A 54021-nucleotide genomic window follows, 5' to 3' on the forward strand; every position below is an offset into this window, starting at 1 on the left:
CGCGCGTGCGCTTCCATCCGGACGCGCAGATCTTCGGCGAAGGCGCCCATTTCGTTCCCGCCCGCCTCTTCCGCATGGCCCGCTCCAAGGCCTATCTGTTCGGCGGCGTCGAGATCCGCTGGCGCTGCGCACCTTCGCGCTTGCAGCCGGAAGGCGATGTCGCAGCCGAGGCAGTGTTCAAGTTCCCCGGGGGCTTGCGCGACTATCTCGCCCGCGAGATCGAGGGCAAGGACCTCGTCGCCGAACCGATCTTCTCTGGGAAAGTCACCAAGGAGGGCGGCCACGGCTCGCTCGAATGGGCGGTGGCCTGGCTCGCGACCGGCGAAGACGGCTTCTCCTCCTCCTATTGCAATACGATCCCGACGCCGGAAGGCGGCACGCATGAGCAGGGCCTGCGCATCGCCCTGCTGCGCGGCCTGCGCGACCATGCCGAGCGCATCGGCCAGTCCAAGCGCATGGCACAGGTCACCGCCGACGACGTGATGGCGACCTGCGCCGCCATGCTCTCGGTCTTCATCCGCGAGCCGGAATTCCAGGGCCAGACCAAGGACAAGCTGGCGACGCTGGAAGCGGCCCGCATCGTCGAGAACGCGATCCGCGATGCCTTCGACCACTGGCTCGCAGCCTCGCCGCAGCAGGCGCTGAAGCTGCTCGACTGGTCGGTCGACCGGGCCGAGGAACGCCAGCGCAGGCGCCTCGAGAAGGAAGTCTCGCGCAAGACCGCAACGCGCAAGCTGAGACTGCCCGGCAAGCTCGCCGATTGCAGCAATGCCGGCGCCGCAGGCTCCGAGCTGTTCATCGTCGAGGGCGATTCCGCCGGTGGCTCGGCCAAGCAGGCGCGCAATCGTGCCAACCAGGCGATCCTGCCGCTGCGCGGCAAGATCCTCAACGTCGCCAATGCGACGCGCGAAAAGCTCAACGCCAACCAGCAGCTCGCCGACCTGATCCTGGCGCTGGGCTGTGGCATCGGCAGCCAGTTCCGCGAAGACGATCTGCGCTACGAGAAGGTCATCGTGATGACCGACGCCGACGTCGACGGCGCCCATATCGCCTCGCTCCTGGTCACGTTCTTCTGGCGCCAGATGCCGCGCCTGATCGAGAAGGGCCATCTCTACTTGTCCGTGCCGCCACTCTATCGGCTGCGGCATGGCACCAAGTCCGTCTATGCCCGCGACGATGCCCACAAGGACGAGCTGATCGAGACTGTCTTCAAGGGCAAGAAGCCCGAAATCGGCCGCTTCAAGGGCCTGGGCGAAATGATGCCGGCCGAGCTCAAGGAGACCACGATGGACCCGAGCAAGCGCTCCTTGCTCAAGGTCATGGTCGACCATGAGGCCAAGGAAGAGACCTCCGACACGGTCGAGCGGCTGATGGGCAACAAGCCCGAGGCGCGCTTCCTCTTCATCCAGGAGCGGGCTGCCTTCGCCGGCGAGCTGATCGACCTGTGAGGCGAAGACTGGCAGGCTTTCGCGCCGGGCTCCCCGGCAAGCCTGCCGGGCTGTCTTGCCACCGACATGCGCCCATCTTGCGCGCATGCCGACAGACCCGCACGATGCCGACCATGATCCCTCCCGGCGCCACGAGCCCGCGCCCTATCTCCGGCCCTTGAGCGCATGGGCGAGCCTCCTGCCTCTCCATCTCGACGCAATGCCCTGGCCTCGGCCCAGACCTCGCTCTGGGCCGATCTCGAAATCTTCCACGCCGTCGCCGCCGCGGGCGGGCTCGCTCTGGCAGCGTCTGCGCTCGGACTGAGCGAGACGACGGTTGCGCGACGCCTGAAAGCCTTCGAGGCGCGGCTCGGCCTGCCGCTATTCAAGCGCGGTGCCAACCGTCTGATCCCGACGCAGATCGGCCTCTCGCTCGCCGCGGATGCAGCGGCGGCGGCCGAGGCGGTCGCGCGCTTCGAGACGCGGGCAAACGCCGCCCGCGCCCGCGACGATGCCCCGGTGCGCATCACGGCAACGACATCGATCAGCCTGTTCCTGACCCAGCATGCCGCCCGGCTCTCGGCCGCTGCCGGCGGCATCGAGATCGTCATTATCAGCACGCGCGAGCGGCTCGACCTGGCGCGCGGCGAGGCCGAGATTGCGATCCGGATGCGCAAGCCGCCGGAAGACGCCGGCTATTTCGGCCAGAAGGTCGGCAAGTTGGCGCAGGCCTTCTATGTCCACCGCGATATCGACCCTGCGACCGCGCCGGTGATCTCGGTGAGCCGCGACGTCTCCTCGCGCATCGAGCAGCACATCCTCGCCTGGGCCGCCGGACGACCGATCGCGGCCCGTGTCGGCGATTCCGCTGCGCGCTATGAGAGCATCCGTTCGTCCGGCGCGGTCTCGATGGCGCCCTGCTTCCTGGCGGATGCCGATGCGGGGCTGATCCGGCTGGAGGAGCCTCCGGAGGCGACCGCCGACGAGATCTTCCTGGTCTCGCATGAGAGCAGCAGGCAGCGGCCGGCTGTGCTGGCCGCTCTCGACGCCTTGCGCGCACTGTTCCGCGAGCATCGTGGCAGGCTGGAAGGCAAGCGCTGACAGCGCAGCGCTTTTTCGTCACGACGTCTGGATGCCGAGATAGAGGCAGTAGAACGGCATCGTCCAATTGTGCATGTAGTCGTATTCGCCGTCGGTCTTCAGGCGAAAATTCGCCCATTCATTGCGCCAGCGGCCAACGGGCAGGAAATCCGAGCCGGGCAGCGGCGGGCCCTGCGAGGTCACTCCGCTGCGGAACAGCCGCTTCTTGCCTTTCGAGGTTGCAGGCCGGGTCTGCGGCACGGGGTCGATGGCATAGCTGGCCGCAATGTCGAACTGCTTCTCGGCATGCGAGACGAACAGGTTGTGATCGCTGATGCCGCTCGAAAAGGTCATCGTCTCGAGCGTGTCGAACGAGAAGGCGCCATTGGTGAGGTCGCTCATCTCGGTGAGCGCCTGCCGCAGGAAGGTCGCATCCCTGGCGAAGGGCCCGAGCTCGCCGCCGGCTGCACCGGAGCGGACGATCTGCATGTAGCCGAGATTGCGCTTCTGGGCCGCGAGCGTCTGGGCGCCCCAGCGATTGACGACATGATTCAGCAGCACATAGTCGATCAAGGGCTTAGACAGCGGGTTGGTCCAGTTCAGTGCCGCGAGCCGGGCCCGCGTCTTCGGCCCCTGCCCGCCGAAGCCGTGGCTGATGCAGATCAGCAGGCGATCCGGTTTGACCTGTGCCGGCAGCAGCAGGATCACCGCGCGCTCGATACCGTCCTTGTTGCGGGCGGCGAAGATCGCGAGCCGGCCGGTCGTCGCCGGCATGATCTGGAAATCCAGTGGAGGGCCACCTGCTCCCTGCTTGTAAGTCGCGGTCTGGATCACCGCGATCGGCGGGATGACCTGCGTGATGAGGCCGTTCGCAGATGGAAAGGAACCAAGGATCTCGTCGGTGACCAGCCGAACCACCGATGGCTTCTTGGGAACCGGCATGGGTGGCGGCACCGGCAGGATATTGTTGAGATTCTTGAGCAGATTCTCGAGCAATTGCACCGTCAGCGGGCCGACGACGCCATCCTTTTCGAGCTGGTTGTTGCCCTGGAATTCCAGCACCCGGCCGTGCGTGCGCGTGCCGAAGATGCCATCGACGACAAGCTTGACGAGCCGCGTCGGCAGCAGGTTGAGCTGGTTCTGCAACAGCCGGACTGGCTCGCCCAGGGCACCCAGTTTCAGCATGCGACGCCCCTTTGACGGTGACGACCATAGGCTATCCCAACGTAAGGCCTTTATTCGCGCCAAGCGACGACGAACTGAGCGAGAGACCCTTCGCTAACCAAGTTTTTACAGCCACGGCCGCATGCTCCGTCTATCGGCGATCCACGCCCTTTGCTTTCCGGAGTTCCGCGATGCGGCTCGTCATCGCCTTCCTGCGCAACAAGCGCGGCACCATGGTCGCCGATGTCGCAAAGGCAGGCGCAGCGATCGCCTTCCTTTCCGTCATCGCCGCCAATTTCGTCTCGAACCACACCGCGCAGCTCGACCGCGACGCGATGCGCCAGGTCGCCCAGGCCGCGGCGAAGGGCCAGGCGATCGACCCGCTGGTCACCGGCTCGATCGTCAAGCGGGCCAGCGAGACGAAGCTCGACCCCTGCGTGGTCCCGCGCTGAGGCTCAATCGAGCCAGTCGAACAAAGCCGCTGTGACGAGTTCCGGCGCTTCCAGCGTCGAGAGATGGCCGCAGCCCGGTATTTCCAGATAACGCGCCTTCGCCCCGATGCCACCGGCGATCTCGCGCGCCTCGTCGGGCGGCGTGATCGCGTCCTCCGCACCGACCACGACCAGCGTCGGGACAGATATCGTCCGCAACACCGGCCGGGCATCGGACCTGCCCATGATGGCGCGCTGCTGGCGGATGAAGCCTGACGATCCTACCGCCTCGGCCATCGCCCGCACCTCCAGCCGCAGCGCCTCGTCGGCCAGCCGGTCGGGCGCGACCAGCTTCTGCCAGAGCAAGGTCACGACATTGTCGAAGGCGCCCCTTTCCGCCAGCGCGATCATCTGCTCGCGCGGCGCGTTGGTCTCGGGCGTCGGCGGCTTGGCGCTGGTGTCGAGCAAGGCGAGCCGCGTCACCCGCTGCGGTGCCCGGCGCATCAGCTCCAACGCGACATAGCCACCCATCGACAACCCGCACAGCGCGAAGCGCTCTGGTGCCGTGGCCAGCAAACGCTCGACCATGGCGGTGATCGCGTCGTCGGTGGTGTTGTCAGCGACCAGAATCTGCCGGCCCGAAGCCAAGGCGAGCCATTGCGGGGTATAGAGTGCAGGCGTGCAATTCAGGCCCGGGATCAGGACGAGCGCCTCGGGTATCTTGGTCTGCATCGCGCTCACTCCTCACGAATCCTGCTCGGGCCAATCGGACCAGGTTGAAGCAAGCCGGCCGTAAATCCCTACCCGTTTTATGTTCAGAGACCGTTCGGATGACCGCCTTGCGATGCAAGTAGATCGGAACAGGCTCTAGAATGTTGACTTTGCCCCGTTTTTTCTGCATTGCACGGGCGTCCGAAGGCGCGCAACCCAGCAAAGTCGCGCCACCGTTGCGGTCGATCGGTCATCCCGCCACGTGTCCCCGACCCTTGAGAAGCGCAGCTATCGATGTCTTTTGCCGAACTCGGCCTGAGCGATAAGGTTCTAACCGCGGTCTCCACCGCCGGCTACACGACGCCCACCCCCATCCAGGCCCAGGCCATCCCCCACGTGCTCGCCCGCAAGGACGTGCTCGGCATCGCCCAGACCGGCACCGGCAAGACCGCTGCCTTCACCCTGCCGATGCTGACCATCCTGGAAACCGGCCGCGCCCGCGCCCGGATGCCGCGTACGCTGATCCTCGAGCCAACGCGCGAGCTCGCCGCGCAGGTCGAGGAGAACTTCGTCCGCTACGGCGTCAACCAGAAGCTTTCGGTGGCGCTGCTGATCGGCGGCGTCTCCTTCGGCGATCAGGACGCCAAGATCACCCGCGGCGTCGACGTGCTGATCGCAACGCCCGGCCGCCTGCTCGACCATGTCGAGCGTGGCAAGCTGCTGCTGACCGGCGTCGAGCTGCTCGTCATCGACGAAGCCGACCGCATGCTCGACATGGGTTTCATCCCGGACATCGAGCGGGTTTGCAAGCTTGTTCCCTTCACGCGGCAGACCCTGTTCTTCACGGCGACGATGCCGCCGGAGATCACGCGGATCAGCGAGCAGTTCCTGCACAATCCGGTCCGCGTCGAGGTTGCTCGGCCCGCGACCGCCGCGGCGACGATCACGCAGCGCCTGATCGCCTCGAACAGCCAGGACTACGAGAAGCGCGAGACGCTGCGCCGGCTGATCAAGGACGCCAAGGATCTGCAGAACGCGATCGTGTTCTGCAACCGCAAACGCGATGTAGCAACGCTGCACAAGTCCCTGCAGAAGCACGGCTTCCCGGCGGTGGCCCTGCATGGCGACATGGACCAGTACGCCCGCATGGCGGCACTCGATTCCTTCCGCACCGGCGAGAACCCGATCCTGGTCGCGAGCGATGTCGCGGCGCGCGGCCTCGACATTCCGGCCGTCAGCCACGTTTTCAACTTCGACGTACCGACCCATGCCGAGGACTATGTCCACCGCATCGGCCGGACCGGCCGCGCCGGACGCGAGGGCGCCTCCTTCACCATCGTCACCCGCCATGACGACAAACTCGTCGCCGCGATCGAGAAACTGACTGGCCAGAGCATCGAATGGGCCGGGCCGGGCCTTGAGAGCCTGCCGGCAGCCGAGCCGCGTGAAGAGCGCCGTGGCCGCCGTGGCGACGACCGAAAGGGCAGCCGCCCGCAACGCGGTGGCCGCGATGGCAAGCCGTCGCGCGGCGAGCCAAGGAACGAGCACGCTCGATCCGAAGGCCGCCCCGAGCGGGCCGAGGTGGAGGCTGCGCGCAGCAACGAGGCACCGCGCGCGCCGCGCCGCGAAGAAGCGTCTGGCAACGGCGCGCAGCACGGCAACCGTGGCCGGTCGTCCCGCCGCGACGACCTCGATGACGGCCCGAAGGTCAAGGGCCTCGGCGACCACGTGCCTGCCTTCCTGCTGCGCCCCGTCCGCGTCGGCTAAAACCAGGTTTCCTGGCAACCTTGCTTTAACTTCGTCTGCCCTAGGGTCAGGCGCGTAGCGGGCGCGGAAGAATTTCGCGCCCGGCAGGGGACAGGATGTCATGACCAACAGCAGCGCAGGCTCGCCGCAGGCTCACGACTTCGCCGAGCAGGTCGTCGCAGCGATGCGACAGCATTATTCCCCGGGTTATCCGCGCGCTTTCGAAGTTTGGTACGCCCATCTCAGCGGCGAGATGCCGGCGCTCAGCATGGCGATGCAAGCTGTGATCGCCGCCAGTAATGGCGAAGTCGGCGTCGCTGACATCGATACGCTCTACGAGAAATTCGTCAGCACCGACCGCTTGTCGCGCCAGGCGGAGCGCACCAGCCTGCAGGTGCTCTCAGAGATCGAGAGCATGATGGCGCTGGTCGACCGGGCGCTCAGCTCCAGCGAGCAATATCACGGCCGGCTTTGCGCCATGTCGGAGGAAGTGCCTCCGTCAGCCGATCGGCAGAAGCTGCGCGAATGGGTCGAGGCACTGGTCCTGTCGACCCGCGAGGAGGTCGCCCGCAAGACCCAGCTCGAAGGCCAGCTGCGCGAAAGCGCGCATGAGATCCGCAATCTGCGCGAGGCGCTGGAATCGACGCGGGCCGAGGCCCTGACCGACCCTCTCACCGGCCTCGCCAATCGCCGGCATTTCGAGGAGATGCTGCAGAAGGCGATCGATCAGGCGACATTGCGGCGCGAGCCCTTCGCGCTGGTCATGGCCGATATCGACTTCTTCAAGCACTTCAACGACATGCACGGCCACCTGACGGGCGATCAGGTGCTGCGCCTGGTCGCCCGGACCATGAAGGACAAGTTCAAGGACAAGGCGATCATCACCCGCTTCGGCGGCGAGGAGTTCGCCATCATCCTGCCGGAGGCCGATGTCGTCGCCGGCAAGTTCGGCGCCGAGACGGTGCGCCAGGCGCTGCTGACACGCGAACTGGTGAAGCGCTCGACCAATGAGAGCCTTGGGCGGATCACCATCTCGCTCGGCGTCTCGGTCTATCGGCGCGGCGACACCGCGAGCTCGATCGTCGAGCGGGCCGACAATGCGCTGCTGCAGGCCAAGCGCGACGGCCGCAACCGCACCGTCACCGAGGAGGCGATCCAGGACGCCGCGAAGGTCGCCTGAGCGGCCTCCGCTATCCGATCACTGAGCGAGCGCGCTCTCCGAGCGCGGCTTGATCTCGACCGATTCGCCGCAGCCGCAGGCCGAGACCTGGTTCGGATTGTTGAAGACGAAGGTCGAGGAGAAGCGGTCGGTCTTGAAGTCGAGCTCGGTGCCGAGCAGGAACAGCACCGCCTTGGCGTCGACGATCACGGTCGCGTCCTTCTCGGTCACGACCTCGTCGCCCTTGCCCATCGCACGTGCGACCTCGAAGGTGTACTCCATGCCGGCGCAGCCGCCCTTCTTGACGCCGACGCGCAGGCCTAGCGCGGGCGCATCGGGGTTATCGCGCGCCGATTGCACCATGATCTCGCGAATGCGCCGAGCGGCGGCATCGGTCAGCGAGACCACCTTCAGGCCGGGTATCGAAAACATTCCTCGTCCCTCCTCGACCGGATTCAAGGTCCGGTGAAAACAGGATTGCTGACAGCAACATAAGGATTGGTGAGCGCAACGTCGAGATGCGCCGGCCGGGATGGCGCCATTTGCCTGCGTCCATTGCATGGAGCGCAGGCCCGTGCACTCTGGCAGGACGATTTCAGCATCCGACAGACAGCCATGACATCCTATCGCCTGCACCGGCCCGAAGCGCTCCGCGCCCTCACCCGCGCCATGATCACCGCCGCCGGCTGGAGCGATGACGAGGCGAAGGAGACGGCCGAGCATCTGGTGCTCGCCAATCTCAGCGGCCATGACAGCCATGGCGTCGGCATGCTGCCGCTCTATTTCAACTCGCTCGCCGACGGCAATCTGAAGCCGCAGTCCAAGCTTGCCGTCCGAAGCGAGCTCGGCTCTTTCCTGATCGTCGACGGCAATGTCGCGCTCGGCCAGCCAACCGCGCGCAACGCCGTCGACCGCGCCATTGCGATCGCCCAGACCGGCGGCGTCGCCGTGCTCAACCTGCTCGATTCCCACCATATCGGCCGCATCGGCCACTATTCCGAGGTCGCGGCGGCTGCCGGGCTGATCTCGGTGTTCTGGGTCAACGTCGCCGGCCGGCCGCCGATCGTCGCGCCCTTTGCCGCCAAGGAGGCGCGCTTCGGCACCAATCCGATCTCAATCGGCCTGCCGGTGCCGGGCGGCGAGCCACTGATCCTCGACTTCGCCACCAGCCGCATGGCGCACGGCAAGGCCCGCGTCGCGCTCAACAAGGGCGTCACCGTGCCGGAAGGCTACATCATCGACGGCGAGGGCCGGCCGACCCTCGAGCCCCGCCATGTCTTCGCGCAGCCAGACCTGCCGCTTGGCGCGCTGCTGCCCTTCGGCGACCACAAGGGTGCCGGCCTCTCGCTGATCGCCGAACTGCTCTCGGCCGGACTGATGGGCGCCGCCCGCATCGACCAGAAGCCGCACAAGACCTGGATCATCAATTCGCTGTTCGGTGTGCTGATCGACCCGGCCCGGCTTGAGCCGGATGCGGGCCTGCGCCAGCAGCGGATCGAGAGCTATCTCAAATTCGTGCGTGCTGCCGCCCCGCAGGACCCGGCGCAGCCCGTGCTGGCGCCCGGCGACAAGGAACGCAAGACGCGGATCGAGCGCGAGCGCGACGGCATCCCACTCGACGACGAGACCTGGTCGCAGATTGTCGCTGCGGCCAAGGCCCATGGTGTCGATGCCGAGAATTTCTAACTTTCGTTAGGCTCCGGCTGCTCGCGATCGCGGGTGTGCTGCTCGGCGCCCTTCTGGTGCGCCAGCCATGGCTCGCGCCGAATGGTCCAGAGTTCATAGGCCGGCATCAGCGCACTGGGCGGGCTGTCCAAGCTGCCGAGCTTGATCTCGGTCTCGTCGGAGCCGTCCGCCCAGCAGAACAGCGGCGAGCCGCAAGCCGGGCAGAAGCGCTCGCGACCAGCGCGGCTCTGCCAGCAGCCCAGCTCACCGGATATGGTGATGCCGGCTCTGGGCCAGATCCCGAAATAGGAGAAGGCCGAGCCGGAGCCTTTCCGGCAGGTCTCGCAATGACAGATCCCGACGCGGATCGGCTCGCCGTCGATCTCGTACCGGACCTGTCCGCAATTGCAGCCGCCTGAGAGTTTCATCGTCGCCTCGCGTTCCTGAGCGGCAGATCAACCACGCCCGACCGGGCTGGTTCCGTCACTCCGGCAGGCCGGCCTTGCGGAAACCCTCGACGAAGCGCTCGCGCAGTGCATCGTCACGGAACGGTTCCATCGCCGCCCAGTGCCGGATGCTGAAATCCGGATTGCCGACAAGGAAGAGCTCTACCTCCGCGCGCGCCTCGTCGAGTTGGCCGAGTTGGGCGAGGCTCGCCGCCAGGAAGCGACGCGAGCTCGTTCGATGGGTTTCGTTGCGCCGTAGAGCCTCGACAACAGACTGATGCTCTCCGGCCGCATAGAGCGCCTGACCGAGTGGCAGAAAATACCAGCTCGCCGGGAACGGATTCAGCCGGAACGCCTTGCGGATGTGTTCCAGACCTTCATCGACCCGCCCGGCCAGCACCGTGATGTCGGACAAGGCCGCCCAGGCATCGGCCTCGTTCGGATCAAGCTCGATCGCCCGGGCGAATTCCGCGTCCGCCGCGGCGAAGCTGCGCTCATAGGCGAGCAGATAGGCCAGTGACCAGCGGCAGCCGGCATCGCCCGGATCGAGCGCCACGGCCTTGCGCGCCAGCTCCAGGGCGATCCCGCGGGAGGCTTCGCTGGGGCCGCCGGAATGCACCCAGCCCATCCAATGATTCAGGGCAAGCCAGCGATAAGCCTCGGCATAGTCCGGGTCGAGCGCGATCGCGCGGGTCAGCAGAAGATGCGCTTCCTGCGCCGCTTGTGGTGTATCGTCCATCAGCCGGCGCGCCCGCACGCAGAGATCATAGGCTTCGAGGCTCGTCGGCCGCTTACGCGGTGGCGGCGTGCGCAGCCGGCCGAGCAGGGCCTCGACGATTCGGGCCGTGACCTCGTCCTGGACAGCGAAGATGTCATCGAGCTTGCGATCGAAGCGCTCCGCCCAGAGATGATCGCCAGTCACCTCATCGACCAGCTGGGCGTTGATACGGACTCGTCCTGCAGCCTGCCTGACGCTCCCCTCGAGCAGATATCGCACGCCGAGTTCTCCCGCGATCTCGCGCACATCCCTCGCCTTTCCCTTGTAGGCGAAGGCCGAGTTGCGGGCGATGACGAACAGCTCCGCCGTCCGGGAGAGGTCGGTGATCAGGTCCTCGGTCAGTCCGTCGGCGAAGCTTTCCTGGTCGGGATCGTTGCTGACATTGGCGAAGGGCAGCACGGCGATCGACGGCTTCGCCGGCAGCGGCAAGGGCTTTCGCCTGGGGTCGCCGAGTTGTTCGACCATGCCGGTAAAGCGATAGCCGACGCGCGGGATCGTGGCGATCCATTCACCGCCCTCGGATGACGCCCCAAGAAGTTTGCGCAGTTGCGCGATCTGGACGGTGAGATTGCCCTCCTCCACGGCCAGCCCCGGCCAGCCGGCGTCGAGCAGTTCGGCCTTGCTCAGGATCTCGTCGGGTCGTGCCACGAGCGCCGCGAGGAGCTTCAGGCCGCGATAGCTGGCGCTGACGGGGACATCGTTCTCGCGGAGCGTTCCCGCGCCCGGATCGAGCACGAACGGGCCGAAGGCGAAGCGCGATCCCTGCATGGGCTAGATCCATAGCCCGTTTGGAAGTTTTTGGAACTCTTCGGGCGCGCTTAAGGACCGCGCTGCCTGCATCCAGCAGAACGAAACCTCCCTTCACTCCGGGCGCAGAGCGCCCGCGGACCATGGGAGGTTGCCATGAACGATGCCCCCACTCTGGCAAGGCCGCCTCAAACTGCATTGCAAGGCCTGCTCGCAACCTGGTGCGAGCGGATACGCGCTCGTTGGAAGCTGGCACAGATGGCGCAAGAGAATCCACATTTGCTCAAGGATATTGGCCTGACGAAACAGCAGGTCGAGACGGAGATCGCCAAGCCATTCTGGCGACGCTAGCGGATCGGATCCCCGGCTCCGGACATCCGCTGTCTGCTATTAGGATATCCGGTGATCCGAAGAAGCGACTCGCGACAGCAGGACGATATGACCCTCGCCGAATATAACGCCTTCTGCGCCGCCCTGCCCGCGACCAGCCATGTCGTGCAATGGGGTGGCGCCGATGTCTGGAAAGTCGGCGGCAAGGTGTTCGCGCTCGGCCGCGACGATGCCGAAGGGACGCTGTTCGTCTCGTTCAAGTGCTCGCCCATTTCCTATGAGATGCTGCGCGACGCACCAGGTTGTCGCCCGGCGCCCTATCTCGCCTCGCGCGGGATGAAATGGATCCAGCGCTTCTCCGACGAAGGCCTGCCGGACGGCGCCTTCCGCGACTATCTGCGCGAGAGCCACCGGCTGGTCGCGTCCGGGCTGACGCGCAAGCTGCGTGCGGAGCTGGGGCTCGGCACCTGACAAGCAGGTCATTCTCGGGCGGAGCGAAGCGCAGACCCGAGAATCTCATGACAGGAACGCGTTGGCCGGCGCCTCATCGGCCTGAGATGCTCGGGTCAAGCCCGAGCATGACGTGTCTCAAACCGTCGCCTCGCCGCGCAGTACCGGCACGCAGCCACCGCCGACGGTGGCGCGGATCTCGCCGTTGACGCGCCGCGCCGTGACATTCAGCAGACTCGGGCGGCCCATCTCGACGCCCTGCGCGATCTCGAAGGCGAGGCTGTCCTTGTCGGAGAGCGACAGGGTCAGGGCGGCGAGCGTCGCGCTCGCGCTGCCGGTTGCCGGATCCTCCCAGGTGCCCGACAGCGGCGCGAACATGCGGGCGCGCACCCTGTCGCCATCCCAGGCGTAGAAGAAGATCGAAAGCCGCCCTTCCAGGACGGGATTGGCGGCCGAGAGCCGGCGATAGGCTGCGATGTCCGGTGTCGCCCGTGTCAGCGCCTCCGGCGTGACCTCGGCAAAGAAGAACTTGACCCCGACCGAGGCCTGCTGCGGCAGATGGCGGCCAGTCAGGACATCCTGCGCCTGAAGTCCGGCGCAGGCGGCGATCGCGTCGGCCGGCAGCTGGATGCCGAGCGAGAGCGCCTGCGGTGCGGCGATGGTCGCGCCCGTTACCAGTCCGGCGGCATCGCGCGCAACCCTGACCTCGACGAGCCCCGCCATCTCCTCGAACAGCAGGATGCCGTCGCGGTCGCGGCCATGGCCGGCGAGAACGCAGGCGGTGCCGACATTGGGGTGGCCGGCGAAGGGCATCTCGGCGGTACGGTGGAAGATGCGGACGCGCGCCGTGTTGGCCGGATCGCTCGGCGGCAGCACGAAGGTCGTCTCGCTATAGTTCATTTCCGCCGCCAGTGCCTGCATCTCGGCATCCGAGAGGCCGCGCGCATCGGTGAAGACGGCGAGCTGGTTGCCGCCGAAGCGGGTGTTGGTGAAGACGTCGACGGTTTCGAACGGATAGGACGGCATGGCGGTCTCCGGCAGCCTGATCAGGCGCGGAGACTGCCACCCTGTGTCGCGTCCGGGAAATCAGGATTCGGAATGCGACCGATCACGCCAAGGTAGGCTCAGGCCCACCAGCGCTCCGTCACCGGGAAGTGGCCGGCCGCCTCTTCGATCACCCGCCCGAGCGAGAACAGCGTCTCCTCGTCGAAAGGCCGGCCGATCAGCTGCAGGCCGAGCGGCAGGCCCTGGCTGTCGAGTCCCGCAGGCACGGCGATACCCGGCAGGCCGGCCATGTTCACCGTCACCGTGAAGACGTCGTTGAGATACATCTCGACCGGGTCGGAAGAACCCTTTTCGCCGATTCCGAAGGCGGAAGACGGCGTCGACGGCGTCAGCACCGCGTCGATGCCCTGGTCGTAGACCTGTTCGAAATCGCGCTTGATCAGCGTGCGGACCTTCTGGGCGCGCAGATAATAGGCATCGTAATAGCCCGAGGACAGCACATAGGTGCCGATCATGATGCGGCGCTTGACCTCGGCGCCGAAGCCGGCGGCGCGGGTCTTCTCGTACATCTCGACGATGTCGCGGCCCTGCTCGCGCAGGCCGTAGCGGACGCCGTCATAGCGGGCGAGGTTGGACGAGGCCTCGGCCGGCGCGACGATATAATAGGCTGGCAGGGCGTATTTGGAATGCGGCAGCGAGATCTCGACGATCTCGGCACCGGCAGCCTTCAGCCAGTCGATGCCCTGCTGCCAGAGCGCGTCGATCTCGGCGTTGAGGCCTTCCAGCCGGTACTCCTTGGGAATGCCGATCCGCATGCCCTTCACCGAGCGGCCGACCGACGCCTCATAATCCGGCACAGCGCGGTCGACCGAGGTGGTGTCTTTCGGATCATGTCCGGCCATGGAACGCAGCATCACCGCGCAGTCGCGCACGGTCTTGCCGATCGGCCCGGCCTGATCGAGCGAGGAGGCGAAGGCGACGACGCCCCAGCGCGAACAGCGGCCATAGGTCGGCTTGATGCCGACCGTGCCGGTGAAGGCGGCCGGCTGGCGGATCGAGCCGCCGGTATCGGTCGCGGTGGCGGCGAGGCAGAGATGCGCGGCGACGGCCGCGGCCGAGCCGCCCGACGAGCCGCCTGGCACCAGATGATTGCCCTCGATTGCGCCGGCAGCTCCTGCTCCGACGTTGGAACCCTGGCGTCGCCAGGGATTGACTACTGGCCCGAAGGCCGAGGTCTCGTTCGACGAGCCCATGGCGAACTCGTCATTGTTGAGCTTGCCGAGCATGACGGCGCCGTCACGCCAGAGCTGCGACGAGACCGTCGATTCATAGGGCGGCACGAAGTTGCCGAGAATGCGCGAGCAGGCGGTGGTGCGCACGCCCTTGGTCGCGAATAGGTCCTTGATACCGAGGGGCAGGCCTTCCAGCGGGCCAGCCTCGCCCTTGGCGAGCTTCTCGTCCGAGGCGGCAGCCTGCTTCAGCGCATGCTCGGGCGTCTCCAGCACATAGGCGTTGAGCGCGCGCGCCTGCTCCACCGCGGCGATATGCGCCTTGGCGAGCTCGGTGGCGGAGAACTGCTTGGCCTTCAGCCCGTCACGGGCGTCGGTCAGGGTCAGGCGGGTGAGATCGGTCACGGGAAATATCCGTAAAACGTATAGGAACGGGCGATGAAGGTCAGCGGAGCGCGTCAGGCGCTCACTCGATCACCTTCGGCACCATGAAGTAGTCGTCCTCGGAGGCCGGCGCATTGGCGACGATCTCGTCAGCGATCTCGCCGTCGTTCACGATGTCCTGTCGCTTCTTCATCACCATCGGGGTGACCGAGGTCATCGGTTCGACGCCGGTAACATCGACCTCGTTGAGCAGCTCGACGAAGCCGAGGATGGCGTTGAGCTCGCCTTGCAGCTTCGGCACATCCGCATCATCGACGGCGATGCGCGAGAGATGCGCGACGCGTTTGACGGTGGCGGCGTCGACCGACATGGGCGGGCTCCTGTTGGGATCGGCGCAGCAACGCCGGTAATGGTTCGCCAGCGCTATAGCGCGCGGACCGCCAGTAAGTCAGCACTTACTTGCGGCCCGCTGCGTGTGGGCGGCTCACAATGACTGCGGCGTCAGATCGTGACCGCCTTGCCCTTCTCCGGCACCAGCGCCTCGACGCCGCTGCCCTTCAGCCCCTCGACGAAGACCGCCGCGTCTTGGGCGATGATCGGGAAGGAGCCGTAATGGCAGGGGATGGCGAGCTTCGGCTTGACGAAGCGGGTCATCGCCAGCGCCGCCGTCCTGGCGCCCATGGTGAAGCGGTCGCCGATCGGGCAGATGCAGGCCTCGACGCCGTGAATCTCGGCGAGCAGCGCCATATCCGAGAAGATGTCGGTATCGCCCATGTGCCAGAGCGTCTTCTCGCCGGGCGCCTTGATGATCGCGCCATTGGCGTTGCCGACCGGGACGGCCACCCCCGCTTCTCCCATGCCTGCCGAATGATCGGCGCGGACCAGGGTCACTGAGAAGGCGCCGAGATCGACTGTGCCGCCTGTGTTCATCGGCTGGAACTTCTTCAGCCCCTTCGAGGCAAGGTGCATGCAGAGGTCATAATTGGTGATCACGGTAGCGTCGTTCGCCGCGGCGATGGCAAGCGTGTCGCCGACATGGTCGCCGTGGCCGTGGGTGATGACGACATGGCTGACACCCTTGCCGGCGGCGGCAACATCGCCTTCGAAGGCTGGATTGCCGGTGAAGAACGGATCGATCAGGACCGAGGCGCCGGGCAGGTCGAGCCGAAACGCCGAATGGCCGAACCAGGTGAGCTGCATGATGGTCTCCGCGAAAGGCTGTGCCGGCAGGGTATAGCCGGGCTGGCCGGCTCAATCGAGATGGGTGGTTGGATAGAGATCGTTCCAGTCGGGATTGGTGCGTTCGATCAGGGCGATTTTCCAAGCGCGGTGCCAATGCTTCACACGCTTTTCGTGAGCGATCGCATCATTAGGATCGGCGAAAGATTCGGCGTAGACGAGCCGCATGACGCGATAGCGCCGGGCGAACTCGGAGCCTCGACCGTCGCGATGCTCCTCGACGCGTCTCGACAGCGAGTTCGTCACACCGACATACAATGTGCCATTCTTCTGACTCGCGAGAATGTAGAGCCACATAACCCTACCCTAGTCGTCCCGGGCGGAGCGGCGCAGCCGTGCAGACCCGGGACCCATGCCTGACGATAGCGAGATTGGCCTGACCGTCACAGCGCCGATCACAACTTGATCAGTGTTCGGGCATGGGTCCCGGGTCTCCCTGCGGTCGCCCGGGACGACTAGCCTCTTCTGATCGAGGAGTTTTCCGATGACCGATGCAGCCACCTTCGCCCGCCGGATCGCGCAAGGACGCGGCGACGAGCCGGCCGATCTCGTCATTCGCGGCGCGCAGCTGTTCGATCTCGTTACGGGTGACCTCACACCGACCGACATCGCGCTCTGCGGCGACACGATCGTCGGCACCCATGGCCGCTACGAGGGCAAAGCGAGCTTCGACGCCTCTGGCCTGATCGCGGTACCCGGCTTCATCGACACTCATCTGCATGTCGAATCCTCGCTGGTGACGCCGCTCGAATTCGAGCGCTGCGTGCTGCCGCACGGCGTCACCACGGCGATCTGCGACCCGCATGAGATCTCCAATGTGCTGGGCGCCGACGGCATCCGCTATTTCCTCGATTGCGCCGAGGCGATGCGGATGGACCTACGCGTCCAGCTCTCGAGCTGCGTGCCGGCGACGCATCTGGAAACGGCGGGAGCTGCGCTCGAGGCTGGCGACCTCATCCCGTTCATGGACCATCCCAAGGTGATCGGCCTTGCCGAGTTCATGAACTTCCCTGGCGTGCTGCATCGCGACCCCGGCTGTCTCGCCAAGCTGGAGGCCTTCTCGCACCGGCATATCGACGGCCATGCGCCGCTGGTTCGCGGCCTCGACCTCAACGGCTATCTCTCCGCCGGCATCCGCACCGACCACGAGACCACGACAGCAGATGAAGCGCGCGAGAAGCTCGCCAAGGGCATGGCGATCCTGATCCGCGAGGGCTCGGTCTCGAAGGACCTGCATGCGCTCATCCCGTTGATCACGCGCGACGCCTCGCCCTTCCTCGCCTTCTGCACCGACGACCGCAACCCGCTGGACATCGCCGAGGAAGGCCATCTCGACTACATGATCCGTACTGCGATCGCTGATGGCGCCGACATCCTCGCGACCTATCGCACGGCGAGCCTGTCGGCAGCGCGGAATTTCGGCCTGTTCGACCGGGGCTTCATCGGACCAGGCAAGCGCGCCGACATCGTTCTGGTCGAGGACCTCGCCGCCTGCCGCGTCAAACTGGTGTTTGCCGGCGGCAGACTGGTCGAGGACAGGCTATTCGAAGACCGGAAGATGGTCCCTCCAGTCGGCCTTGCCAGCGTCCGCAGCCGCAAGCTTTCGCCGGAGGATTTCGCTGTGACGGCACGCGAGGGGGAGACACCGGTGATCGGCGTCGTGCCCGGCCGGATCATCACCGAACGGCTTTCCATGCGTCTGCCGGCAAAAGACGGCTTCGCCTTGCCCGATCTCGGCCAGGACGCCGTCAGGGTCACGGTGATCGAGCGCCATGGCCGCAATGGCGGCATCGCCTCGGGCTTCGTCCACGGCTTCGGCATGAAGCACGGCGCCATCGCCTCCTCGGTCGGCCATGACAGCCACAACCTCTGCGTCGTCGGCGTCGACGAGGCCTCGATGGCGGCGGCGGCCAACCGCTTGATCGAGACCGGCGGCGGCTTTGCGGTGGCGGACAACGGCAAGGTCACGGCCGAATTGGCGCTGCCCGTCGCCGGGCTGATGAGCGACCAGCCCTTCGAGACGGTGCGGCACGGGCTGGAAGGCCTGCGCGCAGCGGCGAAGGCGCTCGGCGTCGTGCTGGCCGAGCCCTTCCTGCAAGTCGCCTTCCTGACCCTGCCGGTGATCCCGCATCTCAAGATCACCGACAAAGGCCTTGTCGACGTTGATCGATTCGACTTCGTCTAGCCGCGGTTGAACAGCTCGCTGCAGCGCGAGAACGACAGGAACATCCCGCCGCTGTCGCGGCTGATCCGGATCGACTCGATCAAGCCTTGCGCGTCGGCCGCGATCTGAGCCTCGCAGACATAGTTGACGCGTTGCGGCGGCTGATAGGTCACGGTCGTCGTGGTGCTGCGGCGGCCGTCCAGCGTCTGCGTCGGGACACGCCGGGTCTGGTAGCTGCCGGGCCGGACGATGCTCGCCTCGCCCCCGCGCCAGGTGTAGATTTGGCCGCCGCTGTCGCGCGGGAAGCTCGAAACCGGCGGCCCGTTGGCGACGAAGAAGGAGTCGGCGCTCTGGCCGACCCATTCGCTGCGCATGGTCTGGGCCGCCTGCTGCGTCGTCTGACAGCCGGCCAGCAACGCCGCGGCACATGCGGCGATGAGCATGGTCTTCATGGTCCCCCCAAAGGCAAATCCGCGCGACCGCATTGTCGGCCGCGCCGTCGTGGATAGCTCTGGGGTTCTTCAATTTTCGCGAGAAAGTCCGCTAAAAGTCGCGGCAAATTCCCTTGCGTCATGCGGCCTATTGCGGCGGTGAAGCTCAGAGAGCGACCTCGATCCCCTCGGCCCGTGCCTTGGCTCGCAGCCCGTAGCGCCGCATACCCGGCAAACGCGTTCCCGGCTGCTCCTCGATCGCGTGAGTCAGCAGCTTCATGCGCTCGGCGAACCAGTTGCCCCCCATGCTTGCGGGGTCGATGGCCAGGATGAGCTGACCGGTGTCGGACGGGCCGCCTTCGTCGTTGAAGAAGGGCGAGGCCTGGAAGGCGAAATGCGTACCAACCAGAGCGGCGGCGAGGATCTCGACCATCATCGCCAGCGTCGCACCCTTGGCGTCGCCGAGCGGAACCATGGTGCCGCCGAGCGCAGCCTTGGCGTCCGTCGTCGGATTGCCGGCCGCATCGAGCGCCCAGCCTTCGGGAATCGGTGTGCCCTTCTGGCTTGCCGCGACGATGGGACCGCGTGCCACCTTGGACAGGGCCATGTCGATGACCACCGGCTCGCGCCCTGCAAGCGGCGCGGCAAAGGCGATCGGATTGGTGCCGAAAATTGGCTTGGAGCCGCCCCAGGGTGCCATAGCGCCGGGCGTATTGGCGAAGAGCAGCGCAACCAGCCCCTGCTCCGCCAGGCGCTCGACATGCAGGCCGGCCGCGCCGCAATGGCTGGAACGGCGGATCGGCGCTGAGGCGATCCCCTGCGCGCGGGCGATCTCGGGCAATTCGCTGACGGCGAGATCGATCGCGGGATAGGCGAAGCCGTGGCCGGCATCGATCGCTAGCACGCCGGGCTTGGGCTTGCGCGCGATCGGTATGGCCTGCCCGTCGATCTTGCCGGCACGCAGCATGGCGAGATAGGTCGGGATCCGCATGAGGCCGTGCCCCTTGAGGCCATCGGCCTCGGCCATCACCAATGCCCACGCGACGGAGGCGGCGTTGGCGGGCGAGGCGCCGGCCTCAATGAACAGATCCGCGACCTTCTGCTCGGCCGCTTCCAGTGAGAGCTTCGTCATGCCCTGCCCTCCAGTGCGGCCATGACCCGCTCGGCGACGAGCCCGGAGACGCGACCGTTCGATTCGACTGTATTGCCGGCGATATGCGGCGTCAGGATCAGATTGGGCGTGCCAGCGAAGAGTTTGGCACCATCGGCCTTGAGCGGCTCCTGCTCGAAGACGTCGAGTGCCGCGCCGCCCAGGCGCCCGCCCTTCAGCGCCGCAACCAGCGCCGCCTCGTCCATGATGCCGCCGCGCGCCGCGTTGATCAGGATGGCGTCGGGCTTCATCCTGGCGAAGGCGGCCTCGCCGATCAGCCCGCGCGTTTCGGGCGTAAGCGGCAAATGGATCGAGATCACGTCAGAGGTCGAGAGCAAGGCGTCGAGCTCGAGCTTCTCGATGCCCTGCCAAGCGTCGCCAGCCGGAACATAGGGGTCATAGGCGGCGACGGTCATGCCGAGCGCCTTGGCATGCCGCGCCGCATCGCGGGCGATCGCGCCGAAGCCGACCAGGCCCATGCGCTTGCCGGCGATCTCGCGGCCGATCAGTTTCGTCTTCGGGAACTCGCCGGCAAGCATCGCGGCATTGGCGAAATAGGCGCCGCGCAGCAGCGTCATCGCCGTGCCGATCACGTACTCCACCACTGACAGGCTGTTGGCGCCGGTGGCGGGGAAGACCTTGATGCCGCGGGCCGAGCAGGCCTCCATGTCGATATTGTCGAGCCCGACGCCGAGCCGGCCGACCACCTTCAGCTTCTTCGCCGCCGCCAGCACATCGCCGCGGACCTGCGTCTGGTTGCGGACGATCAGCGCCGGGATGTCGGCGACCAATCGCGCGAGCTCGTCCGGCTTGCCGAAAAGCTCGGGGTCATGGTGCACGCTGTAGCGCGCTTTCAGCGCCGCCACCGCCGCCTCGTCCATGAATTCGGTGATGACGATGTCGGTCATGGCTCTTTCCGCTGTGATGATAGGTCAGCCGAGCAGGATGATCCCGCTCGTGGCGACGACGAGGATAACGAGGCTGGTGCCGGTGACCACGGCGAGATGACGCCAGCCGAGCCGGGCCATCGCGGCTATCGAGGTTCCCAAGCCGAGCGCCGCGATCGCGATCAGCAGGCCCCAGCGCGAGATCTCGAGCAGGATGTCGCGGATCGGCAGGTAGACGCCGGCGACCCCTGCCTGCGTGCTCAGCACGCTGTTGATCAGGCACATGATCAGGAAGACGAAGGCGAAGACCGGCACCGGAACCTTGGCGTCGCCATGGGTCTCGCCATGGCGGGTCAGCCACCAGCCGACGATCAGCACCGCGGGCAGCAGCAGGAAGACGCGGAAGAGCTTGACGATCACTGCCGCGTTCGCGGCTTCGTCCGAGACCGCCTGGCCGGCGCCGACGACCTGCGCGACATCGTGGATGGTCGCACCGAGCATGATTCCGGTCTGCTGTTGCGAGAGGCCGAGCCAGGCGCAAAGCAGCGGATAGGCCAGCATCGCGAGCGTCGAGAGCACGTTCATCGCGATCACGGTGAAGGCGGTGTCGGCGGCCTTGTTGCGGTAATCGGGCACGACCGTCGAGGTGGCGAGCGCGGCCGAGGCACCGCAGACCGCCGTGGCAACGCCGCCGAGCGCGCCGACACCGGGCTCGCGGCCGAGCAGGCGCGCCAGCACGAAGCCGGTGACGATGGTCGCGGTCATCGCGACGATGACGAGCAAGGCGGTGCTCAGGCCAAGCGCAGCGATGTCTCCGAGCGCGACGCGCAGACCCAGCAGCGCGATCGCCCAGCGCAGCAGCTTTTTGACGCAGAAGGTCATGCCCGGCTCGAAGCGCTTCGTATTGGCGATCGGATGCAGGATCATGCCGATCACCAGCGCGATGACGACGGCCGGAAGGCCGACACGCCCGCCGGCGAGCTGCTTCAACACAGGCTCGGCCAGGACGGAGGCGATCGCCACCACCGCCGACAGGGCGATGCCCGGTGCGAGCCGGCCCAGTCCGTTCGTCAGGCGCAAGGTGGCCGTTTCAGTCATGATTGCAGTTCGATCCGATACATCAGCCGCTCCTCCGGCCCGTAGAACGGGGCGACGAAGCTTTCAATGAAACGCCCGCCACTTTTCTCGATGATCCGCCGCGAAGCGCCGTTGCTGGCATCGCAGGTGATCTTCAGGAACGGCAGGCCGATGGTGCGTGCCTCCGCGAGCACCGCCGCCAGGGCGGCGCTGGCATAGCCGCGCCCGGCATGCCCCGGCAGGATGGTGTAGCCGACATGGCCGAGCACATGCGGCGGCAGCTCGGTGACCGGCCTGCCGGCCTCGTCCTCCTGCCAGCGCAGATTGATGCTGCCGACGAAGGGACGCTCCGGCCGGTCGACCGCGATGATCCAGCGGATCATATCCGGCAGGCGCGGGACCTCGCTGCCGTCATGTAGGCGGATCGCGCCGCCGCGGTTGTTCAGCCCGGCGACGAAGGCGTCCGGATCGGCCGCGATCGCCGCCAGCTGTTCAGGCGCGACATTGCGCATCGTGTTCGGGGACCAGCCCGCTTCCAGGGCACGGACATAGGCGGGCAAGACTGCCCGCCCCGGCGCATGCAGTGAAACGATCTTGGAAACGATCCCGTTGTCCGACACTTTTGCCTCGTCGCGCCCGGAGACGCAGTTCCTCAGGCGCTGCGATATAGCTTGGTCATCGAGAACTCGCGATGGCCGAGCGCCTCGGCAGCCGTGAGGCGGCCATTCGCGGTGCGCACGATGTTCTCGATCAGCGCGTCGCCGGCCTGCGGGATGGTGAGATCGCGACGCAGGATGCCGGAGACGTCGACGTCGATGTGCTCGGGCATGGTGCGCATGGTCTTCGGGTTGCCGGTGATCTTGATGACCGGGACGATCGGGTTGCCGATGACGTTGCCCTGCCCGGTCGGGAAGGTGTGCACGACATAGCCGCCCGCCGCCATCAAGGTGACGCACTCGGCCGCGGCCGAGGACGTGTCCATGTAGTAGAGGCCGGGACCCTTTTCCGGCGCCTGCGCCGGCTCCAGGATGTCGATGAACTTGCACTCACGGCCGATCTTCTCAAGGTTGCCGAGCGCCTTTTCCTCGATCGTGGTCAGGCCGCCGGCGATGTTGCCCTTGGTCGGCTGCGAATCGGAGAGGTCGTCGGTCTTGTGGGCCTCGATGACGTCGTCCTGATAGGCCTTCCACATCTTGTACCAGCGCTCGCCAACCTCAGGCGTCGCCGCACGCGCCTTGCAGAGATGCTCGGCGCCGGTGATCTCCGAGGTCTCGCCGAAGACGCCGTAGACGCCGCGCGGGATCCACTTGTCGTACATGTTGCCGACGGTCGGGCAGGAGGACAGGCCGGTGGTGGTGTCCGACTCACCGCATTTGGTCGAGACCCAGAGCTCCTCGATGCCGCATTTCACGCGCTGGAGCTCGGTCGCCCACTGCACGAACTCCTTGGCGACATAGGAAGCCTTGGCGATGGTGGCGATGTCGCCATGGCCCTCGATGCCGAAGCCGACCACCGGCTTGCCGGTCTTGGCGATGCCGTCGACAACGCGCTTGGTCCAGCCGTCCTCGATGCCGATGACGATGACGGCCGCGACGTTCGGGTTCGAGCCGGTGCCGATCAGGGTGCGGAAATGGACCTCGAGGTCTTCGCCGAACTGCAGGCGGCCATAGGCATGCGGGATGGCGAGCGTGCCCTTGATGTTGTTGGCCACGGCCTCGCAGGCGGCATTGGAGAGATCGTCGAGCGGCAGCAGCAGCACATGGTTGCGCACGCCGACGCGATCGTTCTCGCGGCGCCAGCCCATGAAGGAATCGAGGCTGCGGCCGGTCGGGCGCTTGACGAAGGGCGTCTTGAACTCGGGCGCCTCGATCTTGCGGCCCTTCACCCGGGCGAGCTTGCCTTTGACGAGGTCGAAATTGGCGACGATGGAGGACATTGGCGTTTCCTGGACGGTTGAGGGCTCGACCTGCAGGGAGCCCAAAGATCGGAATGGATGAAGGCCAGCGCTCACCAGCGCTTGGTGTTCACCAGCGCTTGGTCTTGGCGTTGTGGACGTGGAGATGCTCGCCCTTGCCGACGTCGGCGATCGCCTTGCCGATGTCCTGGCCGTATTTCCAGATTGTGTCGCCCTTCTTGATGTCCTTGAGCGCGACCTTGTGGCCGATCGGGATGTCCATCTTGGCGGCAAGGCGGAAATCGGAATTGTCGTGCGTGACGACACAGAGCATGTCGGTCCCGGCCTTCAGGCCCTCGACGACGACGACACCGACCGTGTCCTTCTTCTCGTGCACCAGCAGATGCGGCTTGCTCATGGCTGATATCCCTGACCGTTTCCCGTGATCCCTCACACCGTGGCCGAGTTCGTGAAATCGGGCTCGACGCGGCTGCGCTCAAGTCTTATATAAGACATATGAGTGTGCACAAGCTCGAAATCGCAGGGCAGCCCCGAGAGCCCGATATGCCGGAGACGCTAGGCTTCCGGCCGCTCTATCGGCAGGTGAAGGCGATCTTCGTGCGCCGGCTCATGGATGGGGTCTGGGCGCCTGGCGCGATTCTGCCGAGCGAAGGCCAGCTTGCCGCCGAGATCGGCGTCAGCCAGGGCACCGTGCGCAAGGCGCTCGACGAGCTCGCCGCCGAGAACCTCGTCGTTCGCCGCCAGGGGCGCGGCACTTTCGTCGCCGAGCATGACGAGCGCCGCATCCTGTTCCAGTTCTTCAAGCTGGCGCCGGACCAGGGGGCGCCGCGCTTTCCCGACAGCGTCGTGCTCTCGGTGACGACGACTCTCGCCGACGAAGCCGAGCGCGCGGCTCTCGACCTCGCCGAGGACGCCGCCGTCATCCGCATCCGCCGGCAACGCTCTTTCGACGGCGTACCGCTGATCGTCGAGACGGTCAGCCTGCCGCAGCAGCTTTTCCCGGGGCTGGAGAACGGGCCGATCCCGAACAATCTCTACAGCCTCTATGCCGGCCATTACGGCATCACCATTGCCAATGCGCGCGAGCGGCTGAAGGCGGTGATGCTCTCGGCGGAGGACGCTGCCGCGCTCGGAGCTTCTGCTGGCGAGCCGGCCCTGCAGATCGACCGTATCGCCCTGTCGCTCGACGGCACGCCCGTAGAGCACAGGCTCAGCCTGTGTCTGACCCAGGAGGTTCACTACCTGTCGGACCTGCGCTGAGCCGTCCCCGCACCAGGTTTGCTCGAGAACAAGTCGCCTATTTCGGCGAAAAATCAGTTTTTTGCTGTAGATTTTTAAAGTTTCGCTCGAAACCGAGCGAACCAAACTCGGGGGCCGAGAGCCACGAGATTTCGACCAAGCCGACGCAGAGCGGCCGCCCTACTGGAGGAAACGAATGATCGCGCATATCCGCAGATTCCTCATGACGCGCCGCGGCGCCCTCGCAGGGCTCGCCCTGCTGGGGCTCGGCGCACCTGCCCTGGCCCAAGGTTTCCCGACCAAACCGATAACCCTGATCGTGCCCTTTGCCGCCGGCGGCCCCAGCGACGTGATCGCCCGCCTGCTCGGCGAGCATATGGGCCGCACGCTCGGCCAGCAGGTCGTTGTCGAGAACATCGCCGGAGCAGGAGGCACGGCCGGCGCCAAGCGCCTCGTCGCGGCCGAGCCGGACGGGCACACCATGCTCATCCACCACCTCGCGCTTGCCGCAGCGCCGGCGCTCTACAGCAATCTCGGCTATGACACCCAGACCGCCTTCGCGCCGATCGGGCTTGTGAACACAGGGCCGATGGTCATCGCCGGCAAGCTCGCGCTGCCTCCTGTCGATGGCAAGGCCTTCTTTCCCTATGCCAAGCAGCAGGCCGAAAAGCTCACCGTCGCCCATGCCGGCGTCGGCTCGAACGCGCATCTGTGCGCCGTGCTGATCTCGCAGGCCCTGGGCGTCAAGCTCGCCCAGGTCGCCTATCGCGGCACCGGGCCGGCGATGAACGACCTCGTCGGCGGCCAGGTCGACGTGCTCTGCGACCAGTCGACCACGGCCGTGCCGCAGATCCAGTCCGACAAGATCCGCGCCTATGCGGTGACCTCGCCGGAGCGGCTCGGGGTGCTCCCGAACGTCCCGACCTCGCGCGAGGCCGGCACCGAGATCGACATGACGATCTGGCACGGGCTCTACGCCCCGAAGGGCACGCCCGCTGCAGCGCTCGACAAGCTCAACGGCGCGTTGCAGGCCGCGTTGAAGGACCCTGCCGTGCTCGAGCGATTCAAGGCGGTCGGCACCAGTGCCTTTCCGACGGCTGAATGGACCCGCGAGGCCCATGCCAAGCGCTTCGCCGCCGAGGTTGCCAAATGGGGAACGGCGTTGAAGGCGGCCGGACTGACGCCGCAGAACGCCAACTGAACCAAAGCAGAATCAAGCGGGCCGCTCGCCTATGCGGGCGGCCCATGCTACCGGCGGCAGATGAGCAATCTCGTCGCTTTGGATCACTTCCTCGCTCTGCCCGAGCACGCACGCCTGCTCGGGCTGGATCTCGGCACCAAGACGATCGGGCTCGCCTTGTCCGACGTCGAGCGCCGGATCGCGACGCCGCTGGAGACGATCCAGCGCGTCAAGTTCCGTCAGGACGCTGCGGCGCTGTTGAAGCTGGCGGACAAGCACGCGATCGCCGGGCTGGTGATCGGCCTGCCGCTCAACATGGACGGAACGGAAGGTCCGCGGGTCCAGTCGACCCGCGCTTTCGTGCGCAATCTAGCGCCGCTGACGGCGCTGCCGATCGTGTTCTGGGACGAGCGGATGTCGACGCTCGCGGTCACCCGCACTTTGCTCGATGCCGACGCCTCGCGCGCCCGGCGGGCGGCCGTCGTCGACAAGATGGCGGCAGCCTACATTCTGCAAGGCGCGCTCGATCGGCTCGCCCGTCTCACGCCGGATGGGGACGAGCCGGAGGACGGCTGGGCTACGGAATGACGTAGCCGCGCTTGATCGCCTTCTTCTGCGCATCGCGGTGGTTCTTGATCGCCCGCTTCTGGTCTTCGATGCTCATGCCCGCCATCGGATTGTTGGGATTGGGACCGCGCCGATAGCCACCACCGTCCTGGCCATAGCGCCGGTCGTCGCGCCCATAACCGCGATCGTCGCGACCATAGCCCCTGTCGCGGCGGCCCTGATCGTAACCGTTATTATAACCCCGGTCATAGCCGCGGCGACGGCCATAGCTGTCATCTGAATAGTACTGGGCCATTGCCGCGCCGGAGCAGAACACCGCCAGGGCGACGGCGCCGCAGCCGGACAGCAGTGTCTTGAGCGAGGGTTTCATCGTCTTTCTCCAAGGTCGGCAAGGCAACGGCCCCGGGATCGGAACCGCGAGCTCCCGTAGGCCAAGAAAAGGGCCGCCCCGTCATGCGACAGGAGCGACCCTTGGAGCCTAGGCGCCAGGCGTTCAGAATTGATTAAGCCTGTTTATCCTGACCGGTGGTCAGCGATAGCTGCCGCCCGCCGGATCGCGGATGTTGTCGGGGTAGTAGTAGCGCGGCGCATAGTAGCGGCGCGGCGCCACATAGACCGGCTCGTCATAGTAGCCGTCATCATAGCCATAGACCGGCTCAGCATAACGCGGACGGCTGGCAGCGATCGCCGCAGCGCCGAGAAGGCCGAGGCCGACGCCGGCAGCGATGGCAGCGCCACGATTGCCGTGGCGCCAGCCGCGACGATAATATTGCGAGTAGTCGACCTGAGCGGCATCGAGGCGGCTCTTGTCGAAGCCGACCGGGCGGGCCTGGCCCGCCACGACTGGCGTCAGGCCTGCTGCCAGAACGCTGCCGGTGACGGCGAGCGTCACGAGGAAACGGCTCTTTCCGAAAACTGACATGGCATTCTCCTTCTCGGCGGCTTCCCGCCTTGACGCCCGATTTAGCTCGCCCCGGTTGAACCGGGCCTGAACCAATCGCGGCGGAATTGCGACCGGAGATCAACGCGCCAATCCGGAAAGTGTTCCTTTCAAGAAAATAATTACACGCAGTGATTGCATTTCTGGAGATCGAGTAGCAAGAATAGCGTCGTCGAACGCCGGTTCGTTTCCTACAACTGATGCGGCCACGGGGGTGGGCGAGATGAGGAAAGCAATATCGCGGCGAATTAAGGAGGATAAAATCTATCAGGATGACAATCACTTGCCCCGAGTTTCGGGTATCAGCCGCCGCGCCTCGGCCTCGCCCGGTCCGTACCGCATGGACGCGCTGGCGCGCATGCAATTGGAAGTTGCATCTTATATCGAGGAGATCACCGTCGAGCTCGGTGCGATGGCCCGGGCGGCGCAACTCAGCAGCCTCGCCTATTTCGTCGAGATGACCCGGCTGGAGGCTGCGATCAATCGCCGAACTTGCCAGTTGCAGCTCGGCGACGTGCCCGACCCCGACAGCTCGCCCTGAGATCCGGTTTCGCAGTTTATTAAACTATAGGTTGCAATAATTCCATCCAGCAACCTGACAGGAGCGCCCGATGCCGGCCTCTCCGACGACCACCCACCCTCGCAACGCCCTTCTCTCCTCGCATGGCCTGTATCACCACGGCGAACCGGAGGCTCTGGCCCTGCAGCTTCTGGTCGAGAAGCGAGCCCGTCAACGCAATCTGCAGCGCGACGTCGCCGTAAAGGCAGCGAATATGCTCGCCGAACTTGGCAACCAGGCTCGCGCCGCCGATCTCGACCTATTGGTGACCTTCCTCGAGCTTGCGGCGGCGGAGGCCGAGCGCGAGCGCAGCCGCTGGGGCGACGCGGCGGGCTGACCGTCTCGCCGCCAGGGTCATGTCGATCGCGAAAGAGCGCCGCCGGCGTGGCGCTGCACCATGCCTTCCAGTTCCAGCTCCAGCAGGATGCGGCTGACCTCGCGCACCGGATGACCGCTGGCGCGAACGAGATCGTCCATTGCCATCGGTGTCGCGCCGATCAGGTCGAGCAGGCGTCGACGGGGAGCGTCTTCGGCGTGCTCCCCCTGCGATATGGGTTCGCGTTCGAGCTCGAGCTTCGGGGCCGGCAGGATCTCCGGCAGGTCGAGCTCGTCCCAGAGTGCATCCTTCCGCCGCTCCGGTCCGGCTTCCTCTCGCGCCAGCATGGGTACGGCCCCGAACAGGTCGCTCTGCCGGAGCATCGGCGCCAGCACATCGACGACATGCGCCGTCTCGGCACAAAGGATCGCGCCCTCGCGAATCAGGTGATTGCCGCCCTCGGCCCGCGGGTCGAGCGGCGAGCCTGGTACCGCAAAGACCTGACGGCCCTGCTCGTTGGCGAAGCGGGCGGTGATCAGCGAACCGGATTTGCGGGCGGCCTCGACCACGACCGTTCCTAAAGCCAGCCCCGAGACGAGCCGATTGCGCCGCGGGAAATCGCGCCCGCGCGGCACCCAGCCGAGCGGCATCTCGCTCAGCGCCGCGCCCCGCTCACGGATGCGCCCGAGCAAGGGGATGTTCTGCGGCGGATAGACCTCATCGAGTCCGCCGGCCAGAACCGCGATCGTACCGCTTTCCAGACTCGCTTGATGCGCGGCCGTGTCGATCCCGCGCGCCAACCCGGAGACGACGACGAAGCCGGCCTCTCCGAGTTCACGCGACAGCGTCGCGGTGAACTTCAGCCCGGCGGCCGAGGCGTTGCGCGAGCCGACGACGGCGACGCAAGGGCGGTTCAGCACTGCCGGGTCGCCGTCGATGGTGATTAGCGGCGGCGCCGAATCGATCGCCTGGAGCGGTACGGGATAGACCGCCTCGCCGAGCGCGATCAGATAGGCGCCACGCCGGCGCAGCGCTTCGAACTCCCGCTCCGCCTCTGCGGTCGTGCACAGCCTGAGCGTTCGGCCTGCCTGGCGACCGAGCTCCGGCAAGGCCTCCAGCGCTCCCGCGGCACCGCCGAAGCGATTGACCAGGGTCCGGAAGGTGCGTGGGCCGATGCTCTCGCTGCGGATCAGGCGGAGCCAGTCGAGGCGTTGCCGGTCGTCGAGAACGAAACCGGCCATCGCCATTCAGCCCTTCTGTCCGATCTTGCCTTCTCGGCCCGAGAGCAGCCTTCCGATGTTCTCCCGGTGCATGAACCAGAGCAGCAGCGCGAGGAGCGCCATCAGCCCGGCCGCCTGGGCATCGCGGATCCAGAACCAGAACAGCAACGGTGTCAGCAGGCTGGCGATCAGGGCCGAAAGCGAGGAGTACCTGGTCAGATAGGCGATGCTAAGCCAGACCGCGGCGAAGATCAGCGCGATCGACCATTTCAACCCGATCAGGATGCCGAGGAAGGTCGCGACGCCCTTGCCGCCCTTGAAGCGCAGCCAGACCGGGAAGAGATGGCCAAGGAAGGCGCCAAGGCCGGCGGCGAGCGCCGCACTTTTGCCGCCGAGGAGCCAGCCGGCAAGCACCACCGCCGCCGTGCCTTTCAGCATGTCGCCGAGCAGCGTCAGCGCCGCCAGCTTCTTGTTGCCGGTACGCAGGACATTGGTCGCGCCGATATTGCCGGAGCCGATCGTTCGCAGATCCGGGCCGCCGCTCAGCCGGGTCAGGATGATGCCGAACGGGATCGAGCCGAGCAAATAGCCGAGGACGAGCGCGGCGAGCCCCATCGGGCCCGGATACGCCCAAGCGAACGCCTCAGCCATGCAATCTCCCCTGCCCGTCCTGATCCGAGCTTACGCGGGTTCGCCGCGATAGACCACCCGGCCACCGACGAAGGTCGCCTGCACCAGCCCCTGCAGCCGCGCCTCGTCGAAGGGCGAATTCTTGGCGCGGGATTTCAGCTTGCGCTTGTCGACGACGAAGGGGGCGTCGATGTCGATCAAGGCGAGATCGGCCGGTGCACCAACGGCAAGCCGACCGCAGCCCAAGCCCAGCAGTTCGGCCGGCCGGCTCGACAGAGCGGCGAACAGCGAGGCAAGGCCGATCTGCTCGCCATGATAGAGCCTCAGCGCTGCCGGGAGCAGCGTCTCGATACCGAGCGCGCCATTGGCAGCCTCGGCGAAGGGCTGGCGCTTGGTCTCGACATCCTGCGGATCGTGATCGGAGACGATCACGTCGATCAGCCCCTCGGCCACCGCGGCGATCATCGCCAGCCGCTGGTCCTCGTGCCGCAATGGCGGCGAGACCTTGCAGAAGGTGCGGTACTCGCCGACATCGTTCTCGTTCAGGCAAAGATTGTTGATCGAAACGCCGCAGGTGACGGAAAGCCCGTCTTCCTTGGCCCGGCGGATCAGATCGAGCGAGTCCGAGCAGGAGACCATGGCGGCGTGATAGCGGGCGCCGCTGGCCCGGGCGAGGCGCAGGTCGCGCTCCAGCATCACGGTCTCGGCCTCATGCGGGATGCCCGGCAGGCCCTTGCGGCTGGCGAACTCGCCTTCGTTCATCACGCCGACGCCGCGCAGGTCGGGATCCTCGACATGGTTCATCAGCAGCGCGTCGAAATCGCGGGCATAGATCATGGCGCGGCGCATGAGCTGCGGGTTGCGCACGCCGTTGGCACCGTCGCTGAAGGCGACCGCACCGGCTTCGAGCAGCAGGCCGAACTCGGTGATCTCCTTGCCGTGCAATCCCTTGGTCAGCGCTGCCGCCGGCAGGACATTGACGATCGCCTTGTCGCGGGCGCGGCGCTTGATGAAGTCGATGACGGACGGGTCGTCGATCGGCGGATCGGTGTCCGGGCGGCAGATCACCGTGGTGACGCCGCCGGCGGCGGCTGCCTGCGAACCGGTCCCGAGCGTCTCGCGGAATTCCGCACCGGGCTCTCCGAGGAAAGCACGCAGGTCGACGAGGCCGGGCGCCAGCACGAGGCCTTGGCCGTCCTCGACCGCAATGCCGGCCGGCAGTTCCGGACGGTCGCCGCCCCAATGGACATCGGCAATCACGCCGTCGCGGATCAGGACGCTGCCGACGCCCTCCCGGCCGGAGGCCGGATCGACCAGCCGCGCACCGAGGATCGCACAGCCGCTCGTCTGCTCGCTGCTGTCAGCCATCGCTACGCTCGACCCCGTTTGCGCGCTCGCGGCGCTGCGTGAAGACATAATGCCAGAACCCGACCAGCCCCCAGATGCCGACGCACAGCAGCGCGCCGAGGAGCGCGATCAGCCAGGTCCAGGCGGAGTGCGGCTCGGCATAGACGAAGCCGGCCACGACCAAGAGATAGAGTCCGACGAAGACGATCCGAGCCCGGTGCATCCGACGCAACAGCCAGGCGAGGAAGGCCTCCATCCGGTTCAGCCATTGGGCAGGTGCTGCGCGAGCGCATCGAGCACCGCCATGCGTACGGCAACGCCCATCTCGACCTGCTCGCGGATCAGCGACTGGGCGCCGTCGGCCACTTCGGAGGAGATCTCGACGCCGCGGTTCATCGGGCCGGGATGCATGACGAGCGCATCCGGCGCAGCCAGCGAGAGCTTGTCGCGGTCGAGCCCGAAATAGCGGAAATACTCCTTCGAGGACGGAACGAAGGCGCCGTTCATGCGCTCGAGCTGCAAGCGCAGCATCATGACGATGTCGACGCCCTCCAGCCCCTTCTTCATGTCGCGGAAGACCTCGACGCCCATGCGCTCGACACCGGTCGGCAGGAGGGTCGAAGGCGCGATCAGGCGGACCTTGGCGCCGAGAGCGCTGAGCAGGATGATGTTGGAGCGGGCGACGCGCGAATGCACGATGTCGCCGCAGATCGCAACGGTCAGCCCGGCGATCCGGCCCTTGTTACGGCGGATCGTCAGGGCGTCGAGCAGGGCCTGCGTCGGATGCTCATGGGCGCCGTCGCCGGCGTTGACGACCGAGCAGTCGACCTTGCGGGCGAGCAGATTGACCGCGCCGGCGGCGTGATGGCGCACGACCAGAATGTCGGGCCGCATCGCGTTCAGCGTCGCGGCGGTGTCGATCAGCGTCTCGCCCTTCTTCACCGAGGAGGAGCCGACCGACATGTTCATCACATCGGCGCCGAGGCGCTTGCCCGCAAGCTCGAACGAGGCCTGCGTCCGTGTCGAGGGCTCGAAGAACAGGTTGATCTGGGTGCGGCCGCGCAGCGTCGCCGTCTTCTTCTCGATCTGCCGCGAGAGCGCGACATAGGTCTCGGCGCGCTCGAGCAGCGCCTCGATATCCAAATGGGACAGCCCCTCGATCCCGAGGAGATGCCGGTGCGGATAGAGCGGTACGGTCGATGTCATTTGAAGACCGCTGTTTAGGGGCGAGTCGTGGCCGGCGCAAGGCAGCGCGCATGTTCTTCAGTGAGTCACTCTGCTTTCAACGCATAGACATGTGCTTCACCGGGGAACTGGCGGCTGTGCACCTCGGCGGCGTAGGCGCGCACCGCCTCCCGGGCCTGTGCTGCGAGATCGCCATAGGCCTTCACGAATTTCGGCACACGGCCGGTAAGGCCCAGCATGTCGTCGAGAACGAGGACCTGCCCGTCGCATGCAGCCGAGGCGCCGATCCCGATGGTCGGAATCGCGACCTTCTTGGTGATCTCGGCCGCCAGCGGCTCGGCCACCGCCTCGATCACCAGGGAGAAGGCGCCGGCATCGGCGATCGCGATGGCGTCGGCGATGAGGGACGGCCACTCGGCCTTGCTGCGCCCCTGCGCCTTGTAGCCGCCGAGGGTGTTGACCGCTTGTGGCGTCAGGCCGACATGGCCCATCACCGGCACGCCGCGCTCGACCAGGAAGCGCACAGTCTCGGCCATCCTGGCGCCGCCCTCGAGCTTCACGGCGCCGGCGCCGGTCTCCTTCAGCAACCGGGCGGCGTTGCGGAACGCCTGCTCCCGGCCCTCCTCATAGCTCCCGAAGGGCATGTCGATCACGACGAGGGAACGTGTCGTCGAGCGTGTCACAGCCTGGCCGTGCAGGCTCATCATCTCCAGCGTCACCGGGACGGTGCTGTCGAGGCCGTAGACGACCATGCCGAGCGAGTCGCCGACCAGGGCGATGTCCGCGACCTCGTCGACGATCTTCGCCATCGGTGCCGTATAGGCGGTCAGGGCTACCAGCGGCGCGCCGCCCTTGCGCCCGCGAATATCGAGCGAGGTCAGCCGGCTTGTCCGGTTCTGCGACGACATGCTGGGTCTCCATGACAGACATCAAAACGGCATCGGCTGGTGACCTAGCCTGACCACCCTGCTCTCGAAAAGCAGAATCGGGTTTGACAGGACCGGCCGCGTGAACCACTTTCGCGCGCAATCCCGAACCGCTATCAACGCGCCCCGCGCCAAGTTCGGCGAGGCTGGTCGCTAGTGCCCGCCTTACCCTTGTCTATGAGATCGAAAGCGTCATGAAGCTCCTCGTCGTCGAGTCGCCGGCCAAGGCCAAGACGATCAATAAGTATCTGGGCTCCGACTACGAGGTCATCGCCTCGTTCGGGCACATTCGCGATCTTCCCGCGAAGGACGGCTCGGTCGATCCCGAGAACGACTTCGCCATGCTGTGGGAAACCGAGGGGCGCGGCGCCAAGCAGGTCGCCGAGATCGCCAAGGCGGCGAAGAACGCCGAGAAGGTCATTCTCGCGACCGACCCGGATCGCGAGGGCGAGGCGATCTCCTGGCACGTGCTGGAGGCGCTGAACCAGAAGCGGGCGATCAAGGGAATCCCGGTCGAGCGCGTCACCTTCAACGCCGTGACCAAGGATGCGGTGCAGAAGGCGCTGGCCAATCCGCGCCCGATCGACCAGGCGCTGGTCGACGCCTACCTTGCCCGCCGCGCCCTCGACTACCTCGTCGGCTTCACGCTCTCGCCGGTGCTCTGGCGCAAGCTCCCCGGCGCCCGCTCGGCCGGGCGCGTGCAATCGGTGGCGCTGCGCCTGGTCAGCGACCGCGAGCGCGAGATCGAGGCCTTCCGGGCCCGCGAATACTGGTCGCTGATCGCGACGCTCGCGACCACCAGCGGCGCGACCTTCGACGCGCGCCTCAGCGGCGCCGACGGCAAGAAGATCACGCGGCTCGACATCGGCACTGGCGATGAGGCCGCGGCCTTCAAGGCCGCGCTGGAGACCGCGCGCTTCTCCGTTGCCGAAGTCGAGGCCAAGCCGGTCAGGCGCCACCCCCAGCCGCCTTTCCAGACTTCGACGCTGCAGCAGGAAGCCTCGCGCAAGCTCGGCATGGCCCCCGCCCGCACGATGCAGGTGGCACAGCGTCTCTATGAGGGCGTCGACATCGGCGGCGAGACCGTCGGCCTGATCACCTATATGCGTACCGACGGCGTCGACATGGACGGCTCGGCCATCACGGCGGCGCGGCGGGTCATCGGCAAGGAGTTCGGCGACAACTATGTGCCGGACGCCCCGCGCAAATACACGGTCAAGGCCAAGAATGCGCAAGAAGCGCACGAGGCCATCCGCCCGACCGATCTCGGCCGTCTGCCGGCGATGGTCGCGCGCCATCTCGAGCCGGAGCAGGCCAAGCTCTACGAGCTGATCTGGAAGCGCACCATTGCCAGCCAGATGGAATCGGCTTCGATCGAGCGCACCACGGTCGACATCGCAGCCCAGGTCGGCGCCCGCGCGCTTGAACTGCGCGCCACCGGGCAGGTCGTGCTCTTCGACGGCTTCCTGACGCTTTATCAGGAGAGTCGCGACGACGAGGAAGACGAGGATAGCAAGAAACTGCCCCCGATGAAGGCTGGGGATCCGCTGGAGAAGCGCGCCATCGCTGCCGACCAGCATTTCACCGAGCCGCCGCCGCGCTTCTCGGAAGCGAGCCTGGTCAAGCGCATGGAAGAGCTCGGGATCGGGCGCCCTTCCACCTATGCCGCAACGCTGGCAACGCTGCGCGACCGCGAATATGTCCGCGTCGAGAAGAAGCGCCTCGTGCCCGAGGACAAGGGCATGCTGGTCACGGCGTTCCTGGAGTCCTTCTTCAAGCGCTATGTCGAGTTCGACTTCACGGCGAGCCTGGAGGAGAAGCTCGATCTGGTCTCCAGCGGCGATGTCGACTGGAAGGTCCTGCTGCGCGAGTTCTGGGACGAATTCACCAAGGCGATCGGCGAGACCAAGGAGCTGCGCGTCGGCGACGTCCTGGAAGCACTGAATGGCATCCTGGGTCAGCACGTCTTCCCGCAACGTGCCGATGGCGGAGACCCGCGCAGCTGCCAGGTCTGCGGCACCGGCACGCTCTCGCTCAAGCTCGGCAAGTTCGGCGCCTTCGTCGGCTGCTCGAACTATCCCGAATGCCGCTTCACCCGCCCGCTCAGCGCCTCGGCCGCCGATGGCGAGGCCTCGACCGAGGGCGGCCAGGCCGTCAACGGCGTGCGTATCCTGGGCAAGGATCCGGTCACGGATCTCGAAGTCACCGCGCGCGACGGCCGCTTCGGCCCCTATATCCAGCTCGGCGAGGGCGAGAAGCCAAAGCGCTCCAGCCTGCCTAAGGGCGAGACCGTCGGCTCGTTGACGCTGGAGAAGGCGCTCGCCTTGCTCTCGCTGCCGCGAGAGGTCGCGAAGCATCCGACCAGTGGCGAGCCGATCCTCGCCGGCATCGGCCGCTATGGGCCTTATGTCCAGCACGGCAAGACCTACGCCAATATCGACAAGGAAGACGACATCCTCGAAATCGGCGCCAACCGCGCCATCGATCTGATCGTCGCCAAGGAGAGCGGCGCGGGCGGCAGGCGCTTCGGCAATGCCGCGGCGACGCCGGGCCGCGATCTCGGCGAGCACCCGCAGGGTGGCAAGATGGAGGTCAAGGCCGGCCGCTACGGCCCCTATGTCGCCTGGGGCAAGGTCTACGCCACCCTGCCGAAGACGATGGCGCAGGAGAGCATCACCGCCGAGCAGGCGATCGAGCTGGTCAACGCCAAGGCGGCAGCCGGCGGAGGCTCGAAGAGCAAGGCGAAGGCGCCCGCCAAGAAGTCGGCGCCAGCCAAGAAGACTCCGGCAAAGGCGAAGAGCACCAAGGCCAAGAAAGCCGGCGCAACCGAGGGCTGAAGCCAGCCACGGTTAACTCCGGATTCAAGGGCTTTCAGTACCTTGCAGCGCCGCAGTCGAACTAGCGGCCTGCGAGGGGACATCATGAAATCCATCAGGACCCAGATTCTGGGGCTGATCGCGATCGTCGCGGCCGGCGCCTTGGTTGCACTCGGCTGCGCCTTGCTGGCGATGACCCGCATCGACACGATGAATGATCGCTCGTCGCAGCAAAACCATATCGCCCTCGCCGCCGAACGGCTCAACGCTGCCGTCAACCTCGTCGTCGCCGATTCCTACCTCGTCTACACCGCCCGCAACCCGCATTTCGCCGGGATCGCCGCGACGACGGTCGAAGGCGGCCTCGCCAGGGTCGAGGAGCGCCGCAAGGATCTCGCCAAGCTCATCCCGCCGGCCGAGCGCGAGCGCATGGAGAAGATCAGCACGCTGATCACCGAATTCGTCGCCATCCGGCTGGAGACGACGCGCATGGTCCGCGAGATTTCGGCCCGTGCCGCCGAAGCCTGGGGCAACAGCGACGCCAGCAAGAAGAACCGCGCGACGCTGCAGGAAGAGATCACGTCGCTGAGCAGCTTCAACGAGACGCTCGCCAATGAGGTCGACGCAGCTTCGAGCGCCTTTTCGGGACAGGTACGGACCTGGCTGCCGGTCGCATTGGTCGTGGTGCTCGGCGGCGCGATCTTCGGCGCGCTGGTGTTCTCGCGGCGCTCGATCATCCGCCCCCTCGTCGACCTCGGCGGGACGATGAGCCGCCTGACCGCCGGCGAGACCCAGATCGAGGTACCCCACACCAAGCGCCGCGACGAGATCGGCGAAATGGCACGGGCAGTATCGGTGCTGCGCCAGAGCACCGAGCAGGTCGCGCTGTTGCAGGAGCAGGAGCGCGCCGCTTCCGCCGCCCGGATCCGCTCGGCCGATGCGATGGCCTCGGTCGTGTCGGATGTCGGCGAGGTCGTCGCCGCGGCCGCAGCCGGCGATTTCTCGGCCCGGCTCCAGATCGATCATGGCGACGAGCAGATGCAGAAGCTGGTCGCCGGGATCAACGAGATCAATGCGGTGGTCGACAATGCCACCACGGAGTTCGTTGCAGTGCTGCAGGCGCTCGCTGCCGGCGATCTGACCCATCAGGTGCCGACGGCCTATCGCGGCCGCTTCGCCGAATTGAAGGATGCGATCAACGAGACGTTGTCGCGGCTATCGGCGACCGTCAGCACCATCCAGACCATGTCGGCGGATGTCGGCCTGTCGGCGCGCGAGATCAATATGGGAGCGGACGATCTCTCCAAGCGTACCGAGGAGCAGGCATCCTCGCTGGAAGAGAGCGCCGCAACGACCGAACAGCTCGCGGCCTCTGTGAAGGCCGCGGCCCAGGCCGCCCAGCAGGCAGTGCGCCAGGCCGGCGAGGCGATGCAGGTCGCACAGGCCGGCGGCAATATCGTCACCGACGCGGTCTCGGCGATGGAGCGCATCGAGCAAGCCTCGAAGAAGATCTCCGACATCACCCGCGTGATCGACGACATCGCCTTCCAGACCAACCTCTTAGCGCTCAATGCGGCGGTCGAAGCGGCGCGGGCCGGCGACGCCGGCAAGGGCTTTGCGGTAGTCGCGTCGGAAGTGCGCACGCTCGCCCAGCGTTCGGGCGAAGCGGCCAAGGACATCACCGGCCTGATCTCCTCCTCGAACACCGAAGTCGAAGCAGGCGTGAAGCTGGTTCGCCAGGCCGGCGACGCACTGACCCGCATCGTCTCGGCGTCGCAGAGCGTCCAGGCGACTGTCTCGGAGGTTGCCGCCGCTTCGAGCGAGCAGGCCAACGGCATCGAGGAGATGAGCCAGACCGTCGCTCATATGGACGAGATGACTCAGGCCAATGCTGCGCTCGCCGAACAGAGCGCCGCCTCGGCCGGCGCGCTCGCCGGCAAGATCGGCGAGCTCAACGTCCTGGTCTCCGGCTTCCGGACCAGTGAGAGCGCTGGCGCCGCCTCGCAACAATCGGCTGCGGTCGAGCTGGCGAACGCTTCAGAGCCCGGACGGCTGCAGCAGCGTGCGGAAGCTGCCTTTGCCCAGCACAGGCCGGCACCGCGTCGCGAACGTGCCACCCCCGCCCCCATGCCGGCCCCTGCCCGCAAGGTCGCCAACGCCCGCGGCGGCGACGCGGGCTGGGAAGAATTCTGAAGCGCATTCAGCGCAGGGCTCCGGCAACTCCAGAGCCCTGCCCTCTGCCAAAGACCTGGGAATGGTTGGGGCTAGCTACATGCTGGCCCTTTTTTGTTCGTCAGCGCCGTTTGATCCGCTGCAGGTGGCAGACCTTGACCCGCCCGCCCCTGCCGTCCGAGCGCCAGCTGCAACCCGGATTGCGCGGGCGGCCCTCATAGATGTGGTAGACGCCGCGGTTCCGGCGATCGAAGCGCTGGTTCGAGGCATCGTGCCCGCCGATACGGACATTGTTGCCGAAACGCACTTCGGCGGCGGCCGGAGTGGCCACCGCCAGAGGGAGCGCCAGCGCGGCAAGCGCCAGCAGACATGTCGCAAGATCGGCCGGTCTCGTCATTCGCCGATCAGAGCAGCCAGGCTGCGGCGGCGCAAGGCTCGCTGAGCGCTCAGCTGCGCCCGCCGACCACGACGAGCTGCTTGATCTCGCCGCGCAGGAAGGCCTGCAGGAAGCGGTCATAGTCCTTGACCGAGACGCAACCGTTTGAATCGCCGCGCGGGCCGAGCAGGTAGTTGTGCACCAGCAAGCCGGCCCGGCCGAAGATCTTGCCGCTGCCCCCGACCGGATGCATGCGGATGGCGCGCACGCCGTGGAACAAGGCCTCGCGCTCGGTCAGATTGTAGACGTGCGGCGGCGTCGGTCCCTTCATCCGGACATGGACGAAGCGCAGGTCGTTCATCATCTCGCCGAGGCCGGAATTGGCCTCCAGCCGCTCGCCATTGGGCAGGTAAACCACACGCGCGCTGATGTCGTAGACCGCGGTCTTGCCGCTGGCGGCCGGTGTCGCCGACGACATCGGCACAGGCATCGGCGCGGGGGCGACGGTGAGGCCGCTGCCCCGGCCGCTGCGCTGGGTGATGTCGTCCTGCGGCGCGGCATAGGCGAGACGCTCGCCGGAGCTCTGCGGCGCATTGGCATTCACGCCGAAGAGCTTCTCGAAGAAGTTGCGATTGTCGGCCGCGGGCTCGGCCTTGGCGACGACGTCCTTGCCCTGGCGCGAGGTCGCACGGGTCGCGAGGCGCGGCTCGGGCGGCGTCGGGAGCTTCAGATCGGACGGGCGCGGAACCGGGCGCGGCGCGATCAGAGCGATACGTGGCGGCTCGACCGTAGCGGGCTGGACGGCGATCGTGGTCGTCGCCAGGCTTGGGCCGCCGGCCGGCTCAGACGGCACGATCGAGCCGGTGGTCTCGGGATCGAGCACCGTTGCGATCTGTGTCGGCGCAACCGACTGGAAGCGACCGGAAAGCGGCGCGCTCTCGGCGAGCGACTGCGCGACATAGCCAGCAACATAGCCGGGGCGGAGCAGTGGCGTCGCGCTGTGGGCAGGGGTCGGGTGCGCCAGCGCGTGCTTCTGGGCCCGCGGCAATGCAGCCGTCGCCTGCTCGGCCTGCCTATTCGGCCAGACCGACAGGCCCGCCATCGCACTGGCGGCAACGGCCACGAGAACACCAAGGCGGATGAAAGGGCTGCCGCGCCGGCGCTTCAGGCTATAGGAATAGCCGGCAAATTTGTTCGAGCTACGCATACGCAACGCCTCGGGACACCTTACAGGCATCCCGCTGAGGTTCAGCGCCCTACGTGTCTCGCCGCTGCGCTTGCTTGCGCCGGGCAGACCATAGCGGCCTGTTCGTCAGTCTCGGGAGGCCCCAACCTCACAAGGCTCATTCAGCCCTTGCTTGGTTAATTCCCGATGAATCAAAACAAATTTACGCAGAGTCAGCCGCGCTGCGGCCAACCGGGCCGCAGCGCGCTTTCGTGGACCGGACCTCGTCAGGCCAGAGGCTTGAGACCGGCCTCGATCGCCGCCCGCTTCGGCTCGAGGAAGGGCGGCAGCGACAGCCCCTCGCCCATCGTCTCGAAGGGCTCGTCAGTGGCGAAGCCCGGCCCGTCGCTGGCGATCTCGATCAGCACTCCGTTCGGCTCGCGCAGGTAAAGCGAGCGGAAATAGAAGCGATCGACCGGCCCGCTGTTCGGGTAGCCCGAGACGCGCAGCCGCTCGGCCCATTCATCGTATTCGCCGAAGCTCGGCGTGCGCAGCGCCAGGTGATGGACCCCGCCGGCGCCTTCGCGCGCCGGAGACAAGCCTGGCTCGACCGCGACATGGAGCTCGGCCGCCGGACCGCCCTCACCGATCCGGAAGACGTGGATGTCGCCGGTGGCGTGGGCCGCGTCGCGATAGTCTGCGATGCGCTCCAGCCCGAGCAACTTGGTCAGGACGAGTTCGGTTCGCTCGATCTGCGGCACCGAGATCGTCACGGGTCCAAGGCCGCGGATCTGATGCTCGGCCGGAACCGGGCTCTTCTCCCAGGCGATGAAGGGGCCTTCGCCGCCATCCACGACGAGCGTCAGGCGCTGGCCTTCCGGATCCTCGAAATCGAGTGCGGCGCGGCCATTGAGCAGGCGCGTGTCGGAAGCCGCAACGCCGGCAGCGGTCAGCCGCTCGCGCCAGAAGTCGAGCGAGGCTTCGCTGGCGACCCTGAGCGATGTGCGGGTGATCGAATGGGTGCCGCGCCTTGCCGGAGCGGTCGGCCAGTCGAAGAAGGTCAGGTCGGTTCCCGGCGAGCCGGCGCCGTCGGCGTAGAACAGATGGTAGGCGGAGGTGTCGTCCTGGTTCACCGTCTTCTTGACCAGGCGCAGGCCGAGCGTCTCGACATAGAAGCGCCGGTTCTGGGCTGCCTGGGCAGTGATGGCGGTGACGTGGTGGATGCCGGTGAGGTGCATGGTATGGGCCCCTTTGATGATGCGCCTCATCTGCCGAGACGCTTCCGTTGCCCACCGATATAGTCTTTGCACCGACGCCATGAAGATGGCATCGAGCCAATCATAAATTGCACCAATGCAATTTCATGATCTAGTTCTTCGGCGTCGATTGTTTCGGCGCGCTGCTCTTGTCTCCGGGCCCCGGCGGCGTGGTGCAGTCCTGCGGCTTGTTCTTGCAGTCGTAGACCATGGTCGGCGCCGCCGATTGCCCGGCCTGTCCCGCGGACGGCAGGATCATGTTCTGGCCCTTGTCGACCTGGCTCGGATGCGTGGTCTTGGGGCCGACGCCGGAATTGTCCGGCTGCTTTGTGGTATGAGGTGTCTGCGCCATGGCGGAAGCGGTCAGCGCAACCGTCGTCAGCAAGGCAAGCGTCATGGTTCTGGCAGGCATGGCGAAGCTCCGGTTGATCGAGGATGTCCTCGATCAACCCGCCATTGCCCGATGAAGTTCCGGCTATTCTGCTGCTCGGGCAGCCCGAGTCGACATCGCATCGGCCGGCGCGCTGCCGTGGCGGCTCGGCTTGGCCTTGAGCTTGAGTTCCTGGAGTTCCTCCCGCTCGCGCGGCGTGTTGCGCATGAGCTGGTCCTTGCCGGGCTGGTACTGCACCGGCTGGGCGACGTCCGCGCCATACCAGGCGGCCGCCCGCAGCACGAAGGACGGATCGGCCAGATGCGGGCGCCCGAGCGCGACGAGGTCGGCGCGGCCCGCGGCGACGATGGTGTTGGCCTGGTCGGCAGTGGTGATGGCGCCGACGCACATGGTGGCGACGCCGGCTTCGTTGCGGATGCGGTCGGCGAACGGGGTCTGGAACATGCGGCCATAGAGCGGCCGGGCGCGCGGCGTGGTCTGCCCAGTCGAGACGTCGACGAGATCGCAGCCGGCCGCAGCGAAGGCTTCGGAGATCGCGACCGAATCCTCGGCGCTGATGCCGCCCTCCTGCCAGTCCGTTGCCGAGATGCGCACCGACATCGGCTTGCTGGCCGGCCAGGTTTCGCGAAGGGCGGCAAAGACTTCGAGCGGGAAGCGCAGGCGGTTTTCGAGCGAGCCACCGTACTCGTCCGTGCGCTGGTTGGTCAGCGGCGAGAGGAAGCTCGCCAGCAGATAGCCATGGGCGCAGTGCAGTTCGAGCATGTCGAAGCCGGCGCGCAGGCCGCGCTCCGCCGCCGCGACGAAGTCGGCCTTGACCCGGTCCATGTCGGTGCGGGTCATTTCGCGCGGCACCTGGCTCTCCGGGTAGTACGGTAGCGGCGAAGCCGAGACGATCGGCCAGGCGCCCTCGGCGAGTGGGCGGTCCATCCCGTCCCACATCAGCTTGCTTGCACCTTTTCGGCCGGCATGGCCGAGTTGCAGGCAGAGCTTCGCTGCCGAGTTGGCGTGGACGAAATCGACGATGCGTGTCCAGGCCGCCTCCTGCGCGTCAGTGTAGAGACCGGTGCAGCCGGGGGTGATGCGGGCATCGGCCGAGACGCAGGTCATCTCGGTGAAGACGAGCCCTGCCCCGCCGATGGCGCGGGCCCCGTAATGCATCAGGTGCCAGTCGCCCGGCAGTCCCTCCTCAGCCGAATACTGGCACATCGGCGAGACCACGAAGCGGTTCGCCAGCTTCATCTCGCGCAGATGGAAGGGCTGGAAAGCCGGCGGCACCGGCGTGCCGTCGCGGCGCGTGGCCTGCTCGGCGCCGAGATCGTCGGCAACCAGCCTGTCGATCGCCGCGACGAACTCCGGGGCGCGCAGAGCGAGGTTGTCGTAGGTGATCGCCTTGGAGCGCGTCATCAGGCCGAAGGCGAAGCGCAACGGCTCGAAATCCCAGAAGCGCTTGAGCTGCTCGAACCAGACCAGCGAGACGTCGGCGGCATGCTGGGTCTTCTCGACCTCCTCGCGCCGCCCGGTCTCGAAGGCAGCGAGCGCCGCCTTGACGTCGAGCCCGGCACGGTGGAAGGCGCGATGCAGCGCGATCGAATCCTCCATGGCGAGCTTGGTGCCGGAGCCGATCGAGAAATGCGCCGTCGCCTTGGCGTCGCCGAGCAGGACGACATTGTCGACGACCCAGTTGCTGCAGCGGATCATCGGGAACTGCCGCCAGAGCGAGCGGTTGGTGATCAGCCTGTGGCCCTGCAATTCCTCGGCGAAGACCTGCTCGAGGAAGGCGGCCGTGCCGGCTTCGTCCAGGCCCTCCAGCCCGGCGCGGGCGAAGGTCTCGGGATCGGTCTCGAGCACCCAGGTCGATTGCCCCGGCTCGTACTGGTAGCAATGGGCGATGAAGACGCCGTGCTGCGTCTGCTTGAAGAAGAAGGTGAAGGCGTCGAAGGGCCGGGTCGAGCCCATCCAGACGAAGCGGTTCGGCCGGAGATCCACCTGCGGCGCAAAGCGCTCGCGATCGCCCTCGCGGATACGGCTGTTGATGCCGTCGGCGGCGACGACGAGATCGTAGTCGCGCTTCAGCGCCGCGACGTCCTCGATCTCCTGCGAGAAGACCAGCTTGACGCCGACCTGGCGCGCTCGCTCCTGCAGCAGCGTCAGCAGCGTCCGGCGCGAGCAGCCGCAGAAGCCGTTGCCAGGTACACGGCGGACCGTGCCTTTGAAATGGATCTCGATATCGTCCCAATAGGCGAAGCTGCGGACGATAGCCTCGTAGCTCGGCAGATCGGCCGCCTTGAACAGATCGAGCGTCTGGTCGGAGAAAACGACGCCGAAGCCGAAGGTGTCGTCGGGGCGGTTGCGCTCGAAGACGGTGACGTCGAGCTCCGGCCAGTCCCGCTTCATCAGCAGCGCGTAATAGAGACCTGCCGGCCCGCCGCCCACCACCGCAATGCGCATGACACCCTCCTTGGCTCGCAAAATCATTTTAAACCTAAAATAATTTTGGCTCAAGCCTCCGATCGGAAGTTAGCATCGAGCCGCTGCTCATATGGGCCAAGCTCAACAAGAACATACATAAAACTCTGATATTCCGGACAATTCGGCGCCACCGCGCAACTCTCCCCTCGCCTCTTGCCAAATGTTTCAGACCTAAAATATATTGACTGCCAAGAGGGAGTGAACGGCATGGCATCGGCTCTGGCGGGACAGCATGCCCTGGTGAGTGGCGGCGGACGCGGCATTGGCCGCGCTATCGCCTCCACTCTGCGCCAGGCAGGCGCCCGCGTCTCGATCATCGGCCGCAATGACGACATCCTGCAACAGGCAGTGCTCGACGGCGCAGCCGACGCCGCCCACGCCGTCGACGTCACTGACGAGGCGGCGGTGAAAGAGGTGATGGCCGGGCTCGCGGCGGGACAGCCCTTCGACATCGTCGTCGCCAATGCCGGCGCAGCCGAGAGCTCCAGCTTCCAGCGCAGCGATGCCGATTTGTTCCGGCGCATGCTCGAGATCAACCTGATCGGCACGGTCAACTGCTTCCGACCGGCTTTGCCTGGCATGACCGAGCGTCGCTCGGGGCGGCTGATCGCGATCGCCTCGACCGCGGGGCATCGCGGCTATGCTTACGTCTCCGCCTACGTCGCCGCCAAGCACGCGGTCGTCGGCCTCGTGCGCTCGCTGGCGCTGGAGACGGCGCGCAGCGGCGTCACCGTCAACGCCGTCTGCCCCGGATATACCGATACCGACATGGTCGCCGGCAGCCTGACGACGATCGCCGCCAAGACCGGCAAGAGCCGCGAGGAAGCGCTGGCTGAGCTGACCAAGGACAATCCGCAGCACCGGCTGATCACGCCCGAAGAGGTCGCGGCTGCCGTGCTCAATCTCTGCGGCCCGCAAAGCCGCGGCATCACTGGCCAGTCCGTCTTGATCAATGGCGGGGAGTTCTGAGCATGGAAATTCCGTCCAGCGCCCCCCTGCTCGACCGCGAGACCAAGGCGAGCGAGCGCCCCGGCGACCACAAGGACGAGCTCCGGCTCTGGCTCCGGATGCTGACCTGCTCCACCCTGATCGAGAGCGAGATCCGCACCCGCCTGCGCGAGGAGTTCAAGACGACGCTGCCACGCTTCGACCTGATGGCGCAGCTGGAGAAATCGACGACTGGCATGACCGTCGGCGAGGTCTCGCAGCGGCTGATGGTCTCGAACGGCAACGTCACAGCGGTGGTCGCCGGCCTGCTCGCCGACGGGCTGGTCGACAAGCGCCCGGCCGCGCAGGACCGGCGCGTCCAGGTGCTGACGCTGACCGCGCAGGGCCGGCGTGCCTTCAAGGCGATGGCCGAGCGCCATGAGGACTGGATCGCCGAGCTCTTCGCTGGTCTCGGGCCGGCCGAGATCGGCCAGCTTTTCCGCCTGCTCGGTGAGGTCAAGACCTCGCTGCACCAGGCCATCAGCAAGCGCCAGAACGGCACGCCCACCGCGGCGGGAGAGAACGAATGACCAGCGCCAATCCTGTCACCCTGCCGCTTTCCGGCTTCAAGCCGCAGCATTTCCAGCTCTCGGTGTCCGGCAAGGTCGCAACCGTGACGCTGAACCGGCCGGAGAAGAAGAACCCGCTGACCTTCGAGAGCTATCGCGAGCTGACCGACTTCTTCCTCGCGGCGCAGAAGGAAGAGGCAGTCAAGGCGATCGTGGTCACTGGCGCCGGCGGCAATTTCTCCTCGGGCGGTGACGTCTTCGAGATCATCGGGCCGCTGGTGGCGATGGACACCAAGGACCTCCTGAAATTCACCCGGATGACCGGCGAGCTGGTGAAGACCATGCGCGCCTGCCCGCAGCCGATCGTTGCCGCGATCGACGGCATCTGCGCCGGCGCCGGCGCGATCATCGCCATGGCCTCCGATCTGCGCCTCGGCACGGCCGAGACCAAGATCGCCTTCCTGTTCAACCGCGTCGGCCTCGCCGGCTGCGACATGGGCGCCTGCGCGATGCTGCCGCGGATCATCGGCCAGGGCCGCGCTGCCGAATTGCTCTATACCGGCCGGGTGCTCAAGGGCGAGGAAGCCGAGCGCTGGGGCTTCCTCAACCGGCTGATCGCCCGCGAGAGCGTGCTTGCCGAGGCGCAGGCGCTCGCCACCGAGCTCGCCGACGGGCCGACCTTCGCGAACGCCATGACCAAGCGCATGCTCGAAATGGAATGGGCGATGTCGGTCGAATCCGCGATCGAGGCGGAAGCGGTGGCGCAGGCGCTATGCATGCAGACCGAGGACTTTGCCCGCGCCTATCACGCCTTCGCCGAGAAGCGGAAGCCGGTGTTCGAGGGCAATTGAGATGGCTTCGCTCGGCACAGGCATTCTTGGCGACACGCTCGACTGGCCCTTCTTCGAGGCGCATCACCGCGACTTCGCTGAGCGGCTCTCGGCCTGGGCCGACGCTACCCTGCCCGGCCTGCCGCATGACGATGTCGACGAGGCCTGCCGGGCCCGGGTGAAGGCGCTGGGGGAATCTGGCTTCCTCAAGGCGGCCGTCCCGGCCGAACATGGCGGACTGCATGCCGCGCTCGATGTGCGCACGCTCTGCCTCGCCCGCGAGATATTGGCCGCCCGCGACGGGCTTGCCGATTTCGCCTTCGCGATGCAGGGGCTCGGCACCGGCTCGATCAGTGTCGCCGGCTCGGCCGAGATGAAGGCGCGCATCCTGCCGGCGGTCGCGCGCGGCGAGAGGATCGCCGCCTTCGCCCTCTCCGAGAAGGAGGCTGGCTCGGACGTCGCGGCATTGGCGACAACCGCCACGCCGGACGGCAACACCCATGTCCGGATCGACGGTGAGAAGACCTGGATCTCGAATGGCGGCATCGCCGACCACTATGTCGTCTTCGCCCGCTCCGGCGAGGCGCCGGGTGCGCGCGGCCTCTCCGCTTATCTGGTCGAGGCCGATACGCCCGGCCTGTCGATCGCCGAACGCATCGACGTGATCGCGCCGCATCCACTGGCGACCTTGCGCTTCGATGGCTGCCGCATCCCCGCCGCGAACCGCATCGGTGGTCCCGGCGACGGATTCAAGGTCGCGATGGCGACGCTCGACATCTTCCGCTCGACGGTCGGGGCCGCCGCGCTCGGCTTCGCCCGCCGGGCCCTGCACGAGACTGTGTCGCATGCCAAGGGCCGCAAGCTCTTCGGCGGCACGCTCGGCGACCTCCAGCTCTCGCAGGCCGCGATCGCCGACAGCGCCACCGAGGTCGATGCCGCAGCTTTGCTGGTCTACCGCGCCGCCTGGACCAAGGACCGGGGCGCAGCCCGCGTCACCCGCGAGGCGGCGCTGGCCAAGCTGGTCGCGACCGAGAACGCGCAGAAGGTGATCGACCGCGCCGTGCAGATCCATGGCGGGCTCGGCGTCACGCGCGGGGTCAAGGTCGAGGAACTCTATCGCGAGATCAGGGCGCTCAGGATCTACGAGGGCGCCAGCGAGGTGCAGAAGGTCGTGATCGCGCGCGACCTGCTGAAGTAGGCGCGAGCATGGTCCGCAAACGGGGGAGCCGGCTTTGCGACAGGACCATGCTCGAGAGATAGACCAGGGGAACGAGATGGGTACCGCAGATTTCACGCGGTCGGGGCATGTGGACAGTTTCGCGCGGGACAACCTGCCGCCGCGCGAGAGCTGGCCGCGCCTCGACCTCGCTGCCGCCGGGTTGAGCTATCCCGAGCGGCTCAACGTCGTCACCGAATTCGTCGATCGCCATGTCACCGAGGGGCGCGGCGAACGCGATGCGGTGATCGGCCCCAGCGAGACCTGGAGCTATCGGGCGCTCGCCGAAATCGTGAACCGCATCGCCAATGTGCTCACCCGCGACCTTGGCATGGTGCCCGGCAATCGCGTTCTGCTGCGCGCCGCCAACACACCGATGATGGTCGCGACCTATTTCGCAGTGCTCAAGGCCGGCGGTGTCGTCGTCGCGACCATGCCGATGCTGCGCGCCGGCGAGCTCGCCTATCCGATCCGCAAGGCGAAGATCGGGTTGGCGCTCTGCGACGCCACGCTGGTCGACGAACTCAAGGCAGCGCAACAGCTTGCCCCGGAACTCTCGACCATCGTCACATGGGGAGACGGCACGCTCGAAGCCCTGATGGCGAAAGCCGGCTATGAGATTTTCGAGCCGGCTGACACGGCGCAGGACGATGTCTGCCTGATCGCCTTCACCTCCGGCACCACCGGCGAGCCCAAGGGCACCATGCATTTCCAGCGCGACCTGCTGGCGATCTGCGATGCCTATGGCGCGCGCGTGCTGCAGGCTGCTCCGGACGACCGCTTCATCGGCTCGCCGCCGCTCGCCTTCACCTTCGGCCTCGGCGGCATCGTGCTCTTTCCCTTGCGGATCGGCGCCGCCTGCATCCTGCCGGCCAAGGTCGCGCCGCCCGATCTCGCCGAGGCGATCGAGCGCTATCGCGCTACCGTCTGCTTCACCGCGCCGACCGCCTATCGCGCCATGCTCGGCAAGCTCGGCGAACGCGACCTTTCCTCGCTGCGCATCTGCGTCTCCGCTGGCGAAGCGCTGCCCAAGGCGACCTTCGATGCCTGGCAGCAATCGACCGGCCTGCCGCTGATGGACGGCATCGGCGCAACCGAGATGCTGCACATCTTCATCGGCGCGCCGCGCGACAAGATCCGGCCCGGTTCGACCGGTCTGCCGGTGCCCGGCTACGAGGCGAAGATCGTCGACGAGGACGGCAAGGAGGTGCCTGACGGCACGCCAGGGCGCCTCGCCGTGCGCGGCCCGACCGGCTGCCGCTACCTCGCCGATCCGCGCCAGGCCAAATACATCCTCGATGGCTGGAACGTCACCGGAGACACCTATCTGCGCGATGGCGACGGCTATTTCTGGTACCAGGCTCGCTCCGACGACATGATCATCTCGGCCGGCTACAACATCGCCGGGCCTGAGGTCGAGGCCTGCCTGCTGACGCATGCGGCGGTGGCCGAATGCGGCGTCGTCGGTGCGCCCTGCCCCGAACGCGGCCAGATCGTGAAGGCCTATGTATTGCTGCGCGAGGGCTTTATTGGCGATGCCGCGCTGGCCAAGGCGCTGCAGGACCATGTCAAGGCGACGATCGCACCCTACAAATACCCGCGCGCCATCGCCTTCGTGACAACCCTGCCGAAGACCTCTACCGGGAAGCTGCAGCGTTTCGCCCTGCGCGACATCGCGCGCCAGGAAGCTTCGGCCTCCTGACTATTGCTTGAGAAAGATCACGTCATGACCAGCGGCATGCCGCCCACAGATCCCGCTTCGCGCCGCGCCCGCGCCGTCCTGCCCGAAGGCTGGCCGCAGCCGCGCGGCTATGCCAACGGCATGGTCGCCGAAGGCAAGGTGCTGATGACCGGTGGCCTCGTCGGCTGGGATGTCCAGGGCGTCTTCGCCAAGGGCTTCGTCGCCCAGGTCGGCCAGACGCTCGCCAACATCAGGGCCGTGGTCGAGGCCGGCGGCGGCAAGGTCGAGGATATCGTGCGGCTGACCTGGTACGTCACCGACATCGAGGCTTACCGCAACAGTCTCGCCGAGCTTGGCCCGGCCTATCGCGCCAATTTCGGCCGGCATTTCCCCGCCATGGCCGTGGTCGCCGTCGCCGCACTGGTGGAGCCGGAAGCGATGGTCGAGATCGAGGCAACGGCCGTGCTGGCGGGCTGAGCGCTCTTCTTGGCGTGCTTTCCAGCGCGCTAGGAATTTACCAAGAATTAGCCACGATACTCGACAGCGCCGCCTGATCCGGGCGGTGAATCGTCAGGAGTATCGCATGACGAGTATCAGCGGCGCTGGGGGCTTTCGCCCGCCACCGCCAGGAAAGCCGCCAAGCTTCGATAAGCTCGACGGCAATAGCGACGGGGTGCTCAACCTCGCCGAATTCTCCGCCGGCGCGCCGAAAGGCGCCGACAACGCCAAGACAGAGAAACTGTTCAAGGCGATGGACACCGACCAGGACGGCTCGGTCAGCAAGGCGGAATCGGATGCCTTCAAGGCGAAAGCAGAGAAGGCCGACCAGCAGATGCAGGCGGTCCTGCTGATGCTTCAGTCGGATACGGCCAGCACCAAGGCCGACGCCAAGGATGGCGAGGACAAGAACTACTTCGCCAAGCTCGACGCCGATTCCGACGGCAGCGTCGCCAAGGACGAGTTCCTGAAGGTGGTCGCACCCGACGGCGACAGCTCGAACGGCCTGCTCAGCCGGCTCTTCGCCGCAATGGATGCGGACAAGGACGGGAAGATCTCCAAGGAGGAGATGGCCGACTTCAAGAAGCAGATGGAAGAACGCACCGCGCAACGGCCGCCTCCGCCACCACCGCCGGCGGAAGTCAGCGGCGCGACAGAGGCCTATGGCCAGACCTACCAGCTCGGAGCAAAGGCTTCCGCTGGCACGACCTATTCCCAGGCGGCTTAAGCCACCGCTTGCGCAACGCCGGGCCGGCAGAAGGCCGTCCGGCGCTCTCAAGCCTCCTAGATGCCCGCCCCGTCATAGAGCGAAGGCGGCGCCCGTCTCGCCCACAGCCGGGCATGCAGGTCCTTCAGCAGCGGCCGTAGCGCGATATCAGCAAGCCCGAAGGCAGCCGCGAGACCCCACTGCCCGGTCGACAGCGCCACGACGGCGAAGACGAACAATCCGCTCACCAGGCGCCAGCTCGCCGCCTCCAACCAGGTTCGACGTTCCTGCGTACCGCGCCAGCCGACGAGACGCAGAACCGCGCGGCTGGCTGCACCAGCCTCAGTGATCGAACGAGCCTTGTCCTGGGCCTTACGGGTCTCGACGAAGCCGAAGGCGACGGTCTGGTTGCTGAGCCTGTCGATCAGGATGAAACCGCCGAGCTCGCGACTGCTTGTGTAGTCGAGCACTGCGAGCTGCCGGTCGAGCGTCAGCGTCGCCAGGCCGATGCCATTCATCGCCAGGCTCTCCGCCGGCGCCTCGGCATAGCTCTCGATATCGACGCTGTGGTGCAACCGGACGATCGTGGCGTTGGCGCTCGCGGTGGCGAGCTTGAGGATGAACTCGCCGCCTTCGCGCAGCGCCGCCTCGCCGGTCCAGAGCAGCCGCGCCTGCAATTCCTGCTTCACCACTGGTGCATGCACGACCGAGGCGATGACGTCGCCACGCGACACGTCGATCTCGTCCGCAAGCGTGACCGTCACCGACTGGCCGGCGCTCGCCTGCGAGACGTCGCCTGACGGTGCGAGGATGCGCGCGATCGTGCTGCGGCGGCCGGAGGGCAGTGCCGCAACCGCATCACCGACGCGCAGCCGCCCGCGCGCGACCGTCCCGGCGAAGCCGCGGAAATCGAGATCGGGCCGATTGACCCATTGCACCGGCAGGGCGAAGCCGGCTTCGACTTCCGCCTCGGCGACGACCACGACAGATTCGAGCAAGGGTAGCAGCGCCGGCCCGCGATACCAGGGCATCAGCTTGGAGAGGCTGGTGACGTTCTCGCCGTCGCGGGCCGAGACCGGGACGAAGTCGATGCTGGCGAAGCCTAGCCCAGCGACCGCCTTGCGATAATCCTGCTCGATCTGGCGGAAGACCGCCTCGTCATAGCCGACCAGGTCCATCTTGTTGACGGCGACGACGACGTGGCGGACGCCGACCAGCGAGACGATGAAGGAGTGCCGGCGCGTCTGCGGCAACAGGCCCTTGCGAGCATCGATCAGGATGATGGCGAGATCGGCGGTCGAGGCGCCGGTCGCCATATTGCGGGTGTACTGCTCATGGCCGGGCGTGTCCGCGACGATGAAGCTGCGCTGGTCGGTCGAGAAATAGCGATAGGCGACATCGATGGTGATGCCCTGCTCGCGTTCAGCCGAGAGCCCGTCGACCAGCAAAGCGAAGTCGGGCGCAGCGCCTTGCGTGCCGAATTTGCGGGAGTCGCTGTCGAGCGCGGTGAGCTGGTCATCGAAGACAGCCCCGGCCTCATAGAGGATGCGCCCGATCAGCGTCGACTTGCCGTCGTCGACCGAGCCACAGGTGATGAAGCGCAGCAAGGCGCGGGCGCTGCCCTCGGTGCGCTGGCTCTGGTCGTTGGCGGGATGCGGCTGGCCAGCCGGAGCGGGCTGGCCCTTCAACTTCGCGAGCGCCGCCATCAAAAGTAGCCTTCCTGCTTCTTCTGCTCCATCGAGCCGGAGCCGTCATGGTCGATGACGCGCCCCTCGCGCTCGGAAGAACGCGACGCCCGCATTTCCGCGATGATATCGGTGAGGTTCGCTGCCTCGCTCTCGACCGCTCCCGTCAGCGGGTAGCAGCCAAGCGTGCGGAAGCGGACCATGCGGGTCTCTAGCTTCTCGCCGGGCAGCAGCTCCATGCGCTCGTCGTCGCGCATGATCCATGCGCCGTTGCGGCGCACGACGGGGCGAGGCGCGGCGAAATAGAGCGGCACGACCGGGATGTTCTCGAGCGCGATGTAGTCCCAGACGTCCTTCTCCGTCCAGTTGGACAGCGGGAAGACACGGAAGCTCTCGCCCTGGGCCTTGCGCGTATTGAACAGCCGCCAGGGTTCCGGCCGTTGGTTCTTCGGGTCCCAGCGATGCTGGGCCGAGCGCAGCGAGAACACCCGCTCCTTGGCCCGGCTCTTCTCCTCGTCGCGCCTGGCGCCGCCGAAGGCCGCGTCGAAGCCGTATCTATCGAGTGCCTGCTTCAGCCCTTGCGTCTTCATCACGTCGGTGTGCAGGCGCGAGCCGGAGGCGAACGGATTGACGCCGGCGCGGACGCCCTCCTCGTTGACGTGCACGATCAGGTCGAGCCCGAGCCGGCTGGCGGTCTGGTCGCGGAAGGCGATCATGTCCCGGAATTTCCAGGTCGTATCGACATGGAGCAGCGGGAATGGCGGCTTGCCGGGATAGAAGGCCTTCATGGCGAGATGCAGCAGAACGGCCGAGTCCTTGCCGATCGAGTAGAGCAGCACCGGCTTCTCGCAGGTCGCGGCGACCTCGCGGATGATGAAGATCGCCTCGGCTTCGAGCTTCTGCAGATGACTGAGCTGGATCACGCCAAAACCTCCGCGGCCGGCTTCGACCGCACCAACCGGCCGTCCGGGCCGACATGCAGGCCGCACTCCTTGGCGGCCTCTTCTTCCCACCACCAGCGCCCGGCCCGCTCCGGCTCGCCTGGCTGGATGGCGCGGGTGCAGGGCTGACAGCCGATCGAGAGGAAACCCTTCTCGTGTAGCGGGTTGAGCGGGACGTCGTGCTCGCGGGCGAAGGCCAGTGCCTGATCGCGCGACCAGTCGAGCAGCGGATTGAGCTTGATCAGTCCACGTTCGCGGTCGACTTCGGCGAGGACGACGCCACCGCGCGCGGCCGATTGGTCGGCGCGCAATCCGGTGATCCAGGCGGCAGCGCCGGCGAGTGCCCGGCCGAGGGGCTCGACCTTGCGGACATTGCAGCAGGCCTTGCGGGCCTCGATCGAATTATAGAAGCCGTTGATGCCATGGCCGAGGACGAAGGCCTCGACAGCGTCATGGCGCGGATAGAACGGCGTGATCGTGATGCCGTAGCGCGCCTCGGTTTCCGCCCAGAGCGCATGAACCTCGCCGAAGAGCCGGCCGGTATCGAGCGTGACGATCTCGATCGGCAAATCCTGCGTCGCGATCAGGTGAGTGACGAC

The 54021-nt window shown here is 66.6% G+C and carries 56 protein-coding genes (2 of these 56 only partly in view); 23 read left to right on the forward strand and 33 right to left on the reverse strand.

Going from position 1 to position 54021, the window contains the following annotated elements:
• A protein-coding gene (gene parE, locus VGV58_RS09375; RefSeq protein ID WP_414643922.1) for a DNA topoisomerase IV subunit B crosses the window boundary here: on the forward strand, positions 1–1448 show its 3' portion. 616 nt of this gene lie to the left of the window's left edge; only the last 1448 of its 2064 coding nucleotides appear in the window; its start codon lies beyond the left edge, outside the window; its stop codon occupies positions 1446–1448.
• Between the two features lie 165 nt (positions 1449–1613).
• On the forward strand, positions 1614–2528 hold the full coding sequence (locus VGV58_RS09380) for a LysR family transcriptional regulator (RefSeq protein ID WP_326873746.1): 915 nt from the start codon (positions 1614–1616) through the stop codon (positions 2526–2528).
• 18 nt (positions 2529–2546) lie between these two features.
• Here VGV58_RS09380 and VGV58_RS09385 read toward each other — a convergent pair whose 3' ends face one another.
• A complete protein-coding gene (locus tag VGV58_RS09385; RefSeq protein WP_326873748.1) occupies positions 2547–3692 on the reverse strand; it encodes a peptidoglycan-binding domain-containing protein in 1146 nt (381 codons plus the stop codon).
• Positions 3693–3862: 170 nt separating this feature from the next.
• Here VGV58_RS09385 and VGV58_RS09390 point away from each other — a divergent pair, with 170 nt between their 5' ends.
• Entirely contained in the window at positions 3863–4123 is a 261-nt protein-coding gene (locus VGV58_RS09390) for a hypothetical protein (protein WP_326873749.1), read from the forward strand.
• Positions 4124–4126: 3 nt separating this feature from the next.
• On the opposite strand, the gene VGV58_RS09395 is transcribed toward VGV58_RS09390, so the two are convergent.
• A complete protein-coding gene (locus VGV58_RS09395) occupies positions 4127–4834 on the reverse strand; it encodes an alpha/beta fold hydrolase (RefSeq protein WP_326873750.1) in 708 nt (235 codons plus the stop codon).
• Positions 4835–5107: 273 nt separating this feature from the next.
• Here VGV58_RS09395 and VGV58_RS09400 point away from each other — a divergent pair, with 273 nt between their 5' ends.
• Complete coding sequence (locus VGV58_RS09400) at positions 5108–6580, forward strand: DEAD/DEAH box helicase (RefSeq protein WP_326873751.1); 1473 nt, start codon at positions 5108–5110, stop codon at positions 6578–6580.
• 100 nt (positions 6581–6680) lie between these two features.
• A complete protein-coding gene (locus tag VGV58_RS09405; RefSeq protein WP_326873752.1) occupies positions 6681–7739 on the forward strand; it encodes a GGDEF domain-containing protein in 1059 nt (352 codons plus the stop codon).
• 18 nt (positions 7740–7757) lie between these two features.
• Here the strand turns inward: VGV58_RS09405 and VGV58_RS09410 are convergent, their stop codons facing one another.
• Positions 7758–8150 (reverse strand): HesB/IscA family protein, encoded by a 393-nt coding sequence (locus tag VGV58_RS09410; protein ID WP_326873753.1) that lies wholly within the window; start codon positions 8148–8150, stop codon positions 7758–7760.
• Between the two features lie 183 nt (positions 8151–8333).
• On the opposite strand from VGV58_RS09410, the gene VGV58_RS09415 reads away from it, so the two are divergent.
• On the forward strand, positions 8334–9404 hold the full coding sequence (locus VGV58_RS09415) for a malate/lactate/ureidoglycolate dehydrogenase (RefSeq protein WP_326873754.1): 1071 nt from the start codon (positions 8334–8336) through the stop codon (positions 9402–9404).
• On the opposite strand, the gene VGV58_RS09420 is transcribed toward VGV58_RS09415, so the two are convergent.
• Both VGV58_RS09420 and VGV58_RS09425 read right to left on the reverse strand, forming a co-directional pair.
• The gene (locus VGV58_RS09420; RefSeq protein WP_326873755.1) at positions 9401–9811 is read right to left on the reverse strand and encodes a GFA family protein; all 411 of its coding nucleotides are present in this window, start codon (positions 9809–9811) and stop codon (positions 9401–9403) included. The genes VGV58_RS09415 and VGV58_RS09420 overlap by 4 nt on opposite strands.
• Positions 9812–9866: 55 nt before the next feature.
• On the reverse strand, positions 9867–11375 hold the full coding sequence (locus VGV58_RS09425; RefSeq protein ID WP_326873756.1) for a winged helix-turn-helix domain-containing tetratricopeptide repeat protein: 1509 nt from the start codon (positions 11373–11375) through the stop codon (positions 9867–9869).
• 135 nt (positions 11376–11510) lie between these two features.
• Between VGV58_RS09425 and VGV58_RS09430 the strand changes: the two genes are divergently transcribed.
• Both VGV58_RS09430 and VGV58_RS09435 read left to right on the forward strand, forming a co-directional pair.
• Positions 11511–11705 (forward strand): DUF1127 domain-containing protein, encoded by a 195-nt coding sequence (locus tag VGV58_RS09430; protein WP_326873757.1) that lies wholly within the window; start codon positions 11511–11513, stop codon positions 11703–11705.
• A gap of 87 nt (positions 11706–11792) precedes the next feature.
• Positions 11793–12155 carry an MmcQ/YjbR family DNA-binding protein gene (locus VGV58_RS09435; RefSeq protein WP_326873758.1) on the forward strand — a complete coding sequence of 121 codons (363 nt, stop codon included), beginning with the start codon at positions 11793–11795 and terminating at the stop codon, positions 12153–12155.
• 117 nt (positions 12156–12272) lie between these two features.
• Here the strand turns inward: VGV58_RS09435 and VGV58_RS09440 are convergent, their stop codons facing one another.
• The 5 genes from VGV58_RS09440 to VGV58_RS09460 form a co-directional block, all read right to left on the reverse strand.
• Entirely contained in the window at positions 12273–13160 is an 888-nt protein-coding gene (locus VGV58_RS09440) for a PhzF family phenazine biosynthesis protein (RefSeq protein ID WP_326873759.1), read from the reverse strand.
• Positions 13161–13258: 98 nt separating this feature from the next.
• Entirely contained in the window at positions 13259–14773 is a 1515-nt protein-coding gene (gatA, locus tag VGV58_RS09445; RefSeq protein ID WP_326873760.1) for an Asp-tRNA(Asn)/Glu-tRNA(Gln) amidotransferase subunit GatA, read from the reverse strand.
• Between the two features lie 61 nt (positions 14774–14834).
• Positions 14835–15122, reverse strand: a complete 288-nt coding sequence (gatC, locus tag VGV58_RS09450) for an Asp-tRNA(Asn)/Glu-tRNA(Gln) amidotransferase subunit GatC (protein ID WP_326873761.1) — start codon at positions 15120–15122, stop codon at positions 14835–14837.
• Positions 15123–15253: 131 nt separating this feature from the next.
• Positions 15254–15952: a metal-dependent hydrolase gene (locus VGV58_RS09455; RefSeq protein ID WP_326873762.1), complete on the reverse strand. Its 699-nt coding sequence runs from the start codon at positions 15950–15952 to the stop codon at positions 15254–15256.
• 51 nt (positions 15953–16003) lie between these two features.
• Positions 16004–16288: a GIY-YIG nuclease family protein gene (locus VGV58_RS09460; protein ID WP_326873763.1), complete on the reverse strand. Its 285-nt coding sequence runs from the start codon at positions 16286–16288 to the stop codon at positions 16004–16006.
• Between the two features lie 187 nt (positions 16289–16475).
• Here VGV58_RS09460 and ade point away from each other — a divergent pair, with 187 nt between their 5' ends.
• Positions 16476–18176, forward strand: coding sequence for an adenine deaminase (gene ade, locus VGV58_RS09465; protein WP_326873764.1), 1701 nt, complete (start codon positions 16476–16478; stop codon positions 18174–18176).
• Here the strand turns inward: ade and VGV58_RS09470 are convergent.
• The 7 genes from VGV58_RS09470 to VGV58_RS09500 form a co-directional block, all read right to left on the reverse strand.
• Positions 18173–18607, reverse strand: coding sequence for a hypothetical protein (locus VGV58_RS09470; protein WP_326873765.1), 435 nt, complete (start codon positions 18605–18607; stop codon positions 18173–18175). The genes ade and VGV58_RS09470 overlap by 4 nt on opposite strands.
• Before the next feature lie 145 nt (positions 18608–18752).
• Entirely contained in the window at positions 18753–19718 is a 966-nt protein-coding gene (locus tag VGV58_RS09475) for an Ldh family oxidoreductase (RefSeq protein ID WP_326873766.1), read from the reverse strand.
• Positions 19715–20644: a hydroxyacid dehydrogenase gene (locus VGV58_RS09480; RefSeq protein ID WP_326873767.1), complete on the reverse strand. Its 930-nt coding sequence runs from the start codon at positions 20642–20644 to the stop codon at positions 19715–19717. The genes VGV58_RS09475 and VGV58_RS09480 overlap by 4 nt, the downstream gene beginning before the upstream one ends.
• Positions 20645–20668: 24 nt before the next feature.
• Positions 20669–21721 (reverse strand): YeiH family protein, encoded by a 1053-nt coding sequence (locus VGV58_RS09485; protein WP_326873768.1) that lies wholly within the window; start codon positions 21719–21721, stop codon positions 20669–20671.
• Positions 21718–22320: a GNAT family N-acetyltransferase gene (locus VGV58_RS09490; RefSeq protein ID WP_326873769.1), complete on the reverse strand. Its 603-nt coding sequence runs from the start codon at positions 22318–22320 to the stop codon at positions 21718–21720. The genes VGV58_RS09485 and VGV58_RS09490 overlap by 4 nt, the downstream gene beginning before the upstream one ends.
• Positions 22321–22352: 32 nt before the next feature.
• Positions 22353–23504 (reverse strand): UxaA family hydrolase, encoded by a 1152-nt coding sequence (locus VGV58_RS09495; protein ID WP_326874115.1) that lies wholly within the window; start codon positions 23502–23504, stop codon positions 22353–22355.
• A gap of 220 nt (positions 23505–23724) precedes the next feature.
• On the reverse strand, positions 23725–24012 hold the full coding sequence (locus tag VGV58_RS09500; RefSeq protein WP_326873770.1) for a UxaA family hydrolase: 288 nt from the start codon (positions 24010–24012) through the stop codon (positions 23725–23727).
• Between the two features lie 146 nt (positions 24013–24158).
• Between VGV58_RS09500 and VGV58_RS09505 the strand changes: the two genes are divergently transcribed.
• The 3 genes from VGV58_RS09505 to ruvX all read left to right on the forward strand — a co-directional run bounded on the left by VGV58_RS09505 (position 24159) and on the right by ruvX (position 26622).
• On the forward strand, positions 24159–24875 hold the full coding sequence (locus tag VGV58_RS09505) for a GntR family transcriptional regulator (RefSeq protein WP_326873771.1): 717 nt from the start codon (positions 24159–24161) through the stop codon (positions 24873–24875).
• A gap of 175 nt (positions 24876–25050) precedes the next feature.
• Complete coding sequence (locus tag VGV58_RS09510) at positions 25051–26055, forward strand: tripartite tricarboxylate transporter substrate-binding protein (RefSeq protein ID WP_326873772.1); 1005 nt, start codon at positions 25051–25053, stop codon at positions 26053–26055.
• Between the two features lie 60 nt (positions 26056–26115).
• The gene (ruvX, locus tag VGV58_RS09515; protein WP_326873773.1) at positions 26116–26622 is read left to right on the forward strand and encodes a Holliday junction resolvase RuvX; all 507 of its coding nucleotides are present in this window, start codon (positions 26116–26118) and stop codon (positions 26620–26622) included.
• Here the strand turns inward: ruvX and VGV58_RS09520 are convergent.
• Both VGV58_RS09520 and VGV58_RS09525 read right to left on the reverse strand, forming a co-directional pair.
• Positions 26612–26971, reverse strand: a complete 360-nt coding sequence (locus VGV58_RS09520) for a hypothetical protein (RefSeq protein WP_326873774.1) — start codon at positions 26969–26971, stop codon at positions 26612–26614. The two genes, ruvX and VGV58_RS09520, sit on opposite strands and share 11 nt — an antisense overlap.
• Before the next feature lie 159 nt (positions 26972–27130).
• On the reverse strand, positions 27131–27523 hold the full coding sequence (locus VGV58_RS09525; protein ID WP_326873775.1) for a hypothetical protein: 393 nt from the start codon (positions 27521–27523) through the stop codon (positions 27131–27133).
• Between the two features lie 241 nt (positions 27524–27764).
• Between VGV58_RS09525 and VGV58_RS09530 the strand changes: the two genes are divergently transcribed.
• Together VGV58_RS09530 and VGV58_RS09535 are read left to right on the forward strand one after the other, a co-directional pair.
• A complete protein-coding gene (locus tag VGV58_RS09530) occupies positions 27765–28082 on the forward strand; it encodes a hypothetical protein (protein ID WP_326873776.1) in 318 nt (105 codons plus the stop codon).
• Positions 28083–28152: 70 nt separating this feature from the next.
• Positions 28153–28437, forward strand: coding sequence for a hypothetical protein (locus VGV58_RS09535; protein WP_326873777.1), 285 nt, complete (start codon positions 28153–28155; stop codon positions 28435–28437).
• A 17-nt stretch (positions 28438–28454) separates the two neighbouring features.
• Here VGV58_RS09535 and dprA read toward each other — a convergent pair whose 3' ends face one another.
• The 6 genes from dprA to panB all read right to left on the reverse strand — a co-directional run bounded on the left by dprA (position 28455) and on the right by panB (position 33706).
• Positions 28455–29663 (reverse strand): DNA-processing protein DprA, encoded by a 1209-nt coding sequence (dprA, locus tag VGV58_RS09540; RefSeq protein ID WP_326873778.1) that lies wholly within the window; start codon positions 29661–29663, stop codon positions 28455–28457.
• A complete protein-coding gene (plsY, locus tag VGV58_RS09545) occupies positions 29664–30287 on the reverse strand; it encodes a glycerol-3-phosphate 1-O-acyltransferase PlsY (protein ID WP_326873779.1) in 624 nt (207 codons plus the stop codon).
• A gap of 30 nt (positions 30288–30317) precedes the next feature.
• Positions 30318–31634 carry a dihydroorotase gene (gene pyrC, locus VGV58_RS09550; protein ID WP_326873780.1) on the reverse strand — a complete coding sequence of 439 codons (1317 nt, stop codon included), beginning with the start codon at positions 31632–31634 and terminating at the stop codon, positions 30318–30320.
• The gene (locus VGV58_RS09555) at positions 31627–31869 is read right to left on the reverse strand and encodes a hypothetical protein (protein WP_326873781.1); all 243 of its coding nucleotides are present in this window, start codon (positions 31867–31869) and stop codon (positions 31627–31629) included. The genes pyrC and VGV58_RS09555 overlap by 8 nt, the downstream gene beginning before the upstream one ends.
• A gap of 5 nt (positions 31870–31874) precedes the next feature.
• Positions 31875–32819 (reverse strand): aspartate carbamoyltransferase catalytic subunit, encoded by a 945-nt coding sequence (locus tag VGV58_RS09560; RefSeq protein ID WP_326873782.1) that lies wholly within the window; start codon positions 32817–32819, stop codon positions 31875–31877.
• Between the two features lie 65 nt (positions 32820–32884).
• Complete coding sequence (gene panB / locus VGV58_RS09565; RefSeq protein ID WP_326873783.1) at positions 32885–33706, reverse strand: 3-methyl-2-oxobutanoate hydroxymethyltransferase; 822 nt, start codon at positions 33704–33706, stop codon at positions 32885–32887.
• Positions 33707–33918: 212 nt separating this feature from the next.
• On the opposite strand from panB, the gene topA reads away from it, so the two are divergent.
• Positions 33919–36561, forward strand: a complete 2643-nt coding sequence (gene topA, locus VGV58_RS09570) for a type I DNA topoisomerase (RefSeq protein ID WP_326873784.1) — start codon at positions 33919–33921, stop codon at positions 36559–36561.
• Between the two features lie 84 nt (positions 36562–36645).
• Complete coding sequence (locus tag VGV58_RS09575; protein ID WP_326873785.1) at positions 36646–38733, forward strand: methyl-accepting chemotaxis protein; 2088 nt, start codon at positions 36646–36648, stop codon at positions 38731–38733.
• A gap of 100 nt (positions 38734–38833) precedes the next feature.
• Here VGV58_RS09575 and VGV58_RS09580 read toward each other — a convergent pair whose 3' ends face one another.
• From VGV58_RS09580 to VGV58_RS09600, 5 genes are all read right to left on the reverse strand, one after another.
• Positions 38834–39109 (reverse strand): hypothetical protein, encoded by a 276-nt coding sequence (locus tag VGV58_RS09580; RefSeq protein WP_326873786.1) that lies wholly within the window; start codon positions 39107–39109, stop codon positions 38834–38836.
• A gap of 49 nt (positions 39110–39158) precedes the next feature.
• Positions 39159–40295 (reverse strand): tlde1 domain-containing protein, encoded by a 1137-nt coding sequence (locus tag VGV58_RS09585; RefSeq protein WP_326873787.1) that lies wholly within the window; start codon positions 40293–40295, stop codon positions 39159–39161.
• 245 nt (positions 40296–40540) lie between these two features.
• A complete protein-coding gene (locus tag VGV58_RS09590) occupies positions 40541–41521 on the reverse strand; it encodes a ring-cleaving dioxygenase (protein ID WP_326873788.1) in 981 nt (326 codons plus the stop codon).
• 100 nt (positions 41522–41621) lie between these two features.
• Positions 41622–41921, reverse strand: a complete 300-nt coding sequence (locus VGV58_RS09595; RefSeq protein WP_326873789.1) for a hypothetical protein — start codon at positions 41919–41921, stop codon at positions 41622–41624.
• 63 nt (positions 41922–41984) lie between these two features.
• Positions 41985–44348, reverse strand: a complete 2364-nt coding sequence (locus VGV58_RS09600) for a bifunctional salicylyl-CoA 5-hydroxylase/oxidoreductase (RefSeq protein ID WP_326873790.1) — start codon at positions 44346–44348, stop codon at positions 41985–41987.
• A gap of 228 nt (positions 44349–44576) precedes the next feature.
• Between VGV58_RS09600 and VGV58_RS09605 the strand changes: the two genes are divergently transcribed.
• The 7 genes from VGV58_RS09605 (at position 44577) to VGV58_RS09635 (ending at position 50817) form a co-directional block, all read left to right on the forward strand.
• The gene (locus tag VGV58_RS09605; RefSeq protein WP_326873791.1) at positions 44577–45338 is read left to right on the forward strand and encodes an SDR family NAD(P)-dependent oxidoreductase; all 762 of its coding nucleotides are present in this window, start codon (positions 44577–44579) and stop codon (positions 45336–45338) included.
• A gap of 2 nt (positions 45339–45340) precedes the next feature.
• Positions 45341–45886: a MarR family winged helix-turn-helix transcriptional regulator gene (locus tag VGV58_RS09610; protein WP_326873792.1), complete on the forward strand. Its 546-nt coding sequence runs from the start codon at positions 45341–45343 to the stop codon at positions 45884–45886.
• Positions 45883–46716 (forward strand): enoyl-CoA hydratase family protein, encoded by an 834-nt coding sequence (locus VGV58_RS09615; RefSeq protein WP_326873793.1) that lies wholly within the window; start codon positions 45883–45885, stop codon positions 46714–46716. The genes VGV58_RS09610 and VGV58_RS09615 overlap by 4 nt, the downstream gene beginning before the upstream one ends.
• A gap of 1 nt (position 46717) precedes the next feature.
• Positions 46718–47893, forward strand: coding sequence for an acyl-CoA dehydrogenase family protein (locus VGV58_RS09620; protein ID WP_326873794.1), 1176 nt, complete (start codon positions 46718–46720; stop codon positions 47891–47893).
• Positions 47894–47969: 76 nt separating this feature from the next.
• Complete coding sequence (locus VGV58_RS09625; RefSeq protein ID WP_326873795.1) at positions 47970–49613, forward strand: AMP-binding protein; 1644 nt, start codon at positions 47970–47972, stop codon at positions 49611–49613.
• A 24-nt stretch (positions 49614–49637) separates the two neighbouring features.
• Entirely contained in the window at positions 49638–50069 is a 432-nt protein-coding gene (locus VGV58_RS09630) for a RidA family protein (RefSeq protein WP_326873796.1), read from the forward strand.
• A 106-nt stretch (positions 50070–50175) separates the two neighbouring features.
• Positions 50176–50817 (forward strand): EF-hand domain-containing protein, encoded by a 642-nt coding sequence (locus VGV58_RS09635; RefSeq protein ID WP_326873797.1) that lies wholly within the window; start codon positions 50176–50178, stop codon positions 50815–50817.
• A gap of 56 nt (positions 50818–50873) precedes the next feature.
• On the opposite strand, the gene cysN is transcribed toward VGV58_RS09635, so the two are convergent.
• The 3 genes in view from cysN to VGV58_RS09650 are tightly spaced (each overlapping or abutting the next) and all read right to left on the reverse strand, a layout consistent with a single transcriptional unit that may run on beyond the window.
• Positions 50874–52502: a sulfate adenylyltransferase subunit CysN gene (cysN, locus tag VGV58_RS09640; protein ID WP_326873798.1), complete on the reverse strand. Its 1629-nt coding sequence runs from the start codon at positions 52500–52502 to the stop codon at positions 50874–50876.
• Complete coding sequence (cysD, locus tag VGV58_RS09645) at positions 52502–53404, reverse strand: sulfate adenylyltransferase subunit CysD (protein ID WP_326873799.1); 903 nt, start codon at positions 53402–53404, stop codon at positions 52502–52504. The genes cysN and cysD overlap by 1 nt, the downstream gene beginning before the upstream one ends.
• Positions 53401–54021, reverse strand: the 3' portion of a protein-coding gene (locus tag VGV58_RS09650) for a phosphoadenylyl-sulfate reductase (RefSeq protein ID WP_326873800.1). Its footprint extends 138 nt past the window's final position; only the last 621 of its 759 coding nucleotides appear in the window; its start codon lies beyond the right edge, outside the window — the gene reads right to left on this strand; it ends in the stop codon at positions 53401–53403. Before VGV58_RS09650 ends, cysD begins: the two co-directional genes overlap by 4 nt.

The organism is Allobosea sp., from assembly GCF_035944895.1.
In the GTDB taxonomy this organism is placed as follows: Bacteria; Pseudomonadota; Alphaproteobacteria; order Rhizobiales; family Beijerinckiaceae; genus Allobosea.

What these genes read in the sequence shown, in the direction of transcription:
- VGV58_RS09380 (WP_326873746.1), top strand. Translation starts at nt 1,614, where the DNA reads ATGGGCGAGCCTCCTGCCTCTCCATCTCGACGCAATGCCCTGGCCTCG.
- VGV58_RS09385 (WP_326873748.1), bottom strand. Translation starts at nt 3,692, where the DNA reads ATGCTGAAACTGGGTGCCCTGGGCGAGCCAGTCCGGCTGTTGCAGAAC.
- VGV58_RS09390 (WP_326873749.1), top strand. Translation starts at nt 3,863, where the DNA reads ATGCGGCTCGTCATCGCCTTCCTGCGCAACAAGCGCGGCACCATGGTC.
- VGV58_RS09395 (WP_326873750.1), bottom strand. Translation starts at nt 4,834, where the DNA reads ATGCAGACCAAGATACCCGAGGCGCTCGTCCTGATCCCGGGCCTGAAT.
- VGV58_RS09400 (WP_326873751.1), top strand. Translation starts at nt 5,108, where the DNA reads ATGTCTTTTGCCGAACTCGGCCTGAGCGATAAGGTTCTAACCGCGGTC.
- VGV58_RS09405 (WP_326873752.1), top strand. Translation starts at nt 6,681, where the DNA reads ATGACCAACAGCAGCGCAGGCTCGCCGCAGGCTCACGACTTCGCCGAG.
- VGV58_RS09410 (WP_326873753.1), bottom strand. Translation starts at nt 8,150, where the DNA reads ATGTTTTCGATACCCGGCCTGAAGGTGGTCTCGCTGACCGATGCCGCC.
- VGV58_RS09415 (WP_326873754.1), top strand. Translation starts at nt 8,334, where the DNA reads ATGACATCCTATCGCCTGCACCGGCCCGAAGCGCTCCGCGCCCTCACC.
- VGV58_RS09420 (WP_326873755.1), bottom strand. Translation starts at nt 9,811, where the DNA reads ATGAAACTCTCAGGCGGCTGCAATTGCGGACAGGTCCGGTACGAGATC.
- VGV58_RS09425 (WP_326873756.1), bottom strand. Translation starts at nt 11,375, where the DNA reads ATGCAGGGATCGCGCTTCGCCTTCGGCCCGTTCGTGCTCGATCCGGGC.
- VGV58_RS09430 (WP_326873757.1), top strand. Translation starts at nt 11,511, where the DNA reads ATGAACGATGCCCCCACTCTGGCAAGGCCGCCTCAAACTGCATTGCAA.
- VGV58_RS09435 (WP_326873758.1), top strand. Translation starts at nt 11,793, where the DNA reads ATGACCCTCGCCGAATATAACGCCTTCTGCGCCGCCCTGCCCGCGACC.
- VGV58_RS09440 (WP_326873759.1), bottom strand. Translation starts at nt 13,160, where the DNA reads ATGCCGTCCTATCCGTTCGAAACCGTCGACGTCTTCACCAACACCCGC.
- gatC (WP_326873761.1), bottom strand. Translation starts at nt 15,122, where the DNA reads ATGTCGGTCGACGCCGCCACCGTCAAACGCGTCGCGCATCTCTCGCGC.
- VGV58_RS09455 (WP_326873762.1), bottom strand. Translation starts at nt 15,952, where the DNA reads ATGCAGCTCACCTGGTTCGGCCATTCGGCGTTTCGGCTCGACCTGCCC.
- VGV58_RS09460 (WP_326873763.1), bottom strand. Translation starts at nt 16,288, where the DNA reads ATGTGGCTCTACATTCTCGCGAGTCAGAAGAATGGCACATTGTATGTC.
- ade (WP_326873764.1), top strand. Translation starts at nt 16,476, where the DNA reads ATGACCGATGCAGCCACCTTCGCCCGCCGGATCGCGCAAGGACGCGGC.
- VGV58_RS09470 (WP_326873765.1), bottom strand. Translation starts at nt 18,607, where the DNA reads ATGAAGACCATGCTCATCGCCGCATGTGCCGCGGCGTTGCTGGCCGGC.
- VGV58_RS09475 (WP_326873766.1), bottom strand. Translation starts at nt 19,718, where the DNA reads ATGACGAAGCTCTCACTGGAAGCGGCCGAGCAGAAGGTCGCGGATCTG.
- VGV58_RS09480 (WP_326873767.1), bottom strand. Translation starts at nt 20,644, where the DNA reads ATGACCGACATCGTCATCACCGAATTCATGGACGAGGCGGCGGTGGCG.
- VGV58_RS09485 (WP_326873768.1), bottom strand. Translation starts at nt 21,721, where the DNA reads ATGACTGAAACGGCCACCTTGCGCCTGACGAACGGACTGGGCCGGCTC.
- VGV58_RS09495 (WP_326874115.1), bottom strand. Translation starts at nt 23,504, where the DNA reads ATGGGCTGGCGCCGCGAGAACGATCGCGTCGGCGTGCGCAACCATGTG.
- VGV58_RS09500 (WP_326873770.1), bottom strand. Translation starts at nt 24,012, where the DNA reads ATGAGCAAGCCGCATCTGCTGGTGCACGAGAAGAAGGACACGGTCGGT.
- VGV58_RS09505 (WP_326873771.1), top strand. Translation starts at nt 24,159, where the DNA reads ATGCCGGAGACGCTAGGCTTCCGGCCGCTCTATCGGCAGGTGAAGGCG.
- VGV58_RS09510 (WP_326873772.1), top strand. Translation starts at nt 25,051, where the DNA reads ATGATCGCGCATATCCGCAGATTCCTCATGACGCGCCGCGGCGCCCTC.
- ruvX (WP_326873773.1), top strand. Translation starts at nt 26,116, where the DNA reads ATGAGCAATCTCGTCGCTTTGGATCACTTCCTCGCTCTGCCCGAGCAC.
- VGV58_RS09520 (WP_326873774.1), bottom strand. Translation starts at nt 26,971, where the DNA reads ATGAAACCCTCGCTCAAGACACTGCTGTCCGGCTGCGGCGCCGTCGCC.
- VGV58_RS09525 (WP_326873775.1), bottom strand. Translation starts at nt 27,523, where the DNA reads ATGTCAGTTTTCGGAAAGAGCCGTTTCCTCGTGACGCTCGCCGTCACC.
- VGV58_RS09530 (WP_326873776.1), top strand. Translation starts at nt 27,765, where the DNA reads ATGAGGAAAGCAATATCGCGGCGAATTAAGGAGGATAAAATCTATCAG.
- VGV58_RS09535 (WP_326873777.1), top strand. Translation starts at nt 28,153, where the DNA reads ATGCCGGCCTCTCCGACGACCACCCACCCTCGCAACGCCCTTCTCTCC.
- dprA (WP_326873778.1), bottom strand. Translation starts at nt 29,663, where the DNA reads ATGGCGATGGCCGGTTTCGTTCTCGACGACCGGCAACGCCTCGACTGG.
- plsY (WP_326873779.1), bottom strand. Translation starts at nt 30,287, where the DNA reads ATGGCTGAGGCGTTCGCTTGGGCGTATCCGGGCCCGATGGGGCTCGCC.
- pyrC (WP_326873780.1), bottom strand. Translation starts at nt 31,634, where the DNA reads ATGGCTGACAGCAGCGAGCAGACGAGCGGCTGTGCGATCCTCGGTGCG.
- VGV58_RS09555 (WP_326873781.1), bottom strand. Translation starts at nt 31,869, where the DNA reads ATGGAGGCCTTCCTCGCCTGGCTGTTGCGTCGGATGCACCGGGCTCGG.
- VGV58_RS09560 (WP_326873782.1), bottom strand. Translation starts at nt 32,819, where the DNA reads ATGACATCGACCGTACCGCTCTATCCGCACCGGCATCTCCTCGGGATC.
- panB (WP_326873783.1), bottom strand. Translation starts at nt 33,706, where the DNA reads ATGTCGTCGCAGAACCGGACAAGCCGGCTGACCTCGCTCGATATTCGC.
- topA (WP_326873784.1), top strand. Translation starts at nt 33,919, where the DNA reads ATGAAGCTCCTCGTCGTCGAGTCGCCGGCCAAGGCCAAGACGATCAAT.
- VGV58_RS09575 (WP_326873785.1), top strand. Translation starts at nt 36,646, where the DNA reads ATGAAATCCATCAGGACCCAGATTCTGGGGCTGATCGCGATCGTCGCG.
- VGV58_RS09580 (WP_326873786.1), bottom strand. Translation starts at nt 39,109, where the DNA reads ATGACGAGACCGGCCGATCTTGCGACATGTCTGCTGGCGCTTGCCGCG.
- VGV58_RS09585 (WP_326873787.1), bottom strand. Translation starts at nt 40,295, where the DNA reads ATGCGTAGCTCGAACAAATTTGCCGGCTATTCCTATAGCCTGAAGCGC.
- VGV58_RS09590 (WP_326873788.1), bottom strand. Translation starts at nt 41,521, where the DNA reads ATGAGGCGCATCATCAAAGGGGCCCATACCATGCACCTCACCGGCATC.
- VGV58_RS09595 (WP_326873789.1), bottom strand. Translation starts at nt 41,921, where the DNA reads ATGCCTGCCAGAACCATGACGCTTGCCTTGCTGACGACGGTTGCGCTG.
- VGV58_RS09600 (WP_326873790.1), bottom strand. Translation starts at nt 44,348, where the DNA reads ATGCGCATTGCGGTGGTGGGCGGCGGGCCGGCAGGTCTCTATTACGCG.
- VGV58_RS09605 (WP_326873791.1), top strand. Translation starts at nt 44,577, where the DNA reads ATGGCATCGGCTCTGGCGGGACAGCATGCCCTGGTGAGTGGCGGCGGA.
- VGV58_RS09610 (WP_326873792.1), top strand. Translation starts at nt 45,341, where the DNA reads ATGGAAATTCCGTCCAGCGCCCCCCTGCTCGACCGCGAGACCAAGGCG.
- VGV58_RS09615 (WP_326873793.1), top strand. Translation starts at nt 45,883, where the DNA reads ATGACCAGCGCCAATCCTGTCACCCTGCCGCTTTCCGGCTTCAAGCCG.
- VGV58_RS09620 (WP_326873794.1), top strand. Translation starts at nt 46,718, where the DNA reads ATGGCTTCGCTCGGCACAGGCATTCTTGGCGACACGCTCGACTGGCCC.
- VGV58_RS09625 (WP_326873795.1), top strand. Translation starts at nt 47,970, where the DNA reads ATGGGTACCGCAGATTTCACGCGGTCGGGGCATGTGGACAGTTTCGCG.
- VGV58_RS09630 (WP_326873796.1), top strand. Translation starts at nt 49,638, where the DNA reads ATGACCAGCGGCATGCCGCCCACAGATCCCGCTTCGCGCCGCGCCCGC.
- VGV58_RS09635 (WP_326873797.1), top strand. Translation starts at nt 50,176, where the DNA reads ATGACGAGTATCAGCGGCGCTGGGGGCTTTCGCCCGCCACCGCCAGGA.
- cysN (WP_326873798.1), bottom strand. Translation starts at nt 52,502, where the DNA reads ATGGCGGCGCTCGCGAAGTTGAAGGGCCAGCCCGCTCCGGCTGGCCAG.